The organism is Streptomyces sp. GQ60, assembly GCF_059758875.1.
Map to the genome: position 1 here is coordinate 55,034 of NZ_JCAXEG010000017.1, position 55,358 is coordinate 110,391.

Here is a 55,358-nt window from a genome sequence, read left to right on the forward strand (position 1 = left end):
GGGCTTCGAAGCCGCCGTCACCGCCGGGGCCGGCGCCGTGATGGGCGCCTACAACAAGGTCAACGGGGTCTACGCATGCGAGAGCAGGCCGCTCCTCGACGAACTGCTGCGCGAACGCTGGGGGTTCGACGGCTGGGTGATGTCGGACTGGAACGCCACGCACAGCACCGTCGCCTCGATCGGGGCCGGCCTCGACATGGAGATGCCCGAGGGCACCCACTACGGCGCCCCGCTGCGGGAGGCGGTGCGCGGCGGCTCCGTCCACGAGAACACCGTGGACCTCGCGGTACGCCGGATCCTGAGCACCATGGACCGCTTCGGACTGCTCGCCGGGCACCGGCCCGCCCGGCCCGCCCGGGACGCCGCCGCCGGGGCCCGTACCGCCCGGCAGATCGCCACCGCCGGAGCGGTCCTGCTGCGCAACGAACGGGCCACCCTGCCGCTGGCGGGGCCCGCCGCCCGCTCCATCGCCGTGATCGGCCCCACCGGGCGGACCCCCTTCGTCGGCGGCGGCGGCAGCGCCCACGTGGTGCCGGACGCGGCCGCCTCCCCCCTCGACGAGATCCGGCGGCGGGCCGGAAGCGGCTCCACGGTGGGCTACGCGCTCGGCGAGGACCTCTACGGGCGCCCGCTGCCGGCGAAACTGCTGACGCCCGACCCCGGCCTCGACGACCGGGCGGTGGCCCCCGGGCGCACCTGGGGCTTCGAGGGGACCTTCCGGCTGGCCGCCGACGACGAGTGGACCCTGCTCGTCCACTACACCGGGAAACGGCCGTCCGTCCGGCTCGACGGCGAGGAGCTCTTCCCCGTACGGCAGGGCGCGGCGGAGCAGTTCGCCGGCGGCCTGCTCGGCGCGGCGCCCGACGGCCGCACCGTGCGCCGCCGCGCCCTCGCGCTCAAGGCGGGCGAACACCGCCTCGCCGTCTTCGCCGAGGGCGGGCCGAAGGGCCAGCGGCTGCGGCTGCGGCACACCACGAAGGCCACCCGGGCCGCCGACCTCGCCGAGGCCGTGAAGGCGGCCAAGGCGGCCCGCAGCGTGGTGCTGTTCGCCTACGAGGACGCCACCGAGGGCAGCGACCGCACCTCGCTGGGGCTCCCGGGGGGCCAGGCGGCGCTGATCGAGGCGGTCGCCGCCGCCAACCCGCGCACCACGGTCGTGCTGAACACCTCCTCCGGTACGACCATGCCGTGGCTCCCGCGCACCGGAGCGGTCCTCCAGATGTACTACCCGGGCCAGGAGGGCGCGGCCGCCACCGCCGACGTGCTCTTCGGCGACGCGGACCCGGGCGGCCGCCTCACCCAGACCTTCCCGGCCGACGAGCGGGCGACCCCGGTCGGCGCCGACCTGATGCGCTACCCGGGGGTGGGCGGGCGGCAGGAGTACACCGAGGGGGTCCACGTGGGCCACCGCTGGTACGACCAGCAGCGGGTGGCTCCGCTGTTCGCCTTCGGGCACGGGCTCTCGTACACGACCTGGGCGTACGAGAAGCTGGCGGTCCGGCCGGGCGGCGCGCACGGGAAGCGGAGCGGGCTGCGCGTGGAGTTCACCGTCCGCAACACCGGACGGCGCACGGGCACCGAGGTGGCCCAGGTCTACGTGGGCCCGTCCCCGGACCTGAAACTGGACCAGCCGGTCCGGGCGCTCGCCGGGTACCGGCGCCTGACCCTGGAGCCCGGGGAGGCGCGGCGGATCGTCGTGGACATCGACGCGCGCACGCTGTCGTCCTGGGATCCCGAACGGGACGCGTGGGTGGTGGGGACCGGTCGGCGCGAGGTGTTCGCGGGGCGCTCCTCACGCGAACTGCCGCTGCGGGCAAAGGCTGTGGTCACGACCGGATAGGCTGCCCGTTCGGCCCGCCACAGGGGGCGGGCCGGGCGGAGAACTCAGGAGGACGTACCGGTGCACATCCAGGAATGGCTGGAGACGATTCCGGCGGTCAGCATCTACCTCCTGGTGGGGATCGTCATCGGGCTGGAAAGCCTCGGCATCCCCCTGCCGGGAGAGATCGTCCTGGTCAGCTCGGCGCTGCTGGCCTCGCAGCAGGGGCACATCGACCCCGTGGTGCTGGGCATCTGCGCGATCACCGGGGCGATCGTGGGCGACTCGATCGGTTACGCGATCGGGCGCAGGGGCGGGAAGCCGATGCTGGAGCGCCTGGGACGGCGCTTCCCCAAGCACTTCGGGCCGGACCAGGTGGCCATGGCGGAGCGCTCCTTCGACAAGTGGGGCATGTGGGCCGTCTTCTTCGGGCGGTTCGTGGCGCTGCTGCGGATCTTCGCGGGGCCGCTTGCGGGGGTCCTGCACATGCCCTACTGGCGGTTCCTCGTCGCGAACGTCCTCGGCGGGATCCTGTGGGCCGGCGGTACGACGGCCGTCATCTACTCGATCGGGATCGTCGCCGAGCCGTGGCTGAAGGGGTTCTCGTGGGTGGCCCTCGCCCTGGCCCTCGGCTGCGGGCTCGCCATGACCGTGGTGGTGCGCGGACGGATGAAGAAGGCGGCCGCGGCGGCGAAGGCCGAGGAGGCCACCGCTGCGGGCCCGGACGCGTCGTCGGACGCGGTCCCGGACGCGGTTCCCGTGCCGGGGCAGGCTTCGACCGCTCCGAGCGTGCTCACCGACTGAGCGGCGCGGGCCCCGGCCCCGGCCCCCGGCTTCGCTTCCGCACCTCGCCCGGCCCGAGGACGGGCGGGGTGCGGGGGCGATCACCGGGCAAGGCCCGTCACGCGCCCGGGGTGACCGAGGCGCGGTGCTGACCGGCCAGTTCCGTGTACATGAGGGCGTTGACCTTGAGGCCCTCGCGCTCCTCCGCGGTCAGTTCGCGCCGCACCTTCGCCGGGACGCCCGCGACCAGCGAACCGGGCGGGACGATCATGCCCTGGGGCACCAGCGCCTGGGCGGCCACCAGGGAGCCGGCGCCGATCACCGCGCCGTTGAGGACCGTCGCGCCCATCCCGATCAGGCAGTCGTCCTCGACCGTGCAGCCGTGCACGACGGCGTTGTGGCCGATGGAGACGCGCTCGCCGATGGAGACCGGGAAACCGGGGTCCACGTGCACGGTGCAGTTGTCCTGCACGTTGCTGTCGGCGCCGAGCGTGATTGGACCGCAGTCCGCGCGGAGCACGGCCGAGTACCAGATGCTCGAGCCCGCGCCGAGCGTCACGTCCCCGACCACGACGGAGGTGGGAGCGGTGAACGCCGTCGGATCGATCACGGGGTTCTTCCCGCCGACACCCGCCACGAGTGCCTGGGCCGCCTGCTGCGTCATGTGTTCTCTTCCTCTTCCGGTACGTCGTGCCGCGCTACCGGAACCGTAGGCCACGCCGTCCGCGCCCCCGGGGATGGGGTGAAGATCACGGCGCGGCCCGCGCCCTCCGCGCGCTACGGTGACCCGGTGGCGAAGAACCAGAACACGTTCTCTTCTCAGACGGCGCTCTCCTCGCTGACGGCGCTGCGCCGCCGGCTCGCCGGGCGCGCCGTCCACGCGGGCTGGCGCTGGATGCAGCGGGCCGGCGCGGTCACCGCCCAGACCCCCGGCGGGCTGCGCTTCGGCGCGATCGGGCACGGCACCCGGCTCGCCTTCCCGCAGGGCACCGTCTTCGGCGCGCCCTGGATCCGGCTCGGCGACCACTGCATCATCGGGGAACAGGTCACGCTCACCGCCGGGATGATGCCCGACCTCGACCTCGGCGCCGAACCGGTGCTGGTGCTCGGCAACGGAGTGGTCATCGGCCGTGACAGCCACGTCATCGCCGACACCCGGATCACGATCGGCAACGACACCTTCTGCGGTCCCGGGGTGTACATCACCTCCACCAACCACAGCTACGACGATCCGCACGAGCCCGTCGGCAAGCAGTGGCCGCGCAGCGCCCCGGTGGAGATCGGCCCGGGCTGCTGGCTGGGGACCGGCTCGGTGATACTGCCCGGCGCGCGGCTGGGCCGCAACGTCGTGGTGGCGGCGGGGGCCGTCGTACGGGGCGACGTGCCGGACCACGCCGTAGTGGCGGGGGCGCCGGCGCGGATCGTCCGCCGCTGGGATCCCGAGGCCGGCTGGCAGCCGCCGCTGCGCTCCCCGGCGCCGGTGCCGATCCCCGACGGGGTCACCCCCGATCAGTTGCGCGCCCTGGCGGACATGGCCGGACAGGAGTGAACCCGGCACCTGCCGCCCGGCCGCAGGGCAGCGGGGCAGCAGGAGCTCGAGCCGGCGCGTGGTCAGCGCGGGTCGGCGGCCTGCGCTGATCACGCGCCGGTGGTCCGGCACGCCGCGCGGCCGCTCGTCCGGGCCGTCACCGGGGTCGGGCCCAGCACCGGGTGCGTCGCGATCAGGTCCTGGCAGACGGCCAGCACGTCCTGCCGGTCGGCGGTGATCCAGTCCCGGTCCATCGCCCAGCCCCGCAGTACCGGGTCCGGTTCGAAGGCGATGGCCAGCCCGACCTGCTCGAACACCTCGGCGTCGGAGGGGGAGTTCCCGACGGCGAAGGAGCTCCGGCGGTCCACGGGGCTGCCCTTCGTCGCGGTGCGCAGGGCCGCGCGCTTGCCGCCGGGCAGGGCCGGCGTGGTGGTGAGGGCTCCGGTGCAGCGGCCGCGCCGGAACTCGGCCCGCATCCCGTGGGCCTCGCCGATGCCCAGTTCCGCCGCCGCGCGCCGGACGATCTCGTACGGGCTCCCGGAGATCAGCACCGTCCGCAGTCCGGCCGCGTGCAGGATCCGTACGAGCTCGTCGGCGAAGGGGAGGATCCTCTTCCGGGCCGCCGGCCAGGCGGCCTCGGCGGCCCGCTCCACGTCGCTCCGGTCCGCGCCTTCGAGGGCCCGCGCGACGTGGGCGTAGAAGGCGGCGGCGGTGGGGGCGTGCGCGGCCGCGGCCGCGGCCGCGGCCGCGGCCCCAGGATCGGAGTCCTCGTCGTGGTAGCCCGCTATCGCGGCGAGCGCAGCCCGTCCGGCCGCCGGTTCACAGACGCCGCGGGCGATGAGGGACTCCACGAACGGGGCCGCCAGCGAGCCTTCGGCCAGGGTTCCGTCGAGGTCGAGCACGGCGATGCGGGTGTGGCTGCCGGAAGGGCTCCCGGACGGGCTCTGGGCATGGCTGTGGGCATGGCTGATCACGGCGGGACTCCCTGGTCGGGGCCGGTCTGAGGTGCGCGGCTGACCCCGACGGGGAGGCGCGGTCTCAAGTATTCGTACCGTTTGGGCGGTTTGGATACTTGAGCCGCGTTGAAAGGGTTGAAGGCCCGGGGCCTGGCCCCGGGACCTCAGAGGGCGGGGATCTCGATCGCCGGGCAGCGGTCCATGATCATGTCCAGTCCGGCCGCGCGGGTACGGTCGAAGGCGGCCTCGTCGACCACGTTGAGCTGGAACCAGACGGCCTCCGCCCCCTTCGCGACGGCCTCGTCCGCGACCGTGCCCGCCAGCGCGCTGTTCACGAAGACGTCCACCACGTCCACCTTGAACGGGATCGCCTCCAGCGAGGGGTAGCCCTGCTCGCCGTGGACCGCCTCCGCCTTGGGGTGTACGGGGATCACGCGCTTGCCGTACCGCTGGAGGACCTCGGCCACGCGGTACGCGGCCCGGTCCTGGTTGTTGGACAGGCCCACCACGGCCCAGGTGTCGCCGAGCTCGGTGAGGATCTTGCGGATGGTTGCCGGATCGCCGTACACGTGTGCCGCCTCCTGCTGCTGGTGCTGCCCCTGGCCGCTGATCGCGGCCCCCTCGATCAACCGAAAAGACGCATCTCGGATTCCCCGTAGGGTGGACGGGTGAAGGCAGACCAGTACGTGACGGTGGCCCGTGAGGGCGTGCACGAGTCCGAGATCAACCGCTCGCGGTTCCTGTGCGCGCTCGCGCCCGCCGCGACCGAGCGGGAGGCGCAGGACTTCGTCGCCCGGATCCGCAAGGAGCACCCCACCGCCTCGCACAACTGCTTCGCCTACGTCATCGGCGCCGACGCCTCCGTGCAGAAGGCCAGCGACGACGGCGAGCCCGGCGGCACCGCCGGGGTGCCGATGCTGCAGATGCTCACGCGCCGGGACATCCGCTACGCGGTCGCCGTCGTCACCCGCTACTACGGCGGCGTGAAGCTCGGCGCCGGCGGACTCATGCGCGCCTACGGAGGCGTCGTCGGTGAGGCCCTCGACGTGCTCGGCACCGTCACCCGTCACCGCTACCGGCTGGCCACCGTCACCGTGGACCACCAGCGGGCCGGCAAGACCGAGAACGACCTGCGCTCCACCGGCAGGACCGTGACCGACGTGCGCTACGGGGCCTCCGTGGAGATCGAGGTCGCGCTGCCCGAGGCGGACCTGCCCGCCTTCGAGGCCTGGCTCGCCGACAGCACCGCCGGGAGCGCCACCCTCACGCCGGGCGGGGAGACGTACGCGCCCTGAGCGTCACTGGTCGGCCGGGGGCGGACGGCCGTCCCGGAGGGGGCTGTACCCGGGAGATCAACTCACCTGCTGCGCCCCAGTGAGTCGCGGGTCGGAGAAGAACTCGCCGGGCTTGGTGAGGCCCGCGTTGGTTCGAGGGCCGCGCATTCGGCGGTGAACTCGTGCATCTCCCTGACCCGTTCGTGGGCGTCCACGGCGCGGGCGACCGTCGAGTGGGCGCCGTCGGCGCGGATGACGACCCGGCCGTACTCGGCGGTCGCGGCACCGTCCGGGCCGTGACCGCGGGGGCCCATGTCGAAGGTGGACGTGGTGATCTCCGGGCAGCCGGTGGCGACGACCCGGTCCAGCAGGCCCCAGCGCGGGTCACCGCCTCGGGGGAACCATCCAGCATCGTCGCCGGGCGGTTTCCTCCCCCTCTACCGGATGGGCGTGAGTGGTGGTTCGGGAGGCGGCATGCGTTAGCGTGGCAGCGGGCGACTGTGAGTCCTGGGCTGGTTCTTGCTGGTTTCAGAGGGGTAGTAGGGGTAAACGTGCAGGTCGGGGCCGTTCTGTGAAATTCCTGCACACCTCCGACTGGCATCTGGGGCGGAGCTTCCACCGGGTGAACCTGCTCGATGCCCAGGCCGTCTTCATCGATCACCTCGTCGAGACCGTGCGGGAGCACGAGGTCGATGCCGTGCTCGTCGCCGGTGACGTGTACGACCGGGCCGTGCCGCCGTTGCCCGCTGTGGAGCTGTACGACCGGGCCCTGCACCGGCTCGCCGATCTCGGCGTGCCCACCGTGATGATCTCCGGGAACCATGACTCCGCCCGCCGCCTCGGTGTCGGGGCCGGGCTGATCGGGCGGGCCGGCATCCACCTCAGGACCGAACCGGCCGGGTGTGCCGACCCCGTGGTGCTGGCCGACGTACACGGTGACGTGGCGCTGTACGGGCTGCCGTACCTGGAGCCCGCGCTGGTGAAGGACGAGTTCGGTGCCGGGAAGGTGAGCCACGAGGCCGTGCTGGGTGCGGCCATGGACCGGATCCGGGCGGATCTGGCCGGGCGGGCGCCCGGGACGCGGTCCGTCGTCCTTGCCCATGCCTTCGTGACCGGCGGGCAGGCCAGCGACAGTGAGCGCGACATCACCGTCGGCGGGGTCGAGGCCGTGCCGGCCTCCGTCTTCGACGGGGTCGACTACGCCGCCCTCGGCCACCTCCACGGGTGCCAGACGATCAACGAACGGGTCCGCTACTCCGGTTCCCCGCTCGCCTACTCCTTCTCCGAAGCCGATCACCGCAAGAGCATGTGGATAGTGGAGCTGGGCGCGCAGGGGGAGATTCCGAGCGCCGAGCGCGTCGACACCCCCGTGCCGCGCGGCCTCGCCCGGGTTCGGGGGCCGCTGGAGGTGCTGCTCTCCGAGGGGGCGTACGCCCGGTACGAGGACTGCTGGCTGGAGGCCACCCTCACCGACCCCGTCCGGCCCGAGGACCCCATGGCCCGGCTCGCCGCCCGCTTTCCGCACACCCTCAGCCTGGCCTTCGACCCCGAGGGCCGGAGCGAGGACCCCGGCGGGTCCTATGCCCAGCGGCTCAGGGGGCGCAGCGACCGGGAGATCGCCGAGGACTTCGTCGCCCATGTGCGCGGAGGCGGCGGCTTTTCCGACGAGGCCGAGCGGGACGTGCTCCGGGGCGCCTTCGACGAGGTACGGGCCGAGGACAGCCGGCAGGAGACCCACCGATGAGGCTGCACCGGCTGCGCATCACCGCCTTCGGGCCCTTCGCCGAACCCCAGGAGATCGACTTCGACGCCCTCTCCGGCGCCGGGATCTTCCTGCTGCACGGTCCGACCGGCGCGGGCAAGACCTCCGTCCTGGACGCCGTCTGCTACGCCCTGTACGGGTCCGTTCCCGGCCCCCGGCAGGCCCCGGGCACCAGTCTGCGCAGCGACCACGCGGCCTCGGACGTCCCGACCGAGATCACCCTCGAACTCACCGCGGGCGGGCGGCGCCTGGAGATCACCCGGCGCCCCGAACAGGACCGGCCCAAGAAGCGCGGTACCGGGACGACGAAGGACAAGGCGCAGAGTTGGCTGCGTGAGTACGACGGGGAGGGCTGGAGCGCGCTGAGCCGGTCCCATCAGGAGATCGGTGAGGAGATCGAGCAGCTGCTCGGCATGAGCCGCGAGCAGTTCTGCCAGGTGGTGCTGTTGCCTCAGGGGGAGTTCGCGCGCTTCCTGCGGGCCGACGAGGTGGCGCGCGGCCGGCTGCTGGGCCGGCTCTTCGACACCCGCCGCTTCGCCGCCGTCGAAACGCTGCTCGGCGAGCGCCGCCGCGCCGCCGAGGCCAAGGTCCGCGCCGGTGACGAGCAGGTGCTGCACACCGCCCAGCGGCTCGCTCAGGCCGCCGGGGACGCCGCCGACCTGCGCGCCTGGCCGCTGCCCCGGCACCATCCGGGCGACCCCGGGCTGGCCGGGGCGATCCGCGCCTGGGCCGCCGTCGCGCGCTGCTCCGCCCGGGAGCGGCTCACCGTCGCCGAGTACGCCCTCGCCGCCGTCGAGGGGCGCTACGCCGCCGCCCGGCGGGCCGCCGAGGAGGTGCGGGAGCTCGACCGGCTGCAACGCCGGCACGCGGAGACCACCCGCCGGGCGGCCCTGCTCGCCGAGGCCGGTCCGGAGCGGGAGCGGGTGCGCGCCCTGCTCGACCGGGCCCGGCGCGGCGCCCTGGTCGCCCCCGCCCTGGAGCTGCGCGGAGCCGCCGCCGGCGCCCACATGGCCGCCGCGCACGCGGAGTCGGTGGCCCGGGCACAGCTGCCGCCGCAGCTCGCCGAGGCGGGCGCCGGGCAACTGGCCGCCGTGGAGCAGCGGTTGCGCGAGGACCTGGGAGCCCTCGGAGCCGCCCGCCGCGCCGAGCAGCGCAGCGCCGAGATCGGCCGCGAACGGGCCGACCTGGAACGGGAGTCCCGGGCCGCCGAGGAGCAGCAGCAGGAGACCGCCGAGTGGCTGGGCCGCTGGGAGGCCACCCGGACCGAGCTGGCCGGCCGTGCGGACGCCGCGCAGCAGGCCGCGACCCTGGCCGAGCAGCTCGCCGGCAAGCTGGAGCCCGCCCGGCTGCACCTGCACGCCGCCCGCCGGCGCGATGCCCTCGACGCCGACGCGGAGCAGGCTTCCGGTGAACTGCTCACCGCACGCGAGGAGTCGGCCGTCGCCCGGGAGCGCTGGCTGGAGCTCAAGGAGACCCGGCTGCGCGGGATCGCCGCCGAACTCGCCGCCGCCCTGGTGGCGGGAGAGCCCTGCACCGTGTGCGGTGCCGCGGAGCATCCCGCCCCGGCCCGGCCCGCCCCCGGTCACGTCGACCGGGCCGCGGAGGAGGCGGCGCACGCCCGCTTCGAAGGGGCCGAGGAGCGCCGGGCCGGCGTCGAGCGCAGGCTGGCCGCCGTCCGGGAGGCCCGCGCCGAGGCCGCGGCCGCCGCGGGTGACGCCACCACCGCCGAGCTGCTGGAACTCACCGCCGGGCTGAGTACGCGCCACGCCGAGGCGCACGCCGCGGCCGCCGGGCTGCACGCCGCCCGCGAGCGGCTGGCCCGCGCGGAGCGGGAGCACGCGGTGCGCAGCGCCGAGCGGAGCGAAGCCGAGGCCCGGGCCGCGGCGCGGGTTTCGCGCCGAGAGGCCCTCGACCGGGAGCAGGCCTCGCTGGAAGCGGAGCTGGCCCTCGTGCGGGAGGGTGCGCCCAGCGTCGCGGCCCGCGCCGGAGTCCTGGAGGACAGGGTCCGCATGGTCACGGCGGCAGCCGCCTCGCTGCGCCGGGCCGAGACCACCGCCGCCCGGCTGAAGGAGGCCGACGGCCAGCTCGCCGACGCCGCCTTCAAGGCCGGCTTCGACACCACCGAGGAGGCGGCCGACGCCGTGCTCCCCGAGTACGAACGCAGCGCGCTCCAACGCCGCGCCGACGCCTGGCAGGCGGAGGAGGCCATGCTGGCCGACCGCCTCGGCGAGGCCGACACCGCCGCGGCGGCGGCCCTGCCCCCGGCCGCGCCGGAGGCGGCCGAGGCGTACGCGGCGCGGGCCGCCGCGAAGCTTCGTACGGCCGGGTCCGCCGTGGACGCGGCCCGGGTACGGTGCAAGGACCTCGACGGGCTCTCTCTCCAGGCGGAGCGGGAGCTGCGCTCCCTGGGACCGCTGCGCGAGGCCTACGAACGGGTGGCCCGGCTGGCCGGACTCACCGCGGGCACCTCCGCGGACAACGAGCGCAAGATGCGGCTGGAGGCCTACGTGCTCGCGGCCCGGCTGGAGCAGGTCGCCGCCGCGGCGACGGTACGGCTGCTGCGCATGTCGGGCGGCCGCTACACGCTGCTGCACTCCGATGCCAAGGCGAGCGGACGGGGGCGTTCCGGGCTCGGACTGCACGTGGTCGACGCCTGGACCGGCAGCGAGCGGGACACCGCCACGCTGTCCGGCGGCGAGACCTTCTTCGCCTCGCTCGCCCTCGCCCTGGGCCTGGCCGACGTGGTCACCGACGAGGCGGGCGGCATGCGGCTCGACACCCTCTTCATCGACGAGGGCTTCGGCAGCCTCGACGACCAGGCGCTGGACGAGGTGCTCGACGTACTGGACTCGCTGCGCGAACGCGACCGCAGCGTCGGCATCGTGAGCCACGTCGCCGATCTGCGGACCCGGGTGCAGGCCCAGCTGGAGATCGTCAAGCAGCGCGGAGGCTCGGTGGTGCGGCACCGCACGGCGGGCGGAACGGGCTGAAATCCCTGGCCAACGGGGTGAAACCGTTGCTCGCACCCTCGGGGACATGTCGGTCCCCGCGAGGGCTTCCAGGTCGAGACCTGGCACGGCCGCGAGCAGCGCGCCGAGGCCGACCCGCTGACCGCCCCCACCGACTCCGACGACTGCGGCTGCTGAAGACCGGCCCCCTGAACGTCCGTCCGGACGGCCGGGCCGGCTCCGCGCGGGGAGCCGGCCCGGCCGCCCGTGGTGCGGGTCCCGGTGATCAGAGCTTCGACAGCTCGTCCACCAGGTCGTCCAGGCCCAGCGAACCCTGGGACAGCGCCGCCATGTGCCAGGCCTTCAGGTCGAAGGAATCACCGTGCGCGGCACGCGCGTTGTCACGGCCCAGCAGCCAGGCGCGCTCGCCCAGCTTGTAGCCGATCGCCTGGCCCGGCATCGACAGGTAGCGGGTCAGCTCGCTCTCGACGAAGTCGGCCGGCCGGCCGCTGTGCAGCCCGAAGAACTCCTGCGCCAGGTCCACCGTCCAGCGCTCGCCCGGGTGGAACGGCGAGTCTGCCGGGATCTCCAGGCCCAGGTGCATGCCGATGTCCACGATGACGCGCGTGGCGCGCATCATCTGGGCGTCCAGGTACCCGAGGCGCTGCTCGGCGTCCTTGAGGTAGCCCAGCTCGTCCATCAGCCGCTCCGCGTACAGCGCCCAGCCCTCGGCGTTGGCGCTGACGAGACCGACGCTGGCCTGGTAGCGGGAGAGCTGGTCCGCGACGTGCGTCCACTGCGCCAGCTGGAGGTGGTGGCCCGGAACGCCCTCGTGGTACCAGGTGGAGACCAGGTCGTAGACGGGGAAACGGGTCTGCCCCATCGTCGGCAGCCAGGTGCGGCCCGGACGGGAGAAGTCCTCCGACGGGTTCGTGTAGTACGGGGCCGCCGCGCCTCCGGGCGGGGCGATCCGCGACTCCACCCGCTTGACCCGCTCGGCGAGTTCGAAGTGCGTTCCGTCGAGGTTCTCGATGGCCTCGTCCATCAGGCCCTGCAGCCAGGCCTGGACCTCGTCCACGCCCTCGATGTGGGTGCCGTGCTCGTCCAGGTGCTTGAGCACCTCCCAGGGACCGGCGTCCGGCAGGATCTTGGCGGCCTCGGTCTTCATCTCCGCCAGCAGGCGGTGGTACTCCGACCAGCCGTAGGCGTACGCCTCGTCCAGGTCCAGGTCGGTGCCGTTGAAGTAGCGGGACCAGCGGGCGTAGCGCTCGCGGCCCACCGGGTCGGGCTTGCCCTCGACCGCGGGGGCGTACACGTCCCGCATCCAGTCGCGCAGTTCCACGACGGCCGCGGTCGCGGCGGCGGCGGCCGCGTCGAGCTCCGCGCGCAGCGCCTGGGGGCCGGCCGCGGCGAACTCGGCGAAGTAGCCGTCCTTGCCCTCGCTCTCGGCGCCCTCGCCCGCCCAGGCGGTGAGCTGCTCGACGAAGGTGGCGGTGGGGCGCGGGCTCCCGAACAGGCCGCGGTCCAGGCCGAGCGCGAGGCACTCGCGGTAGCCCGCGTAGGCGGCCGGTACGGCGCGCAGCCGCTCGGCGATCGCGGCCCAGTCCTCGTCGGTGTCGGACGGGGTCAGGGAGAAGACCTCGCGGACCGAGTGCGCGGGGGAGTGGATGTTGCTGACCGCGCGCAGGTCCTCGTCGGCCTCGTGGACGGCGAGTTCGGCGTTGAGCCGCTCGCGCAGGAGCCGGGCACAGCGGCGCTCGGCATCGCTGTCGGCGCCGGGCAGGAGCTCGGCGGCGTCCAGCCGGACGAGCGTGGCGCGGGAGAGTTCGGCTGCGGCCGCGCGGCCCGCGGGGGAGAGGTCCGGGAGCTTGCCGGAGCTCGCGGCGACACCGAGATAGGTGCCCGTGATCGGGTCGATGGCGATGAGGTCGTCAACGTAGGCATCGGCGACCTGGCGGGGCAGCCGTGCGGAGCTGTCACTGGTGATGGTGTCTGACATGTGGACATCTTCGTATGCGAGACGGGTCCGCGTCATCACCAAAGATCGTCAGCCTGCTGACGCCGGGGGCGGCAGCGGTCCGCGATCCCGCTCCTGGAAGTCAGTCTGGTCCCGAGCCGGGCGACTTCCCGGTGCGAGGTGAACTCGTCGAGGACCAGCCGGTGGAGTTCGCCGGGATCGGAAACGGCCACGTGAACGAGGTGGCCCTCCGGGCCCGTCAGGTGGAGGACGGCCGGCGAGGCCGGCAGCGGGCGCACGCGCTCGACGAAGGGACCGATCGGCTCGCGGTGGTGCGGACGCCCCCGTACGAGCAGCGGTCTCCCCGGCCCGCGCCCGAGTTTGGCCGGATCCGGCCGACGCGAGCCGTGTCGCCTCCATCGGCCACCGCATCGTGGCCGGGGGGACCGGCACGCGTCGGGCGTGAGCGGTCGGCTGGTGGTCGTTGCTGCCGGGTAGCGCCGGTCTACTGCTGGCTGCGGGGCAGGCCGCGGGATTCGCCCGGGAGCTCGTACGGCAGCCGGGAGCTGACCGGGGTCGCGTCCAGCCGGGCCGTGATCACCAGGGTGCCCTCCTCGATCTGGTAGTCGAGGGGGAGGCCGAGACCGCGCATGGCGGCGACCATGCCCGTGTTCGAGGCCTGGGTGACGGCGTACACGCTGTCGCATCCGGCCTCGACGGCCATCCCGATCAGCCGGCCCAGCAGCTCGGAGCCGATGCCGCGGCGCTGCCAGTCGTCCTCGATGAGCAGCGCCACCTCGGTCTCGTCGCCGTCCCAGAGCAGGTGGCCGAGGGCGACGAGCTTGCCGGAGGCGGTGGTCGCGGCGAGGGTGCGGCCGAAGCGGGGGCTCAGCAGGTGGCCGAGGTAGCGGTCGGCGTCGAGGACGGGGCCGTGGTAGCGCAGGCCGAGGGTGCGCTCCGAGCAGCGGTCGTGCATGGCACGGGCCGCGGCCAGGTCGGAGCCGTCGGCGCGGCGGACGGTGATCTCGTTGCCTTCGGGCAGGGTCAGTACGTCCCGGCTGTGCGGGACCCGCGGGCCGAGCCGGGCGTCCAGCTCGACGAGCGCGCGGGCGCGGGCGAACTCGGTCGGCGTGAAGGGCAGGTAGGGCCGCTCGATGGTGATCGCACCGCCGGACGGGTCGCGCAGCCGCATGACCGTGGCCTCCAGGACGCCTTCGACGGGCGCGTCGGCGCCGGAGTTGGGGCGCCCGGAGAGGGTGGTCGCCGGGATCGAGTGGATGGTGCAGCGGCCGAGCAGCTGGCGCAGGGCGAGCGGCAGCTCGGCGGCGTCCAGCGCGGTGCGGGTGGCCAGCCCCAGGACCCGGGTCGGGGTATCGACCAGGTCGTGGGCGTCGGCCCGCTCGATCCAGGTGCTGTGGCCTCCGGCGCCGGCGATGGCCCGGGTGAGGTCGGCGGAGGGAAGCTGCTGCGGGGCGCGCAGCAGGAACTCGTCCACCGTGCCGCCCTCGGGGAGCGGGTGCGTCTGCAGGGTCAGGATGTCGACTCCGCTCCGAGCGAGGGCGGTGCAGAGCGCGGCGAGACTGCCGGGCTCGTCGCGCACTGTCGTCCGCATCCGCCACAGGGTGCTGGTCAGCGCGGTGTCCGTACCGGCCGTGCGGGCCGCCGCAGCGCCCGCACCCGCGCCCGCCCCCGTCCCCGCGTCTGTGGCCGGGTCCGAGGGCGCGGTGTCCGTGGGCGGCGGCGCATGGCTGTGGCGGCGTGCCCACCAGGTGTGGAACGCCGCCGTGACCAGGAGTGCGACGGCCGAGGCCACCAGCAGGACCGGGCCGCGAGGACCGTGCACCACGAGATTGGCGATGGCGTCGGCGACCGCGACGGCGCAGAAGAGAGCGGCGAGTTCGACGACGTCGCGGCGCCAGTGGTGGCGGTGGGGACGCTGGGCAGGGGCAGGAATACGCTCAGTCATGCAGACCACTGTGACGCAGGGGTGTTGCGTGATCACGAACGATCTGTGACCGACTGGTTAAGGATCCATCTGGCCGATTTCGCCCTGTTTTCCGGCCGATTTCAGATCCCGGCGTGGTGGCGGGCCGGCTCGTCGGCCGACTTGGCCCGAGCGGGCCGGCCCGGCCCGGCTCGGTGGCGTCGCCCTATTGCCCGACCCGGCCGGGCTGCAGGGTCCGGGTGAAGAGCACGCCGCCCCCTTGGCGGCGCAGCCGGACGGTGAGCTCGCCGCCGTCCCCGTCGATCTCCACCTCTCCGTAGTACGGGGGGTTCTCGGACGGGGACATGTTGGGGAAGGGCGCGGACTGGACGTACGTCATCTCCGGGCCGAAGGTGGCGTCCAGCCGGCCGGCGGGGAACCCGCCCGCGCCGATGGGGCCGGAGACGAACTCCCAGAAGGGCGCGAAGTCGGTGAAGGCGGCACGCTCGGGCGCGTAGTGGTTCGCGGCCGTGTAGTGCACGTCGGCGGTGAGCCAGAGGGTGCCGGTGATGCGCTGGTGCTTGATGTGGCGCAGCAGCTCGGCGATCTGCAGTTCGCGCCCGAGCGGCGCGCCGGGGTCGCCCTGGGCGACGGCCTCGAAGTTCGCGGCCCCGTCGGCGACCACGATGCCCAGCGGCATGTCGGCGGCGATGACCTTCCAGGTGGCGCGGGAGCGCGACAGCTCGCGCTTGATCCAGGCCAGTTGCTCCGGGCCGAGGATGCCGACGGGGTCGTCGGTCTGCCGGCCGGGGGAGTTCGCGTTGCGGTGGGTGCGCATGTCGAGGACGAACACGTCGAGCAGCGGGCCGTAGCGCATCACCCGGTACATCCGGCCCTCGGTGCGGCCGCCGCGCAGGTCGGTGACGGGGAAGTACTCGCCGAAGGCCCGGCGGGCCCGGCCGGCGAGGGTGTCGACGTCCTTCACGGTGTAGCGGGGATCGTCGAGGATCTGGCCGGGGTACCAGTTGTTGCGCACCTCGTGGTCGTCCCACTGGGCGAGGACCGGCACCTGGGCGTTGAAATCGCGCAGGTTGTGGTCGAGCAGGTTGTAGCGGAAGTTGCCCCGGAACTCGGCGAGGGTCTCGGCGACCTTGGTCTTCTCCTCGGTGGTCACGTTGTGCCACAGGGTTCCGTCGCGCAGCGGTACGGAGGCCTGGATCGGCCCGTCGGCGTAGACGGTGTCCCCGCTGAAGAGGAAGAAGTCGGGGTCCCGCAGTCGCATTTCGTCGAAGACGCGGTAGCCGCCGAGCTCCGGGTTGATGCCCCAGCCCTGACCGGCGAGGTCCCCGGACCACAGGAAGCGCACGTCGCGGCGGCGGGAGGCGGGGGTGGTCCGGAAGGTGCCGTGGACCGGCTCGCCGGTGCGGCGCGGATCGTCGGGGTCGGCGAGGAGCACCCGGTAGTGGATCTGCTGTCCCGGCGGGAGCTCGCGCAGGGTGGTGGTGCCCGTGAAGTCGGTGTCCGGGCCGAGCAGCGGGCCGCGGTGGCGGCGGACGGCGTAGCGGAACGACTCGCTCGGCGAGGTCTCCACGTACATCCGCGCGGGGCGGTCGGAGCGCGTCCAGACGGTGGCCGAGTGGGCGGTGATCTCGCCGGACTGGACGCCCCAGAAGGCGTTCGGGCGGCCCGAGCGGGCGAAGGCGGGCGCCGTGGCGTGGGCGGGAGTGGTCAGGGCGCCCGTCAGGGCGGTGGACAGGGCGAGGCCGACGGGTACGGCGAGGGAACCGCCGAGCAGGGAGCGTCGGGTGTGCGGCAGAGGTGCCATCGGTGCGTCTCCAGAGGCCGGCGGGGACGGGCCGGACCAGTGTGCCGCCGTACACCGGCCGCACACCGGACCGTTCGCGTCGCGCACGCGAACCATGCGTGAACACTGATGCGCGTGACCGACGTGCCGTCAGTACCTCATCGTGCGAGCCTGGTTGTGTCCAGGATGACGCGCGCGACCAGTGCCGGGTCGTCGTTCATGGGGACGTGGCCGCAGCCGGAGAGCCTGACGAGGCGCGCGCCGGGGATGGTCTGCTTCGCGCGGACGCCTTGGCGGCGCAGGAGCAGCCGGTCGCGGCTGCCCCACGCGACGGTGACGGGCACGTCCGGCAGATCCGCCGTGAACCGTACGGAACCGCCCGCGGCCAGGGTCCGCTCGAAGCCGGTGGCCTCGCGCAGGGCGACGGTTTCGGCGACCACGGCGTCGGGAGAACGCCGACCCGGGCGCGCGTAGATGCTGCCGGTGAGCGCGGCGCGTCCGGCGGCGCTGCGGGCGAGCCGTTCCACGGCGGAGTGGGGCAGCGCGGTGGCGCCGGCGCGCATGGCGCGGAGCGCGGTGAAGGCGTAGCGGCGTTCGCCCTCCGACCAGAACCCGGCGGGGGAGAGGGCGGTGACCGAGCGCGCCAGGCCGACGCGGCCCATCTCCAGGGCGAGCAGCCCGCCGAGGGAGTTGCCCGCGACGTGCGGCCGCTCTATCCCGAGGGCCCCGCAGAGCGCGCTCAGCGCCGAGGCGACGGTGCCCAGATCGTACGGAACCCCGTGCGGCAGCGGCTCCGAGACGCCGAAGCCGGGCAGGTCGACGGCGATCACGTCGTACTCGGCGGCCAGGACGTCGGTCACCGGCCGCCAGGCCTGGAGGTGGTGGCCGATGCCGTGCAGCAGCAGGAGCGGCTCGCCCGCGCCCTTGCGCTCGTAGGCGGCGGTGGTGGTGCGGGGGCCCAGTGGCGAATCGATCGTGAAGGAGACCGTGGCGGTCATGCTGCTCCTCGTCGGGGTCGGGCGGCTTCGGCTGCCGTGTGAGACGGCTTGTCAGTAGTGTCTCGCGCCCGGTTACCGCCCGGTAGTCCCCGGGGTGGGACTTTGGCTTTCGCGAGGACCTTCGGGGGGCCTTCCGCGGGGTCATGCGCGGCGCTCGCGAACATCCCGTGAACAGCTTGATGCATATGCCCGATCTGCCCGGCAAAGGGATGAGCATTGGTCTTGACCAAGGGGGTGCGCCGTCCTATCGTCGCAGGCATAGTGCAGGAACCTTTAATAAACAAAGGCGCGGAACTCCCGCTGGAACACGGCGAGTGCGGCGATAGCAGGAGGAGTCAGGGTGGGGACCACGCAGCTCGAATCGGTACCTGAGCCGAAGTACTTGCACCTCAAGACCGTCCTGAGCGAGGCGCTCGACCAGGACTTCGCCGTGGGCGAGGTCCTGCCGAACGAGCGCGAGCTCGCCGCCCGCTTCGGTGTCGCCCGGGCGACCCTGCGCCAGGCCCTGGAGCAGCTCGAGCTCGAAGGACGCCTCCAGCGCCGCCGCGGCGTCGGCACCACCGTCGCCCCGCCGCGCGTGGGCGTCGAGGTCGGCGGCGCGCAGCACAGCTGGCCCGGCGAGAGCGTCGACGGATGGGAGCCGGTGGACGCGTCGGAAGCCGTGGTCGGCCCCGCCGTCCAGAAGCTGCTCGGGGCCGCCCCCGGCGAGCTGGTGCTCGCGGTGCGCCGGACCCGCGTCGAGCAGGGCCAGGTTCTCGCCGCCGAGCTGCTGTACGTGCCGGCCTCGTCGGTGCCGGGCCTCTCCGCGATCGACGCCCCGGCCGGTCCGGCGCGCGCCCGCGCCGTCATGCGCGAGCTGCAGAAGCAGGTCCTCGACGGACAGGACCGCTCGGTGGAGCTCGGCTCCGCCCGCGCCGACGACGCGAAGGAACTGGACCGCCTGCCCGGCGCCCCCGTCCTGCTCGTCACCACCCGCTACTTCACGGTGGCGGGCACGGCGGCCGTCTCGGTGGCCACCTACCGGGCGGACACCTGCAGGCTGACCTTCGGCGACTCGGGTGACGTGCAGATCACCCATGACACGCGGGTCGCGTCCTGACCCGCTGACGACCCGGGACGACCGGGGCCGCCACTCGGTGGTGGCCCCGTCCGGGGCGAGCCGCGGGCCCGCCCGCCTTCGCGCGCCGATGTGCGCCGGTGAGGCGCTCCGGGGTGCGCGCAACGGTCGGTGTAGTGCACGCGCCTCCAGCCATGGCTGGGGGCGCTTTTCACGTGCCGGGTCTGAGGCGGAGCCCCACTTGCCCGTGCGCAGCGCCGGGTCACCCTCCGCCTGCGGGTACCTGAGGAACGGGTCCCTGGAGCGTCCGGGAAACGGGCGAAGGGCGGGTAGCGGGACCTCGCCCCGCAGAGACCCGGCCGGGTGGCGGTGCGGCGGGCGGGCGCGCCTGGCTGGTGTGCCGGGTGGGCGCGCCGGGTGGGCGTGTGCGGGGCCCTGGGCGGCGGCGTGCACGCGGATCCGCAGCCCGCGGAGCGGTCGGTGACCGCGCGGACCGGTGTGCGAACCGCCCCCGGAGGGGATCAGCGGCGGCGGGCGGTGACCGTCTTCTCCACCGCGAACAGTTCTTCCTCCACGTGGTCCAGCGCGAGCCGCAACGCTCCCGTGGCCACCGCGGCCTCGCCCAGCAGGGAGAGCGCCACCCGCGGCGGGCGCAGGCAGTACCGCTCCAGTTCCCGACGCAGGGGGTCCAGTACCCCGTCCAGCCCGGCCGCCCAGCCGCCGACCACGACCAGCTCCGGATCCATCGCCAGGACCAGCGCCGCGACGTCGTGGACCAGCCGCTGGATGAACCGGTCCACCGCGGCCACCGCCTGCCCGTCGCCGCGCTTGGCCATGGCGAAGACCTCCGCCACCGCCCGCTCGTCCAGCGGGTGCAGCGGTTCGCCGTTCGTCGACAGCAGCCTCTCGGGGGTGACCTCGCGTCCCAGCAGGTGCAGTGCGCCGATCTCTCCTGCCGCGCCGCCGAAGCCGCGGTGCAGGCGGCCCCCGATCAGGGAGCCCGCTCCGGGGCTGAGCCCGGCCATCACGAAGACCATGTCGTCGGTGTCGGTCGCGGCGCCCTTCCAGTGCTCGGCGACCGCCGCCGCGTTGGCGTCGTTCTCCACCTGCACCGGGCACCGGAAGGAGCGCCGGAGCCGTTCTCCGAGCGGCAGCCCGGTCCAGCCCGGCAGGGCAGTGCCGAGCCGGACGGTGCCGTCGGCCTCCACGATCCCGGGGCTGCCCACGCCGACCGCCCGCAGGGAGTCCCGGGGTACACCGGCACGGCGCAGCAGGTCGGCCACCGCAGCGCGGACCCGGTCGAGCCGTTCGTCGGCGGAGGCCGTCTCGGCGACCTCTTTGGTGCCGGCGCCGATCACCCGGCCGTCCAGCCCGGACAGCAGCACCGCGATCCGGTGCGCGCCGATCTCCACGCCGAGCAGGTGTCCCGCCTCCGTGCGGAAGCGGAACCGTCTGGCCGGGCGTCCCTGGCGCCGCGCACCCTCCTCCGCGCCCGCCTCGACGACGAGCCCCGTTCCGATGAGCCCTTCGACGACTCCCTCGACGGTGGGCCTCGAGAGTCCCGTGACCCGGGTGAGGTCCGTCAGCGTCGGCGCTTCGGCCGCTCGCAGGGCCCGCAGCACCACGGCGGAGTTGATCCGCCGCAGCAGAGAGGGGTCCCCGCCGGTCAGCTGCCCCAACGTGTGTCCCTCCCAGCGAGTGAGCTTGTCAGCCGGATCGTACTGCGCACCGGCCGCGGCGGCGAGAAGCAGCCCCCCATCGGCCGGAATCCGCCCTTCCCCCGGGGGTGGTCATGCGGGGGAGACGAACCCGGACTCGTACGCGGTGATCACGGCCTGGGTCCGGTCCCGCGCACCCAGCTTCGCCAGGATCGCGCTGACGTGGGACTTCACCGTCTCGGTGCCCACGATCAGCTCGCCGGCGATCTCGACGTTGGTCAGCCCCTTCGCCATCAGCCGGAGCACGGCCTCCTCGCGCTCGGTCAGCGCCGCCCGCTCCAGTACCGTCCGGGCCTGTCGGTTCCCGTACTCGGCGGCCAGGGAGCGGACCGCAGCGGGGAAGAGCAGCGTCTCGCCCTCCGCTACCAGCCGGACCGCGTGCACGATCTCCGACGGGCGGGCCCGCTTCAGCAGGAACCCGTCCGCGCCGGCCCGCAGCGCCTGGTAGACGTACTCGTCGTTCTCGAAGGTGGTGACCACGAGGATCTTCGGCGGCGAGTCCACGCTCCGCAGGACCGCCCGGGTCGCCTCGATCCCGTCCAGCAGCGGCATCCGGACGTCCATCGCCACGACATCGGGGCGTAGTTGCCGCACGAGCGGGACCACCGCGGCTCCGTCGGCGGCTTCGCCGATCACCTTGATGTCGGGCTGGGCGTCCAGGATGGCGCGCAGACCAGCACGCACCAGGGGTTCGTCGTCGACGAGCAGAACGGTAACCGGCATCCGGTCAGCGTATTCGCTCCAGCGGGAGCCGCGTTCGCACCCTCCAACCCCCCTTGTGCGGACCGGTCTCGGTCTCCCCGCCGAGCAGTGCGGCGCGCTCCCGCATCCCGCGCAGTCCCGTGCCGCCGCCGGTCATGACGGAGGGCCGGTCCGGCAGTGGATTGGTCACCTCCAGGTCCAGCCGGTCGGCGACCATGCCGATCCGCACCCGTACCGGCACGGGACCGCAGTGCCGCAGCACATTGGTGAGTGCCTCCTGGAGGATCCGGTAGCCCTCCCGGCTCACCGGTTCGGGCAACTGGTCGAGCGGGCCGATCAGTTGGGCGTCGACGGTGGCGCCGGAGGCGCGCGCCGACTCGAACAGCCGGTCCGCCTCGGCGAGGGTGGGCCGCTGGGACGGCCGCTGACCGGACTCCCGCAGGACGCGCAGCACCCGGTCCAGGTCCTCCAGCGCGGCCCGGCCCGTCTCCTCGATCGCGCTCAGCGCGCGGTCCGTGAACTCCGGATCGCCCGCCGCCCGCGCGGCTCCCGCCTGGACGACGGCCACGGTCAACGCGTGGCCGATGGAGTCGTGCAGCTCCCGCGCGATGCGGGTGCGCTCCAACAGCTGCTCGGTCCGCACCTCCAGCGCGGTGAGCCGCTCCGCGGCCGAGGGTCCCAGCAGCCGGCGGGCGATGGCGGTGATCATGTCGCCGAGCAGGACCACGAGGACGATCAGGAGGATCAGGGGCAGCGGAGCCAGCGCCCAGGCCGCCCAGGTGGGGAGGCCGGCGGGCACCAGGTTGTCTTCGGAGACCGTCCCGCCGAGGCCGGTCGTGATCAGCTGGATCGTCAAGAGGGGCAGCCACACCGTGACGAGCATGGAGACCAGCCCGACGCCGAGCCGTATCTCCAGCCACAACAGGGTCCGCCACCGGTCGCTCCATCGCTTGGAGGCGACGGTGCTGAAACTCTGCTCCTCGGCCTCCCGGCCGCCCTGGGCGTTGCGCTCGTGCGGAGCGAGGAGAAACTGTGCCTGGAGCCCCTCGGCCAGCCGCATCCAGGGCAGCAGGCCCATCGGTATCACGAGGAGCAGCGGCACCCACGGGGCCTCGGGCTCTATGAACATCCACACGGCCAGCATCAGCACGGGCACACACAGATGGACCCAGCGCGAGTAGGTCACCGGGTGGAGCGCGGCGCGGAACAATCGGTGCATCCCCACATCGTTGCAGTTCGGGGTGGTGTGGCTCCTCCCCCACGTGGGGGAGAAGGAACCCTCGCTTGGGGGAGGAAGAGGGGTGGGGCCGGCGGTGAACCTTGAGACATGAACAGCATCGAGATCCGAGAACTGACCAAGGAATTCGGCCGGACCCGGGCCGTGGACCACCTCACCTTCGATGTCATGCCCGGCCGCGTCACCGGCTTCCTCGGACCCAACGGGGCCGGGAAGTCGACCACGATGAGGCTGCTGCTGGGCCTGGACCGGATCACCTTCGGGACGGCCACCATCGGCGGCCGGCGGTTCACCGAACTCCCCGACCCCCTCCACCGGGTGGGCGCCCTGCTGGACGCACAGTCGGCGCACGGCGGCCGCACGGCCCGGGACCACCTGCGCTTCCTCGCCGCGGCCAACCGCATCCCGATGAGCCGGGTGGAGGCGGTCCTGGAGCAGTCCGGGATAGCCTCGGCGGCCAAGCGGCGGATCAAGACCTTCTCCCTGGGCATGCGTCAGCGCCTCGGCATAGCGGCCGCGCTGCTCGGCGATCCCGGGGTGTTGCTCCTGGACGAGCCCACCAACGGCCTCGACCCCGAGGGGATCATCTGGATTCGCGAGCTCATGCGGGGCCTGGCCGCCGAGGGGCGCACGGTCCTCGTCTCCAGCCACCTGATGACCGAGACCGCCGCCCTCGCCGACCACCTGGTCGTGCTCGGGCGGGGCAGGCTGCTGGCCGACACGTCCATAGAGGAGTTCATCGACTCCCGCAGCACCCCGAGGGTCCGGCTGCGCACCACGGACCCAGCCCGGCTCCGGGCCGCCCTGGCCCGGGCCGACTTCGAACTGGTCACGGCCGAGGGCGGACGGTGGACCGTGGACGGCATCCAGGCCGAGCAACTCGGCGTCATCGCCGCCCGCGAAGGCGTCCCGATGCTGGAACTGATCGACGAGCGCCCCTCGCTGGAGCAGGCCTACCTCGCCCTCACCGCGGACAGCGCCCAGTTCGCCGCCACCAGCTGACCCATCCCTATCGAGGAGGCTTCCCCATGAGCACCGCTCTGCCCACCGTCCCCGTCCTGTACTCGGAATGGATCAAGATACGGTCCCTGCGCGGCACCTTCGGGGCGCTGATGGCCGTCTTCGTTGCCACGGCGGGGATCCAGATACTCACGGCCGCGTTGATCGGCGATGCCGAGGCCGGGAGCATGGGAGACGATCCGCTCCTCGCAGCCTTCTACGGCCTCAACTTCGGTCAGGTGGCGGCCTTCGCCTTCGGTGCGACCGCGCTGTCGTCCGAGTTCCACAACGGCGCCCTGCGCACGTCGCTGACGGCGGTTCCGAACCGGGCGCGGCTCTACCTCTCGAAGATGGCCGTGATCGGCGCACTGGGCTTCGTGGTGGGCCAGCTCACTGCCCTGGTCACCTTCGTCGGCGGACAGTCCTTCATGGGCCCCTACACCCTCGAACTGGGCAGCCCGGGCACCTACCGGGCGATCTTCGGGTGCGGTGTGTACCTCGCGCTGATGGCCCTGCTGTCGGCCGGACTGACAGCGGTGTTGCGCAGTGCGGCGGCCGTGCTGAGCTTGCTCATACCCTTCACGCTGATCGTGTCGTTCGTTCTCGCGGCGCACGGCGGGAGCATCGCCCAGTACCTGCCGGACCGTGCGGGCCAGATGATGATGCGGCTGGACACCTCGGTGGGACTCGCCCCCTGGACCGGTCTCGGCGTGGTTGCCCTGTGGACCCTGGTCGCGGTGACCGGTGGATGGCTGTCGGTACGGCGACGGGACGCCTGACGCCGGAGCGGCGTCCCGTGGCCCCGGGACGGAGGTAGCTGCGCAGCACGGGCCGAGTCGGCCGACCGGCTCGCTGGGTGGACGAGTTCCCCACCGAGCCGGTGCGTTCGGGCAGCCACGGGGCTCCGTCGGCTGGCGGGGTCAGCGGTCGGCGCGCAGGGCGGGGAGGTGGCGCATGTCGCCGAAGACGCCGGTCTCAGGCCCTTCGAGCTGCTCGGCGGGGGCGGGGGTCCGCCCCCGCCGGCGTGGCCGAAGGCTGGCCCGCATCCCGGCCGTGCGGGCCGCCTGGACGCCGGGCCGGCTGTCGACGGTCTAGGGGGCGGCGTCGCCAGGGCCCGGGTGCTCGGCGGCAGCGCGGAGGCGGGCGTACTCCTGTGCCATGGAGGCGGCGGTCCAGCGGGCGTTGAGGCCGCTGGGGTTGGGCAGGGCCCAGATGCGGGTGGCGCCGATGGTGCGCTCCTGGGGACCGATCTGGGCCTTTCGCTCGCCGAAGGCGGTGCGGTAGGCGGTGACTCCGACCACGGCCAGCCACTGGGGGCGCAGGAGTTCCACCTTGGCCGTCAGGATGCGGCCGCCTTCGCGGAACTCCTCGGCGCTCAGCTCGTCGGCGCGGGCCGTGGCACGGGCGACGACGTTGGTGATGCCGAGGCGGTACGTCGGCAACTCGTCCTGTTCGTCGGGGGAAAGGAGGCGCGGAGTGAAGCCCGAGAGGTGGAGGACCGGCCAGAAGCGGTTGCCCGGGCGGGCGAAGTGGTGGCCCGTCGCGGCGGAGAGGAGGCCCGGGTTGATGCCGCAGAAGAGGACACGAAGACCGCCCGCGACCACGTCCGGGAGGACGCGGTCGCGGGCGGCGGTCAGCTCTTCGGGGGTCAGAGGATCGACCCGGGGGTGTAGGCCGCGGCCTCGGGGTGCTCCTTGGTGATCTCCTCGATGCGTGAGATCACCGCGGCGACCTGGTCGCCCGCCGCGCCGGTGAAGGACAGCTTGTCGGCCATCAGGGCGTCCAGCTGGGCCCGGTCCAGCGGCATCCGCTCGTCGGCGGCCAGCTTGTCCAGCAGCTCGTTGCGCTCGGCGCCCTGCTCGCGCATGGCGAGGGCGGAGGCCACCGCGTGCTCCTTGATGACCTCGTGGGCGGACTCGCGGCCGACCCCGGCCCGCACGGCGCCCATCAGGACCTTGGTGGTCGCGAGGAAGGGGAGGTAGCGGTCCAGCTCGCGGGCCACGACGGCGGGGAAGGCCCCGAACTCGTCGAGGACCGTCAGGAAGGTCTCCATCAGGCCGTCGAGGGCGAAGAACGCGTCGGGCAGCGCGATCCGGCGGACCACGGAGCAGGAGACGTCGCCCTCGTTCCACTGGTCGCCGGCCAGCTCGCCGGTCATCGACGCGTAGCCGCGCAGGATGACCATGAGGCCGTTCACGCGCTCGCAGGAGCGGGTGTTCATCTTGTGCGGCATCGCGGAGGAGCCGACCTGGCCGGGCTTGAAGCCCTCGGTGACCAGCTCGTGGCCGGCCATCAGGCGGATCGTCTTGGCGATGGACGAGGGCGCCGCGGCCAGCTGGACCAGGGCGGTGACCACGTCGTAGTCGAGCGAGCGGGGGTAGACCTGGCCGACCGAGGTGAAGGCCTGGCCGAAGCCCAGGTGGGCCGCGATCCGCTGCTCCAGGTCGGCCAGCTTCGCGGCGTCGCCGCCCAGCAGGTCGAGCATGTCCTGCGAGGTGCCGACGGGGCCCTTGATGCCGCGGAGCGGGTAGCGGGTCAGCAGGTCGTCCAGCCGGCCGTACGCGACCAGCAGCTCGTCGGCCGCGGTGGCGAAGCGCTTGCCCAGGGTGGTCGCCTGAGCGGCGACGTTGTGGGAGCGGCCGGCCATGACCAGCTCGGCGTGCTCGCCGGCCAGCTTGCCGAGGCGGGCGAGGACGGCGACCGTGCGGTCCCGGGCCAGTTCCAGCGAGAGCCGGATCTGGAGCTGCTCGACGTTCTCGGTGAGGTCACGGGAGGTCATGCCCTTGTGGACGTGCTCGTGGCCGGCGAGGGCGTTGAACTCCTCGATGCGGGCCTTCACGTCGTGCCGGGTGACCTTCTCGCGCTCGGCGATGGAGGCGAGGTCGACGGTCTCGAGGACGCGCTCGTAGTCGGCGAGGGCCTCGTCGGGGACCTCGATGCCGAGATCCTTCTGGGCGCGGAGCACGGCGAGCCACAGCCGCCGCTCCAGCGTCACCTTGTACTCGGGGGACCACAGGACGGCGAGCTCCGCGGAGGCGTAGCGGCCGGCCAGGACATTGGGGATGCGGGGCTTGGCTGTCACGTGTAGGGATTCTACTTGGGCCTCGGCTGTGCGTTTACGCAGGTAGGGGACCCATCCGGGATTGTGCCTTGCTACGAGAGTGGATGAGGGCGGGTTGCGGACGCGTAGGCGCCGCGCAGGGGCGCCCGCGGGCCCGGCGGCCCGCGGGCCCGGCGGCCCGCGGGCCCCGCGGGCTATGCGAGCCGTTCGCCCGCCGGAGCCTCGTGCGGCAGCAGATCCGGGCGCTTGGCGGGGCGGCCGTCCCCGCTGGAGCGGCCCGTCAGGCGGCGGCCGACCCAGGGGAGCAGGTGCTGCCGGGCGAAGCTGAGGTCCTGCGAGCGGCGCGCGGCCCAGCCCGGCGGCGGGGTGGCCGGCAGTACGGCGCTCCAGTCCGCCTCGGGCGGCAGGCCCAGAGTCTGCCAGACCGCCTCGGCGACCCTGCGGTGGCCCTCGGCCGTCAAGTGCAGCCGGTCCACGTCCCACATCCGCGGATCGCCGAGCGCGGAGGACCCGTACAGGTCGACCACGAGGGCGCCGTGCCGCGCGGCGAGCTCCTCGATGATGACGAAGAGCTCCTCCATGCGCGGGCGGAAGCGTTCCATCACGGGGCCGTCGCGGCCCGGGGAGCGCATCAGGACCAGCGTCCCGCAGGAGGGTGCCAGCAGGCCGACGGCCTCCTCCAGGTGTCCGCGTACCCGGCCCATGTCCACCTTGGGGCGCAGGGTGTCGTTCAGCCCGCCGACCAGGGCCACCACGTCGGCGCCCATCCCGGCGGCCGCGGGCGCCTGCTCCGCGGCGATCTGCCCGATCAGCTTGCCGCGGACCGCGAGGTTCGCGTAGCGGAAACCCGGTTCGCGGGCGGCGAGGCGGTCGGCGAGCAGGTCGGCCCAGCCCCGGTAGGAGCCGTCGGGGAGCAGGTCCGACATGCCCTCGGTGAAGGAGTCGCCGACCGCGACGAAACTGGTGTAACGCACATTCATCTCCATGGCGGGAGCGATGCTACCGCGCGGTACGGCCGTCCCGCAGGCGGGGCCGGGGTACCGCGGGGACGCGCCGCGCGCCGCCGCTAGGGCGAGGCCGGGCGGCCGAACAGCTCCCGCAGCACGTCCTCCATCGTGACCAGGCCCGTCATGACCCCGTCCGGCCCGAGCACCGCCGCCAGGTGCGTACGGCTGCGCCGCATCGCGGTCAGCACGTCGTCCAGCGGGGTCTCCGCCCTGACCTGCGCGATCGGCCGCAGCGCGGTGACCGGGAACGGTTCGTCCCGCTCCGCCGCGTCCAGCGCGTCCTTGACGTGCAGGTACCCCAGGATCCGGCCCTGGGCGTCGATCATCGGGAACCGGGAGTAACCCGACTCCGCCGACAGCCGCTCCAGTCCGGCCGGCGTGATGCCCTCACGAGCCGGAACCACCCGGTCCGCCGGCAGCACCACATCGGTCACCGGCCGCCGCCCCAGCCCCAGGGCGTCGTGCAGCCGCTCGCTCGCGCGGTCGTCGATGAGTCCCGCGTCGCTGGAGTCCTTGACGATCCGGGCCAGCTCGTCGTCCGAGAACGTCGCCGCGACCTCGTCCTTGACCTCCACCCGCAGCAGGCGCAGCAGGGCGTTGGCGAAGGCGTTGATCGCGAAGATCACCGGCTTCAGCCCCCGGGTCAGGGCCACCAGCGGCGGGCCCAGCAGCAGGGCGGTCCGCACCGGTTCGGCCAGTGCCACGTTCTTCGGCACCATCTCGCCGAAAAGCATGTGCAGGTAGGTGGCCAGGGCCAGCGCGACCGCGAAGGAGATCGCGTGGGTCAGCCCGGACGGCACCCCGAAGAAGTCGAACACCGGGGTCAGCAGGTGGGCGATGGCCGGCTCGGCCACCACGCCCAGCACCAGGGTGCACAGCGTGATGCCGAGCTGGGCCGCCGCCATGAGCGCCGACACGTGCTCCAGACCCCACAGCACGGCGCGCGCCCTGCGGTCGTCCTGCTCGGCGTACGGCTCGATCTGGCTGCGCCGTACGGAGATCATGGCGAACTCCGCGCCGACGAAGAAGGCGTTGACGACCAGGGTCGCCAGGCCGATCAGCAACTGGACGGCGGTCATCGGGTCTCCTCCGCACCGTCACCGGGAGCCGGTTCGACCGGCGTGTGCAGCAGCACCCGCGCGGCCCGCCGCCCGCTCGCGTCCACCACGTCCAGGCGCCAGCCGTCCAGCTCCAGGCTGTCGCCGGCCATCGGGATCCGCCCCAGCTCGGTCGCTATCAGACCGGCCAGCGTCTCGTACGGGCCGTTCGGCACGCGCAGCCCGATCCGCTGGAGCTGGTCGGTGCGCGCGGAGCCGTCCGCGGAGTACAGGGCGCGCCCGGAGGCGTCCTCCCCGGCCGGGGCCAGGTCCGGGGTCTCGTGCGGGTCGTGCTCGTCGCGGACCTCGCCGACGACCTCCTCGACGATGTCCTCCAGCGTGGCCACACCGGCCGTGCCGCCGTACTCGTCGATGACCACGGCCATCGTCTGCTTCCCGGACAGCCGGTCCAGCAGCCGGTCCACGGTCAGCGACTCCGGTACGAGCAGGGGTTCGCGCAGCAGCGAGGACACGGGGTGGTTGTGGCGCTCCTCGGCGGGCAGTGCCAGTACGTCCTTGATGTGGACGGTGCCGACGACGCTGTCGAGGTTGCCCCGGTAGACGGGGAAGCGCGACAGACCGGTGGCCAGCGTCGCGTTCGCCACGTCCTCGGCGGTGGTCTGCAGCTCCAGGGCGGTGACCTGGACCCGCGGGGTCATGACGTTCTCCGCGGTCAGGTCGGCGAGGTTCAGGGTCCGCATGAACAGTTCCGCGGTGTCCTCCTCCAGGGCGCCCTCCTTCGCGGAGTGCCGGGCCAGCGCCGCCAGCTCCTGCGGGGTGCGCGCCGATGCGAGCTCCTCCGCGGGCTCCATGCCGAACCGGCGGACCATGTGGTTCGCCGTGGTGTTCAGATGGCTGATGAGGGGCCTGAAGGCCCGGCTGAAGACCCGCTGCGCGGTGGCGACCCGCTTGGCTATGGCCAGCGGCGAGGAGATCGCCCAGTTCTTGGGGACGAGCTCGCCCACGACCATCAGGACGACGGTCGACAGCACGGTGCTGAGGACCAGGGCGGTGGAGGACGCGGCTCCGGCGGACAGTCCCATGGCCTCGAACGGGCCCTTGAGGAGGGTGGCGATCGAGGGCTTGGAGATCATGCCGATGACCAGGCCGGTCACCGTGATGCCGAGCTGGGCGCCGGAGAGCTGGAACGTCAGGCTGCGCACCGCGGCCAGGGCGCTGTCGGCGCCGCGCTCGCCGCGCTCGACGGCCCGTTCCAGTTCGCTGCGCTCGATGGTGGTCAGCGAGAACTCGGCCGCGACGAAGACTCCGCAGGCAAGGCAGAGCAGCAGCGCCACGACGAGCAGGAGCACTTCGGTCATCGGTCCGTCACCTCCGTCCCATGATCAACCAGGAGGAGGGGCGTCGCGCGCTGTCGCGTGCGGGAAGGGAGGGGGCTGGGGGGCTCGCCCATGGGCGGACGCTCACACCTTTCGTTCCAGGAGGGGGAGGGGGTCGGCTCCTACAGGGTAAAGGAAAGGTAAAGTGGGGGGATCGTTCCTTCGGCTGATCCGTTCGGCCCGGACGGGGCCGTTCGGGAACGATCTTCGCATCGAACCCGAGCCGGCGTCCGGGATACGTGCGCCCGCCCCGCGCGGGTCCGTACGCCGGTACGTCTCGGTGGACGGAAGTCGGTGGCGGGTCACCGGCCGGTCGTGCTTGGCTCCCGGGCATGACCGATCTGCACATACGGGCCGCCGTGCCGGCCGATGCCGAGACCGTGCTCGCCTTCTGGAAGGAAGCGGCGGAGGGCACGTCGATCACGGACGACGCGGAGGGCGTGACCCGGCTCGTCACCCGTGATCCCGAGGCGCTGATCCTCGCGGAGTGCGACGGGGTCCTGGTCGGGTCGGTGATCGCCGGCTGGGACGGCTGGCGGGCGTCCCTGTACCGGCTCGCCGTATTGCCGTCCCGTCGGCGCCGGGGGATCGCCACGGCGCTCCTGGAGGCGGCCGAACGGCGCTTCGTCGCCGTGGGGGGCCGCCGGGGCGACGCGATGGTCCTCGAAGCGAACGAACGGGCGCAGCGGGCGTGGGCCGCGGCCGGCTACCACCGCGAGGACCACTGGAGGCGCTGGGTCAAGCCGCTGGTGGAGACCGCGTGACGGCCCGCACCGGGACCGGGGCGCGCCTCGTGCCCCTCCTCGTCGCCGCCGCAGTGCTCGCGCCGACCGGCTGCGGCACGCGGTCCGCGGCGCCCGGGGACCCGGAGGCTCCCCGGGCGCCGTCCGTGGACCACGCGGCCCGGGCGGCCGCGGCCGTCGCCCGCCACGACGAGCTGTTCCCCGCGATCGCGGCGCGGTGCTCGGACGTGGGGAAGGGCGGCGGAGCGAGCCCCGCGGCCACGGCGGGAGAGCTGCCCGAGGACCCCGAGGCGCGCAAGTACGCGGAGAACCACGCCTACAAGAAGCAGGCGCGGCTCACCCCCGAGGCCGCGTGCCGGGGCGACGCGCACGCCGCACGGATCGAGGCGGCGGTGGCCGGCGGCCCCGGAGGGAAGGGCGCGCCGCACACGGCGGAGGGGGTGCACGCGGTCCTGACCGGCCTCGGGTACGGGTTCGACGACGGGGGTGTGTACGGATCCGGGTCGGCGGACGTCTCGTTCGTCCTGGCGGTCCCCGAGAGCGGCCCGTGCGTGACGGGCCGGCTGGGCCCGCCGGTGACCGTGAAGGCCCACGGGATGTACGTCGAGGGCGGCTGCCGGGAGCCCCGCGGAGGCCACTGACGGACTGAGGGCCGCGCACCGCTGACGGACTGAGGGCCGCCCGTCACTGACGACCTGAGGGGCCGTCCACGCGCGGGGCGGTCGGCCCCGACGCCACGGCCGAAGCCCTCGTCTCACGTCGCTTCGGCATCGACCGTGGCGCTGTGCCTGGCCAGGGCGAGCACTCCGGCGCAGATCAGCGACAGGCCCAGCAGCTGAGGCAGCAGCCACCAGTGGGTCCGCAGGTGTTCCTCGTACAGCAGCACTCCCAGGGCGACGCTGACGCCCGCGTCGCCGAGCGTCAGCGCGGGCTGCGAGGCGACCAGCGGGCCGCCCTGCATGGCGTGTTCGAGGAGCAGCAGGGCGCAGATGCCGGCCGCGGCGAAGGCGTAGGTCTCCCAGGTGCGCAGGAAGGCGACGATGCCGCCCTCGTCGAGTACGTGCACGGCCGACTTCATCAGCGCCGCGGTCAGCGCGTAACAGACGGCGGTCGCCGCGCCGAGGCAGCCGGCCCGCATCCGGCCGGGCGGCCGCCGCAGGCCGGCCACGGCGAGCACCGCCACCGCCACGGCGCACGCGGCCAGGGCCAGGACCCACCGGTCGAGCGGAACGTCCGTACGGTTTCCCGTCGGTGAGGCGGCCGCCAGCACGATCCCGAGCCCGGCGACCACTCCTCCCACGGCCAGCCACAACGGCCCCGGCATCCGGGTCCGCGTCACCAGCGAGGCGATCAGGAGCGCGAGCGGCAGTTCCAGGACGAACAGGGGCTGTACGAGGGCCAGCGCGCCGGTGGCCAGCGCCACGGCCTGCCCGACACCGGCCGCGATCACCGCCAGGATGCCGCCGAGCCAGAGCGGCTGCCGCAGCAGGTCGAGCACCAGCCCGAAGCGGAATCCGTCGCTCTGCGGCACGATGAGCGCCGCCCGCCGCTGGAGCACGGTCGCGAGCGCGTTGCTGAGCGCCGCGAACAGCGCGAAGAGGACCGGCACGAGGAAGCCCACTCCCCGATACTCATCCGCCGCGCCGCGACTCCCCGCCCCGACACCGCCCGGCATCCGCCCGGCACGGCCCGTTCCCCCGTCCGGCCCACGGACCGGGTCAGCCGGAGGGCGCCGACCAGGTGCCGTGGAGCGGGGCCGCGAGCCAGGAGGGCGCCGAGGTGCGGAAGGCGGCCGGGGCGAGGCCGCCCGCGCCGGACGGGACCGCGCCGAGGAGGGGGAGCGCGGAGACCGAGGGCAGGTCGGCCAGGTTGCAGCGGGACGCCAGGTCGGGCTCGGCCGGCCAGCTGCCGATCACCACGCCCGGCGAGGTCAGGCCGCGGGTCCGGAGGGCTTCCGCCGTGAGGGCGGTGGAGTTGAGGGTGCCGAGTCCGGCCGGAGCCACGATCAGCACCGGAGCGCCGAGCAGCCGGGCCGCGTCCGCCAGGGTGTGGCCGGACTCGTCGAAGCGGACCAGGAGGCCGCCCGCGCCCTCGACCAGGACCAGGTCGTGGGAGCCGGCGAGCTCGCGGGCCGCCTCCGCGATCCGCTCCGGGGAGACCGTCGGGAGACCCGCGCGCCGGGCCGCCGTGTCCGGTGCCAGCGGCTCCGGGTAGCGGGCCAGTTCCACCGTGGTGACGGCGGAGCCGGCCAGCCGGCCGACCTCCGCCGCGTCTCCGGGCTCGTCCGGGCCGACGCCCGTCTGGGCCGGCTTCAGCACGGCGACCGAGAGGCCCGCCGCCAGTGCGGCCGCCGCGACGGCCGAGGTGACGACCGTCTTGCCGATCTCGGTCCCCGTTCCGGAGACCATCAGCACCGCCATGTCAGGCCTTTCTCGCGGCCGCGACCACGGCCCGGCAGATGCGGGCGACGTCGGCGTCACCCGTCACGAACGGCGGCATCGTGTAGATGAGGTCCCGGAACGGGCGCAGCCAGACGCCCTCCCGGACCGCCGCCGCCGTGGCGCGGCCCATGTCGACGGGGTGGTCGAGCTGGATGACGCCGATCGCGCCCAGGACCCGTACCTCACGGACTCCCGGCAGGTCCGCGGCCGGGGCCAGACCCTCCAGCAGGGCCGCCTCGATGCGCTTGACCTCGCCCTGCCAGTCCTGCCCGAGCAGCAGGTCGATGGAGGCCAGGGCCACCGAGGCGGCCAGCGGGTTGCCCATGAAGGTCGGCCCGTGGGCCAGGACCGGGACTTCGCCCTGCGAGATCCCGTCCGCGACCCGCTCCGTGCAGAGCGTCGCAGCCAGGGTGAGGTAACCGCCGGTCAGCGCCTTGCCCAGGCACATCACGTCCGGGGTGATCCCGGCGTGGTCCGCCGCGAACAGCGCGCCCGTGCGGCCGAAGCCCGTGGCGATCTCGTCCAGGATCAGCAGCACGTCGAACTCGTCGCACAGCTCCCGCAGCACCCGCAGGTAGCCGGGGTTGTGGAACCGCATGCCGCCCGCGCCCTGGACCACCGGCTCCACGATCACGGCCGCCAGTTCGTCCCGGTGCGCGGAGAACAGGGAGCGCAGGTGGGCGGCGTAGGCCTCGTCCACGGGAGCGGAGAAGCCGCTCGGCGGAGCGTCCGCGAAGAGCTGGCGCGGGAGGATGCCCGACCACAGCTCGTGCATGCCGCCCTCGGGATCGCAGACGGCCATCGGCTGCCAGGTGTCCCCGTGGTAGCCGCCCCGCCAGGTGAGGAGGCGGCTCTTCGAGGGGCGCCCCACCGAACGCCAGTACTGGAGGCACATCTTCACCGCGACCTCGACCGAGACCGAGCCCGAGTCGGCGAGGAAGACGTGCTCCAGGCCGGGCGGGGTGAGCTCGACGAGCTTCGCGGCCAGCCGGACGGCGGGCTCGTGGGTGAGACCGCCGAACATCACGTGCGACATCCGGCCGAGCTGGCCGGTGACGGCCTCGTTCAGCGCCGGGTGGTTGTACCCGTGGATGGCCGACCACCAGGAGGACATGCCGTCGACCAGCTCGTCGTGACCCTGCGACGGCTCAGCCAGCCGGAGGCGGACGCCCGAGGCGGAGGCGACGACGAGCGGCTCCTGCCGCCCGGGCATCGGGCCGTACGGGTGCCAGACGTGCTGCCGGTCCAGCGCGAGCAGTTCGGCGGCCGGCAGCGCGTCGGGCGAGTGGTGCGCGTGGTGCTGGTCAGGCATTGGGAGCGAGATCCGTTCCCGCACCGCGACGGCGTACCGCCACCAGACCGGGCCGGACCTCGCCCGCTTCCGCCTGAGCCGGTACGGGTTCCTCCGCCGCAGCCGCCACGGGGGCCTCGTGCCCGGCGTGGCCGGAGCAGCCGCCGCACGCCGAGCCGCAACCGGGCCCGTCCGCCGGGGCGGAGGAGCCGCAGACCGGGGCGTCCGCGCCGTGCGAGCCGCAGCCCCCGCCGGCGGGGACGGCGTCGGAGCGGTGTGCGGGAAGCGTGGACGTACCCGCGCCCTCCACCTCGAAGCCGGCGTCCGCGATCATGTCGAGGTCGGCCTGTCCGGCCTGGCCCTCACTGGTGAGGTAGTCGCCCAGGAAGATCGAGTTGACCAGGTGCAGGGCGAGGGGCTGCATGGTGCGCAGGTGCACCTCGCGCCCGCCCGCGAGGCGGACCTCGACGTCGGGGCAGACGAAGCGGACCATCGCCAGGATGCGCAGGGCGCGCTGCGGGGTGAGGTTCCACTCCTTGGCCAGCGGGGTGCCCTCGAAGGGGATCAGGAAGTTGACCGGCACCGAGTCCGGGTCCAGCTCGCGCAGCGAGTAGACGACGTCGACGAGGTCCTCGTCGCTCTCGCCCATGCCCGCGATCAGGCCCGAGCAGGCCGACAGGCCGGCGGCGTGCGCCTTCTGCACCGTGTCGACCCGGTCCGCGTAGGTGTGGGTCTTGGTGATCGTGCCGTACGTGGCCTCGGAGGTGTTGAGGTTGTGGTTGTAGGCATCCGCGCCCGCGTCCTTCAGGCGCTCGGCCTGGCCGTCCGACAGCAGGCCGAGGCAGGCGCACACCTCGATGCCCTCGTTCTGCTCCTTGATGGCCTCGATCGTCTTGCCGACGCGGTCCACGTCGCGGTCCGTCGGACCGCGCCCGCTCGCCACCAGGCACACCCGCTTGGCCCCGCCGGCGACGCCCGCGGCCGCGGCCTGGGAGGCCTCCTCGGGCTTCAGCCACGTGTACTTGAGGATCTCGGCCTTCGATCCCAGGCGCTGGGAACAGTACGAGCAGTCCTCGGGGCACAGCCCCGACTTCAGGTTGACCAGGTAGTTCAGCTTGACCCGGCGCCCGAACCACTGTCGGCGCACCTTGCCGGCCGCGGCCACCACGTCGAGCAGTTCGTCGTCAGAGGTCGCCAGCACGGCGAGTGCCTCTTCGCGGGTCGGCAGCTCACGCCGCAGCCCCTTGTCCACGAGGGTGTTCAGCAGGTCCATGATGCCGATCCTGTCCCACCCGGGTACTCCCGGCCAAGGAGAGACCGAACAACATGGCCGGAAGAGAGTGTGTGTATCGCCACACCTGACGCATGGGTCACGGGCGGTTAGGGTCGGGCAGGTCTGTGGACTGCCGACAAAAACGCGAGGACCGTCGATGCCCGACCAGCACACCCCCGCCCCGGTGGACGTCTTCTCCTGGATCGACGAAGCGGAGCGGGCCAGGGAGCAGGCCGGACTCGTCCGGACGCTGCGTCCGCGTCCGGCGTCCTCCCCGCTCCTCGACCTCGCGAGCAACGACTACCTCGGTCTGTCCCGGCACCCGGAGACCGTACGGGGCGCGCGCGAGGCGGCCGAGCGCTGGGGCGCGGGGGCCACGGGATCGCGCCTCGTCACCGGTACGACCGAACTGCACGCCGAGCTGGAGCGGGAACTGGCCGCCTTCTGCGGATTCGAAGCGGCGCTGGTGCTCTCGTCCGGATACGCGGCCAATCTGGCCGCCGTCACCGCGCTCAGCGACCGGGGCACCCTGGTCGTCTCGGACGCGGGCAACCACGCCTCGATCGTGGACGGCTGCCGGCTGTCGCGCGCCGAGACCGCCGTCGTCCCGCACTCCGACCCCGACGCCGCCCGCAAGACGCTCGCCGCCCACCGCGGGCGCGCCCTGCTGGTCACCGACTCGGTGTTCTCGGTCGACGGGGACGCCGCCCCGCTCGCGGCCCACGCCGAGGCCTGCCGGGCGGAGGGCGCGGCCCTGCTCGTGGACGACGCGCACGGCCTCGGGGTGCTGGGCGAGGGCGGCCGCGGGGCGCTGCACGCCGCCGGGCTCGCGGGGGCTCCCGGGGTGGTCGCGACGCTGACCCTCTCGAAGTCCCTGGGCAGCCAGGGCGGGGCGGTGCTCGGCCCGGCCAAGGTGATCCGGCACCTGGTCAACACGGCGCGGACCTTCATCTTCGACACCGGGCTGGCCCCGGCCGCGACGGGCGCCGCACTGGCCGCCCTGCGCCTGCTCCAGCGGGAACCGGAGCGCGCGGACCGCGCCCGCGCGGTGGCCGCCGAACTGTACGGGCGGCTCACCGCGTCCGGCCTGACCGCGGCCCGGCCGGACGCGGCCGTGGTGTCGGTACGGGCCCCGTCGGCTTCGGCGGCACTGCGCTGGGCCGCCGACTGCCGCGAGGCAGGTCTGTCCGTGGGGTGCTTCCGGCCGCCGTCGGTACCGGACGGCATCTCCCGGCTGCGACTGACCGCGCGGGCGGATCTCACGGGGGACGAGATCAGCCGTGCGGTGGAGACGATCCTGGGGACCGCTCCGGCCGGAGCCACGGACCGCTGAACGGAGCCGCTACGGGCGCTCCCGCGATGCTGCGCCTTGCCTGCGTCCGGCCTGGGTCCGGCCTACGTCTCCAGATCCGCACGAACGGAGACGAGGAAGCCGTTCCAGGCCGGCCCGGTGAAGAGCACGGCCGGGCCGTCCGTCCGCTTGGAGTCGCGGACGGCGAGCAGACCGCCGCCGAGTACGGCCGTTTCCACACAGTTGTTCATTCCGGTGCTGCGGCTGCTGCGCCGCCACCGTGCGCTGTTCAGAAGTCCGCCTGTGGATAAGGGGGTTGCGGACACGGGAGTGCCTCCTTACGCGTCGTCAGCGAGGGCGCTGATGAGATCCGACGAATCGCGGGGCGGGAGGGCGTGCGCCTGGATGGTGCGGAACGCGGCGCTGTACGCCTCAAGGTCTTCCTTCCGCTCCAGATAGAGGCTACTCGTCAAATGGTCGAGTACCACCACATCCAGATCGGCGATGTTCGGAAATGAGAAGATGACGAACGGTCCGGTCAGGCCGAGATGTCCCCCCACGCTGAACGGCAGTACCTGAAGCCGCACTTGGGGCAAACGCGCCACCTCCACCAGATGCCTCAACTGTTCCTCCATCACCCCCGCCCCGCCGATCGTGCGCCGCAGCACCGCCTCGTCCAGGACGGCGCTCAGCTCCAGCGGCGGATCGGCCCGCAGGACGGACTGACGCGCCAGCCGTACGTCGACCAGCGCGTCCACCTTCGGCTCCGGCAGCCCGCCCAGCGCGGCCCGGGTCACGGCGCGCGCGTACTCCGGCGTCTGCAGCAGGCCCGGCACCACCGACAGTTCGACGGTGCGGGCCGAACGGGCACCCGCCTCCAGGCTGATGAAGTCCCGGTACTCCTGCGGCAGCAGCCCCCGGTAGTCGTGCCACCACTGGCGGCCGCGCCCGGTGTCGGCGTCCGGCGCGGGGCCCGCCGCCGAGGCCGAGAGGGCCTCCAGCAGGGCGCGCTGCTGCGCGCTCACCACGTCTTCCCCGTAGACGTCGAGCAGCAGCCGGATGTCCTCCACCTTGACGCCGCTGCGACCCGTCTCGATACGGCTGATCTTCGACTGGTGCCATCCCGCCAGCCGGGCCGCCTCACCACTGGTGAGTCCGGTCCGGTCGCGAAGGGCACGCAGTTCCTCGCCGAGCTTGCGTCGGCGCACCGCGGGACCATGCTGCACACCCGCCTCCTTCCACCGGCACAGCTCGCACCAGTCTGCCGTCCAAATACGCTCTTCCGTAGCAGAGTTCACCGCATCGAGCGACAGATATATGCATATCTTGGGGGATCGGCGGAAACAGCGGGACGATGGGTGGCACTCTGGCGTCCAGCACAGATCCGGGGCGGCTTCGCCCCGGTGGGAAAGGGACCGTCGCCATGGCAGATCACCAGGAAGCATCCGTCACTCTGCCGAGCGATCCCGCCTCGGTCGCGGCCGCCCGCCGCTACGTCGCGGAGGTGCTGGGCGAGTGGGGACTGTCCGAGGGGACCGAGGCCGCCGACAGCATCCGGCTCATCGTCTCGGAACTGGCCACCAACTCGGTGCAGCACACCTTCGGCAAGTCGCCGACCTTCACCGTGGACATCCGCCTGGAGCGCGAGGAGTGGCTCCGCATCGGGGTCACCGACAGCCACCCGCGCTGGCCCAAGCGGCTCCCGGCCGCCGTCCAGCAGGACAACGGCCGGGGGATGGTCATCATCCGCTGGCTCGCCGCGGAGGCGGGCGGCCGGCTCTCGGTCAGTCCGACCGAGGACGGCGGCAAGACCGTGTGGATCGCCCTGCCCTGGGTGGCCGCCGGAGCTCCGGCGAGGACGCGCACCGGTTGTTGAGGCCGGTCAGGCCCCGGCGCGCTCCGACACGCCGCGCTCTATGCACAGCTCGTTGCCCTCGGGGTCGGTCAGCGTGACCCAGCCGGTGCCGTCCTCCCTGCGGTGGTCGGCCTGGAGCTTCGCGCCGAGCGCGACGAGCCGCTCGACGTTCTCGTCGCGCGTGCCGGTGGTCGGCATGATGTCCAAGTGGACCCGGTTCTTGGCCGACTTGGCCTCGGGCACCCGCACGAAGAGGATTCCGGGCACGCCGGGCTGACCCGGGTCCAGCAGGATCTCGTCGTCCTCCGGATCGTCGTCCGGGTGGATGGGGAAGCCGGTGACCGCGGACCAGAACCGCGCCAGCGGGTAGGGCTCCTGGGCGTCGAAGGTGATGTGGCGGACGGGGTTGACGAACATGCTGCTCCTGATCGGCGGGGCCGTATACGGATCCGGGTCTGGCGGCGCCCGGAGTTGAACCGGGTACCTGCTCGAAACGTGGGTTAACTCAACGGAAAAGCGCGGCGCCTAGCGTGGCGGCCACGTTCCCTCCGTCAATGATCACCCATGGGCCGGCAAAGCGGCGGTGGGCGGGACGGAAAGTCTTTCCCTGTGTTGGGCAAGACATGCTTGGCTCGGATATGCGCAGGTCAACAAAGCGTTGGCGGCCCATAGGGTCGGCTCGGCGCGGTTTTGATCATGTCCCGGAAGCTTGGTGATTGCTGTGCAGCTGACCCCCCACGAGCAGGAGAGACTGCTCATCCACGTGGCCGCCGACGTGGCCGAGAAACGCAAGGCGCGGGGCGTGCTCCTCAACCATCCCGAGGTGATCGCCCTGATCACAGCACACATCCTCGAAGGGGCCCGCGACGGCCGCACGGTGGCCGAGCTGATGGCCTCCGGACGGACCGTGCTCTCCCGGGAAGAGGTCATGGAGGGGATCCCCGAGATGATCCACGACGTCCAGGTCGAGGCGACCTTCCCGGACGGCACCAAGCTCGTCACGGTCCACGACCCCATCGTCTGAGAGCGAGTACCCGCATGATCCCCGGCGAAATCGCCTACGGGGACGGCCCGGTGCGCCTCAACGAAGGCCGGCCCGTGACCCGACTCACCGTGCTCAACTCCGCCGACCGGCCCGTCCAGGTCGGCTCGCACTACCACTTCGCCGAGGCCAACCCCGGCCTCGACTTCGACCGCCGCGCCGCCCACGGGCTGCGCCTCGACATCGCCGCCGGCACCGCGGTCCGCTTCGAGCCGGGCATCCCGGTCGCCGTGGCCCTCGTACCGCTGGCCGGACTGCGCACCGTGCCGGGACTGCGCGGGGAGACCGGAGGGCCGCTCGATGGCTGAGATGTCGCGCCAGGTCTACGCCGACCTCTTCGGGCCCACCACGGGCGACCGCATCCGCCTCGCCGACACCGACCTCTTCGTCGAGATCGAGCAGGACCTCGGCGGCGGCCCCGGCCGGGCCGGAGACGAAGCCGTCTTCGGCGGCGGCAAGGTCATCCGCGAATCCATGGGCCAGGCCCGCACCACCCGCGCCGAAGGCGCCGCCGACACCGTCATCACCGGGGTGGTGATCCTCGACCACTGGGGCATCGTCAAGGCCGACGTCGGCATCCGCGACGGCCGGATCTGCGGCATCGGCAAGGCGGGCAACCCCGACACCATGGACGGCGTCGACCGCGCCCTGGTGATCGGCCCCGAGACCGAGATCATCGCGGGCAACGGGAAGATCCTCACCGCGGGCGCCGTCGACGCCCACGTGCACTTCATCTCCCCGACCGTGATCGAGGAGGCCCTCGCCTCCGGCATCACCACCCTCGTCGGCGGCGGCACCGGCCCCGCGGAGGGCACCAAGGCCACCACCGTCGCCCCCGGACCCTGGCACCTGGCCCGGATGTTCGCCGCGCTGGAGGCCTACCCCGTCAACATCGGCCTGCTCGGCAAGGGCAACACCATGTCCCGCGAGGGCATGTACTCCCAACTGCGCGGCGGTGCGCTCGGCTTCAAGCTCCACGAGGACTGGGGGTCCACCCCCGCCGTCATCGACGCCTGCCTCACCGTCTGCGAGGAGACCGGCGTCCAGGCGGCCATCCACACCGACACCCTCAACGAGGCCGGATTCGTCGCCGACACCCTCGCCGCCATCGGCGGGCGGACCATCCACTCGTACCACACCGAAGGCGCCGGCGGCGGGCACGCCCCCGACATCATCACCGTGGTCTCCGAGCCGAACATCCTGCCCAGCTCCACCAACCCGACCCGGCCGCACACCGTCAACACCGTCGAGGAACACCTCGACATGCTCATGGTCTGCCACCACCTCAACCCCGCCGTCCCCGAGGACCTGGCCTTCGCCGAGTCCCGGATCCGGCCCTCCACCATCGCAGCCGAGGACGTCCTGCACGACCTCGGAGCCATCTCGATCATCTCCTCCGACTCCCAGGCCATGGGCCGCGTCGGCGAGGTCGTCCTGCGCACCTGGCAGACCGCCCACGTGATGAAGAAGCGGCGCGGCCCCCTGCCCGGCGACGGACCCGCCGACAACCACCGGGCCCGGCGCTACGTCGCCAAGTACACGATCAACCCCGCCGTCGCCCAGGGCCTGGCCCGCGAGATCGGCTCCGTCGAGACCGGCAAACTCGCCGACCTGGTGCTGTGGAAGCCCGCCTTCTTCGGGGTCAAACCCGAACTGGTCATCAAGGGCGGCCAGATCGCCTACGCGCAGATGGGCGATGCCAACGCCTCCATCCCCACCCCGCAGCCGGTCCTGCCGCGCCCCATGTTCGGAGCGTACGGGCGTGCCCCCGGCCTCAACTCGGTCAACTTCACGGCCCAGGCGGCCCTCGACGACGGACTGCCCGAACGGCTCGGACTCGGCAAGGAGTTCCTCGCCATCGAGAGCACCCGCAAGGTGACCAAGGCGGACATGCGCAACAACGACGCCATGCCGAGGGTGGAGGTCGACGCCGACACCTTCACGGTCACCATCGACGGCGACGTGGTGGAACCGGCTCCTGCGACGGAACTCCCCATGACCCAGCGTTACTTCCTCTTCTGATGGGGGCCTCTTCTGATGGGAATCCCCTGAGGGGAAGGGGCCTCTCACGATGAGTCTCGCCACCCTCCTCGTCCTCGCCGACGGCCGCTTCCCCGCCGGGGGCCACGCCCACTCCGGCGGGGCCGAGGCCGCCTGCAAGGCGGGCAGGATCCACGACGCCGAAACCCTGGCGGAGTTCTGCCGGGGCCGGCTGCACACCGCCGGTCTCGTCGCGGCCGCCCTCGCCGCGGCGGCCGCCCTCGGGACCGACCCGGCGGACCTCGACGAAGCCGCCGACGCCCGGACCCCGTCGCCCGCGCTGCGCGCCGCCGCACGGCGGCTCGGGCGCCAGCTGATGCGGGCCGCCCGCGCCACCTGGCCCGGCCCGGAACTGGAGGCGCTGGCCGCCGCCTTCCCGCGCGGGGCGCACCAGCCCGTGGTGCTCGGCGTCACGGCCCGGTCGGCGGGGCTCGGGCCGCTGGACGCCGCGCACGTGGCGGCGTACGAGAGCGTGAGCGGGCCGGCCACCGCCACCGTACGGCTGCTCGGCCTGGACCCCTTCGAGGCCAGCCGGGTCCTGGCCGGGCTCGCCCCCGAGCTGGACTCCGTGTCCCGGCGGGCGGAGCGGGCCGCCCTGCGGGCCCGCACCGACGGTACGCACACCCTGCCCGCGGCCTCCTCGCCGCTGCTGGACATCGCGGCGCAAGCCCATGCCGACTGGCCGGTACGGCTGTTCGCCTCCTGATCCGCCCCGTTCACCCCCCTGCTCCACCCCCAAGGAGACCACCATGCACCTCGACACCTCCCTCGGCGGCGGGACCTTCCCGCACCGCCACACCCACGGCGCCGAGCCGCTGCGGACGGACGGGACCCGCCGGGCCCTGCGCATCGGGCTCGGCGGCCCCGTCGGCTCCGGCAAGACCGCCACCGTCGCCGCCCTGTGCCGGGCCCTGCGCACGGAGGTGTCCATGGCCGTGGTCACCAACGACATCTACACCCGCGAGGACGCCGAGTTCCTGCTCCGTGAAGCGGTCCTGCCGCCCGAGCGGATCAGCGCCGTGGAGACCGGAGCCTGCCCGCACACCGCCATCCGCGACGACATCTCCGCCAACTTGGAAGCCGTCGAGGAACTGGAGGAGGCCTTCCACGGGCAGGGACGGCTCGGCCTGATCCTCGTCGAGTCCGGGGGCGACAACCTCACCGCCACCTTCTCCCGGGGCCTCGTCGACGCCCAGATCTTCGTCATCGACGTGGCCGGCGGCGACGACATCCCGCGCAAGGGCGGCCCCGGCGTCACCACCGCCGACCTGCTCGTCGTCAACAAGACCGACCTCGCCCCGCACGTCGGCTCGGACCTGGACCGGATGGCCCGCGACGCCGCCGAACAGCGCGGCGACCTGCCCGTCGCGTTCCAGTCCTTGCGCAGCGAGGAGGGTGTGGCCCCGGTGGCCGCCTGGGTGCGCGAGCGGATCGCCGCCTGGACCGCGCGGTGAGCCCCGCGGCGGCCCCGACGGACCTCACCGCGGGCCCGGGCGCACCCCCCGCCCGGCCCCCGGCCCCCGCGCCGGGCGGCCTGCGCGCCACCGCCCGGATCGGCGCGGCCGCCGACGGGCGGGGCTCCACCGCCCTGCCGCTCCTGGCCGGGGAGGGGCCGCTCGCCCTGCGCCGCACCCGGGGCGGGCCCGGCGAGGCGGGGGTCATGCTGGTCGGCGCCATGAGCGCCCCCCTGGGCGGCGACCACCTCACGGTCGAGGCCACCGCCGGACCGGGCGCCCGGCTGGTGCTCCGCTCGGCGGCGGCCACCCTGGCCCTGCCCGGCCGGCACGGGGAACCCGCGCGGTACGACGTACGGCTCCGGCTGGCCGGCGGGGCCGCGGTGCGCTGGCTGCCCGAGCCCCTCGTCTCGGTGCGCGGCAGCGACCTGCGGGTCCGGACCCGCGCCGAACTCGCCCCCACCGCCCGGCTCCTGCTGCGCGAGGAGCAGGTGCTCGGCCGTACCGGGGAGGCCCCGGGCCTGCTGCGCGCCCGGCTCACCGTGACCCGGGACGGGCGGCCGCTGCTGGACCAGGAGCTGGCCTGCGGCCCCGGAGCACCCGGCGGCTGGGACGGTCCGGCGGGACTCGCCGGCCACCGGGCGCTGGGCCAGCTGCTGGTGGTGGACCCGGAGTTCGCGAAGGCCCCGCCGCGGGCCGCGATGCTGGGGGAGTTCGCTGCGGTCACCCCGCTGGCGGGTCCGGCCGTCCTGGTCACGGCCCTGGCCCCGGACGCACTGCGGCTGCGCGAACTGCTCGACTCCGCCTGCGCCGCCTACGGTTGGTGAACCAGGTCGGCCACCACCACGGGCGACGGCCCGCGAACCCGGGACGAAGCCGACACCGCTCAGCGGTACACGCATTTCCGGATATCGGCTTGGCAAAGAACGGCCCCGTGCCCTGTCGCCCGCTCCCGGTCAGGCGGAAGTATCCCCTGCACGTGCCGAGGCACATCCACGCCGGCACGAACCACGCCGCCCACGGCGGCAGATGACGCAGGGGGAACAACCACGTGATACGCAACGCGGTGCTGGGGAGCGCCGCCACTCTGGTCACCGGAACGCTGGCGGCGGGCCTGCTGCTCGCTCCGTCGGCGTCGGCCACCTCGACGTTCTCGTCGGGCTCCCCCGGCCCCTCCGGCCGCGACAACCCGGTCGCCGAGGCCTTCGGCACCCAGATCGCCGCCGCCCGCGCGGCGCGCGCCGGGATCGACTGGAAGGACTGCCCGCCCGACTGGGGCTTCGCGGCGCCCATCCAGTGCGGCTACGTGAAGGTCCCGCTCGACTACGCCAAGCCCTTCGGCAAGACGATCGACCTCGCGGTCAACCGCGCCGTCAGCACCGGCACCAAGGAGGAGCGCCAGGGCGCCCTCATCTACAACCCGGGCGGACCCGGCGCCTCCGGCATGCGCTTCCCCCGCCGCATCACCACGAACAGCCCGCTGTGGGTGAACACCGCGAAGGCGTACGACTTTGTGGGCTTCGACCCGCGCGGCGTCGGCCACTCCGCGCCGATCTCCTGCATCGACCCGCAGGAGTACGTCAAGGCCCCCAAGGCCGACCCGGTGCCGGACACCAACGCGGACAAGAACGCCCAGCGCAAGCTCGCCGAGGAGTACGCGGACGGCTGCAAGGAGCGCAGCGGCGAGATGCTGCCGTTCATGACCACGCCGAACGTCGCGCGTGACCTGGACGTCATCCGTGCCGCCCTCGGCGAGAAGAAGCTCAACTTCCTCGGCGTCTCCTACGGCACCTACATCGCCGGGGTCTACGCGACCCTGTTCCCGACGCACGTGCGCCGCATGATCGCGGACAGCGTGGTCGACCCGTCCCGCGACAACATCTGGTACGAGGCCAACCTCGGCCAGGACGTCGCCTTCCAGACGCGCTGGAACGACTGGCAGGACTGGGTCGCCAAGAACGACGCCTCCTTCCACCTGGGCACCAGCCGCGCCGAGGTCGAGGCCAAGTGGCTGGAGCTGCGCGCCAAGGCCAAGGCCAACCCGCTCGGTGGGATCGTCGGCCCGGCCGAGCTCATCGGCTTCTTCCAGAGCGCCCCGTACTACGACTCCGCCTGGGTGCCCGTCGCCCAGACCTGGGCCGCGTACGCCGCCGGTGACGAGCAGGCGCTGATCGACGCCATCGCCCCCGACATGAGCGACGTCCAGGGCAACGCCTCGGCGGAGAACGGCAACGCGGTCTACACAGCCGTCGAGTGCGCCGACGCCAAGTGGCCCACCAGCTGGTCCAAGTGGGACCGGGACAACACCAGGCTGCACGCCCAGTACCCCTTCATGACCTGGGCCAACGCGTGGATGAACCTGCCCTGCGCCACCTGGAAGTCCAAGCAGCACCACGCGATCGAGGTCGGGGTCGGCGCCCACCGCGGCCTGCCGCCGGTGCTGATCGTCCAGGCCGAGCGGGACGCTGCCACGCCGTACAAGGGCGGGGTCTCGCTGAACCAGCGCCTCGCCGGCTCGCGGCTGATCACCGAGCAGGGCGCGGGCTCGCACGGGGTCACCAACCTGGTGAACCCCTGCGTCAACACCCGGGTGGACGCCTACCTGCTCACCGGCAAGGTCGACGCCCAGAACGTGACGTGCGCTCCGCACGCCACCCCGGTGGCCCCGGCCCCCGTCGCCGCCAAGCTGCTCGCGCCGGCCCCGGCCGCCGCCGACCGGCAGGCGATCGACGAGCTCCCGGCCATCCGCTAGCGGGACCCGGCGGGAACGGTTCCGCCCCGCACGGGAGAGGGCTCAGCGCGCTCTGCGCCGGGCCTTCTTCCGTGCTTCCTCTTCCTCGGCCTTGACCTCGCCGGCGTACCGGTCCACGTACTCCTGGCCGGACAGGGCGAGGACCTCGTACATGATCTCGTCGGTGACGGCCCGCAGCACGGCCCGTTCACCCTCCATCCCCGCGTAGCGGGAGAAGTCCAGCGGCCGGCCGAAACGGATCGTGACCCGGCGGATCTTGGGGAGCTTCTGCCCGGGCGGCTGGATCTCGAAGGTCCCGACCATCGCGCAGGGGACGACGGGCACCGCGGCGCCCAGCGCCATCGCCGCCACTCCGACCTTGCCCTTGTAGAGCCGCCCGTCGTGCGAGCGGGTGCCCTCCGGGTAGATGCCGAGCAGCTCGCCCTTGGACAGCACCCCGAGCCCCTCGCGCAGCGCCGCCTGACCGGCGTCCTTGCCGGAGCGGTCGACCGGGATCTGGCCGGCGCTGCGGAAGAAGGCCGCGGTGAGCCGTCCCTTCAGGCCCGGTCCGGTGAAGTACTCGGCCTTCGCGAGGAAGGTGATGCGCCGATTGAGGATCGCGGGCATCAGGAAGTGGTCGGAGAAGGAGAGGTGGTTGCCCGCGATGATCGCGGCCCCGTCCTCCGGGATGTTCTCCAGTCCTTCGATGCGGGGCCGGAACAGGAGCCGCAACAGCGGCCCCAGAATCACGTGCTTGAGCAAGTGGTAGAACACCAAGCGGCTCCCGTCGACGTCCCGTGGTCACGGACATCCTACGGACGGTCAGCCCGGGGGCGGAGGGGACGGCGGCTCACGCTCCGTCCGTGGCCGCCATTCCCGCGGTGAGCAGCCCCAGCACGACCCAGCCGAACCACAGCCAGCCGTTGCTTCCGAGGGCCACGGAATACGTGGCGATCGCCACCAGAGAGGCGAAGGTCATCACTGCCATCGCCTTCACGGATCCGGTCATGCCCCATGGTGGCGCCTGAAGGCGGTCCAGCGCTACTGGCCACGCGCTTGGAGCGAGGCGAGATACGAGTTGTAGGCCGCCAGCTCCTGGTCTCCGTTGCGGTCCTCGGACCGGTCGGAGCGCTTCGCGGCCCGCTGTTCCGAGTGGTACCACTGGTAGACCAGCGCGATCAGCACCAGCACCGAGGGGATCTCGCTGAAGGCCCAGGCGATGCCGCCGCCCCACTGCTGGTCGAGCAGCGGGTCGATGCCGAGGGAGGCGGGCGGGTTCGCGTACGTCTTGATCATCGGCTCGCTGCCCATCATGAGCGCGATGCCGAAGAAGGCGTGGAAGGGCATTCCGGCGAACAGCTCCAGCATCCGCATCACGTAGCCGGGGCGGTGCGGGCCCGGGTCCACGCCCATGATCGGCCAGAAGAAGACGAGGCCGACGGCGAGGAAGTGCACCATCATCGCGGTGTGGCCGGTCTTCGAGCCCATCAGGAAGTCGAAGAGCGGAGTGAAGTACAGGCCGTAGAGGCTGGCGATGAAGATCGGGATGGTGAACACCGGATGGGTGATCACCTTCATGTACCGGCTGTGCAGGAGCATCAGCAGCAGTTCGCGCGGCCCCTTGCGGCCGCGGGCCGCCGGCGGCAGCGCGCGCAGCGCCAGCGTCACGGGCGCGCCCAGCAGCAGCAGGATCGGGCTGAGCATGCTGATCACCATGTGCTGGACCATGTGCACGCTGAACATGACCATGCCGTAGTCGTTCAGCTTGGTGCACATCACCAGGGCAACGCTCAGCACGCCGGTGGTGAAGGCGACCGTCCGCCCGACCGGCCAGGAGTCACCGCGCCGGCGCAGCCGCAGCACGCCCCACCCGTACAGCGCGAGGCCGAGGAGCGAGCCGATGAGGAAGAAGGCGTCGAAGGAGAACTCCAGCCCGCGCCCGAGGGTGAAGGGCGGCATGTCCATGTGCATGTCGTGCATGTCCATGGTGCCGCGCGCGAGGTAACTCAATCTCTTCACTCCCTTGACCCGTGGTGCCCCACCACAGTAATGCCGCCCCCGGACGGGAAATCGTCCGGGGGCGGCCATTACGGGAGTGACACGCAGAAAAGGGGAAAGATCACAGCACGTTCTGCGCCTCGGCGTAGCGCTCGGACGGCACCGTCTTCAGGGTCTGGACGGCCTCGTCGAGCGGGACCATCACGATGTCCGTGCCGCGCAGCGCCGTGAGCATCCCGAACTCGCCCCGGTGGGCCGCCTCGACAGCGTGCCAGCCGAAGCGGGTCGCGAGGACGCGGTCGTACGCGGTGGGGGTGCCGCCGCGCTGGACGTGGCCGAGGATGACCGGGCGGGCCTCCTTGCCGAGACGGTCCTCCAGCTCGACGGCGAGGCGGTTGCCGATGCCGGCGAACCGCTCGTGGCCGTACATGTCGGTGCCGCCCTCCTCCAGGGCCATCGAGCTGCCCTCGGCGGGCTTGGCGCCCTCGGCGACCACGACGATCGCGAAGCGCTTGCCCTGCTCGAAGCGTTCGCCGACGATCGCCGTCAGCTCCTCGATGTCGAAGGGGCGCTCCGGCACGACGATCGCGTGCGCGCCGGCCGCCATGCCCGAGTGCAGGGCGATCCACCCGGTGTGGCGGCCCATGACCTCCACGACCATCACGCGCTGGTGGGACTCGGCGGTGGTCTTCAGCCGGTCCAGTGCCTCGGTGGCGACCCCGACGGCGGTGTCGAAGCCGAAGGTGACGTCAGTGGAGGCGATGTCGTTGTCGATGGTCTTGGGGACGCCGACGATGGGCAGGCCGCCCTGCGAGAGCAGGTTCGCGGCCTTCAGGGTGCCCTCGCCGCCGATCGGGATGATGGCGTCCAGGCCGAGATCGGCGACGTGGCCGCGGGCCCGCTCCACGCCGTCGCGCAGATGGGCGGGCTGGACCCGGGAGGAGCCCAGGATCGTTCCGCCCCGGGCCAGGATGCCGCTCACGGCGTCCAGGTCGAGCTTGCGGTAGTCGCACTCCAGCAGGCCGCGCCAGCCGTCGTGGAAACCGATGACCTCGTCCCCGTGGTCGACGACGGCGCGGTGCACGACGGAGCGGATGACGGCATTGAGGCCGGGGCAGTCGCCTCCGGAAGTGAGCACACCTATGCGCATGGCAGGGAGGACCTTTGCAACGTGGGCCGACGACCGGACCACGTCGTCCGGTTGGAACTACCCAGCACCCTACAAGCGGATCGAGGGTGGACTGAACCATCCTCCACATGCTGGTCAGATCAGTCGTACGAAAACACGTCGGCCCGGATGCCCCGAGGGGAATCCGGGCCGAACGCCGGGTGTCGGCGGTGCCGGTGCGGTTACGCGGGCTGCGTGGCCGCCGCGATGCGCTCGGCGCGCAGCGCCTCGTACCAGCGGTCGTCGATGGGCGGCAGCGCGTTCACGTCGAGGGCCAGCTTCAGCAGCAGGTCCGCGATCTGCGGGTTGCGCGCCAGCACGGGACCGTGCATGTACGTGCCGAACACCGTGTCGTTGTACGCGCCTTCGGTGCCGTCACCGGTGCCGTTGCCCCGGCCCATCGTGACCCGCGCGAAGGGCTTCGCCGTCGGGCCGAGGTGCGTGACGCCCTGGTGGTTCTCGAAGCCGGTCAGCTGCGGCAGCCCGAGCCGCGGGTCGATGTCCCCCAGCACGTCGCCGACGCAGCGCTCGCCCTCGCCGCGCACGGTCACCACGTCCAGCAGGCCGAGGCCCTCCTGGCGCTGGCCGACGTCGTTGACGAACTCCTGGCCCAGGATCTGGTAGCCGGCGCAGACGGAGAAGACGATCGCCCCGTTCGAGACGGCGCGCTCCAGACCGCCGTCGCGCAGCAGCCGCTCCGCGGCCAGCCGCTGCGGCCGGTCCTCGCCGCCGCCGATCAGGTAGATGTCGCCCGAGGTCGGGATCGGCTGGTCGCTGCGCACGTCCACGCGCTGCACGTCCAGGCCGCGCCGGCGGGCCCGGCGCTCGACGACCAGGGCGTTGCCCTGGTCTCCGTACGTGCTGAGCAGGTCGGGGTAGACCCACACCAGACGCAGGCTGTTGTCGCTCATGCTCTTGTCCTTATGGGTACTAGTTGCCGACGCGGCGGCGCACGTCCTGGAAGGCGGTGTAGTTGGCGATCAGCTCGATCTGCCCGGGCGGCGCGAGCTGCACGGCTTCGTCGAGGGTCTCGCACACCCGGAAGTCCAGGCCCGCGACTTCCAGTCGGACCGCGAGGTCCAGCTTGCGGTCGCCGATCACGAAGATCGGGTGGCCGGCCAGGCGCGGGTAGTCCACGTCCCACAGCCAGGAGGTGTCGGTGCCGTCCGCACCGCGCGCGTTGACCGACAGGATCACCGGGGTCGGCGGCGGGTCGATCAGGGAGAAGGTCTCCAGCCAGCCGGCCGGGTTCTTCGCGAGCAGCAGGCGCAGTTCGCGGCCCTGGAAGCTCACCACGTCGTAGCGTCCGGCGACGGCCTGCACCTGGTACATCCGCTCCAGCGCGACCTGCGGCGGGACGCCGAAGACGGCCGCGACCGCGGCCGAGGTGGCGGCGTTCGCCTTGTTGGCGCGGCCCGGGAGCTGGAGGCTGATCGGCCAGGCGCTGCCGTGCGGGTCGAGCACGTGGTCACCGGAGAGCACCCAACTCGGGGTGGGACGCCGGAAGCCGCACTCGCCGCAGAACCAGTCGTCGCCCGGACGCTGCATGACGCCGCCGCAGGAGGGGCACGACCAGGCGTCGTCCTTCCACTCCTGGCCGGCCGCGACCCACACCACGTTCGAGGAGGAGGAGGCGGCCCACACGATCAGCGGGTCGTCGCAGTTCGCGACGACGACCGCCTTGGAACCCGAAAGGCCCTCGCGCCACTTCTCCGCGAGCATGCGGGTCTCGGCTGCGCGGTCCAGCTGGTCGCGGGAGAGGTTCAGCAGGGCGATCACCTTGGGAGTGACGTCCCGGGCCACTCCGGCCAGGTACTTCTCGTCCACCTCGATGACGCCGTAGCGGGCGTCCGAGCCGCCCGCCAGGGCGGAGGTGATGCCCGCGGGCATGTTCGCGCCCAGTGCGTTGGAGACGACCGGGCCGCTGGCCCGCAGGGCCTCCGCGATGAGCCGGGTCGTCGTGGTCTTGCCGTTCGTCGCCGAGACGAGGACGACGTCGAGATGCTGCGCCAGCGCGCCGAGGAGATCGGGGTCGAGCTTGAGCGCGACCTTGCCTCCGATCACCGATCCGCTTCCGCGTCCCGCGGCCCGCGACACCGCCGCCGCGGCCTTGCCCGCCGTCACGGCCAGCTTGGCCCGCGGCGAAAGCGGCTCTGTGTTGCCTGCCATCGTCCCTTGTCCTCCTTGCGTCGGTCGCCCCCAGCCTATCCATGACCTGCCCGCGCCCCGACCGCGGCGCCCCCGGTCCGCCGAAGATCTCCTCATATAGTCGCCCGTCGTACCCTTACCGCCATGCGACAGCGCCCTCTCCCCGGTACCTCCGGCATCGTCCGCACCATGAGCCTGCTGGGCGACCCGGTGCTCCATTCCGCTTGTGCGGAGGTCACCGAGTTCGGTCCGGCCCTCGACCGGCTCATCGAGGACATGTTCGCGACGATGTACGCCGCCCAGGGCGTCGGCCTCGCCGCGAACCAGATCGGCGTCGGGCAGCGGGTGTTCGTATACGACTGCCCCGACGACGAGGACGTCCGGCACGTCGGGCACATCGTCAACCCGCGCCTGGTGTCGGCCGACGGGGACGAGTTCCTGGGGCCCGAGGGCTGTCTGTCCCTGCCGGGGCTGGAGGCGGGGACGCTGCGCTACGACAGCGCGGTGGTGGAGGGTGTCACCTCGGACGGCGGGGCCGTACGGATCTCCGGGACCGGCTTCTTCGCGCGGTGCCTGCAGCACGAGTGCGATCACCTGGCCGGTGCGGTGTACGCGGACCGGGTGACCGGGCTGCGCGCCCGGCGCCTGCGGCGGGCCATCCGGAAGACGGACTGGGGTCTCGCCGGGCTCCGGGCGCTGGGGGAGTGAGCCCGGCGGGGCCGGGGGTCCCGGGGCGCCGCCCCGGACCCCGCGCCTCAAACGCCGGCGGGGCTGAATGCGTCCCCGCCCCGGAGCCGGCGCTTTGGACGCCGGCGGGGCTGAATGCGCCGCCGCCCCGGACCCCGCGCTTCGGACGCCGGCGGGGCTGGATTGGGCCGGGCCTAGAAGCCCGGGCCGTCCGTTCGGTTGCCGGCTGTGGCCAGGCGGCCCCACAGGAGGTCGGTGAGGGCGCTGACGAGTTCCGCGCGGTCGCAGGGGCGTTCGCCGAGCCACCAGTCGCCCGCCGCGTGCATCATGCCGACGATGCCGTGGCCCCAGACCCGGGCCAGGCGTTCGCCGCCGGGGCCCAGGTCCACGCGCTCGCCGATCACCTGGGCCAGTTCCTCGCCGAGACGGCGCAGCAGCGGGGCCGAGTGCTGGCCGACGTCGAAGCAGCGCTCGGGGGCCTGGGAGTCCTCCGCCGGGTGCATGAGGAAGCGGTAGACCTGGGGCCGGGCCTCGATGGCGGAGAGATAGGTGTCGAGGGTGGCCTCCACCCGGCTGCGCCGTTCGGCGGGTGCGTCGAGCGCGGCCCGCAGCGAGTCGAGCAGGGCGTCCGTGTGCCGGACGGCCAGGGCCTGGTAGAGGCCCGCCTTGTCGCCGAAGTGGCGGTAGAGGATGGGCTTGGTGATCCCGGCCTCCGCCGCGATGGCGTTCATGGACGCCTTGGGGCCGTCCCTGAGGACGACCCGGTCCGCGGCCTCCAGCAGCTCCCGCCGCCGGCGCTCGCCCGCTCCCGGCTCGCCGGACTGCCGTGTGGTCTCCATGCCGTGTTCACTCCCCGCCCTTGCGATGTCCTGAGGCCCACGCAACGTAACACCCCGCACACCCTGCTGATCTCATCGGCGGTCGGTCATCGCTGCTGCTTGACAGTGCTTACCGGCCGGTAACAGACTGGAGTCGGAGTAAGGGTTACCGTTGGTAACCACTGGGTGGCAACCACCTGTACGGCAGGCGAGACGAAAGCTGGAGGGGACATGGCGGAGTTCACCATGGAGCTCAACGACGACCAGAAGCAGGTGCGGGACTGGATCCACGGCTTCGCCGCCGACGTGATCCGCCCCGCCGCCGCGGAATGGGACGAGCGCGAAGAGACTCCGTGGCCCGTCATCCAGGAGGCCGCCAAGGTCGGCATCTACTCCCTCGACTTCTACGCCCAGCAGTTCTTCGACCCCACCGGCCTCGGCATCCCGATGGCCATGGAGGAGCTGTTCTGGGGCGACGCGGGCATCGCGCTGTCGATCGTCGGCACCGGGCTCGCCGCCATCGGCGTCGTCGCCAACGGCACCGAGGAGCAGATCGGCACCTGGATCCCGCAGATGTACGGCACCCCCGACGACGTGAAGCTCGCCGCCTTCTGCTCCTCCGAGCCGGACGCCGGCTCCGACGTCGGCGCGATGCGCACCCGCGCCGTATACGACCAGGCCTCGGACGAGTGGGTGCTGAACGGCACCAAGACCTGGGCGACCAACGGCGGCATCGCCAACGTCCACATCGTCGTGGCCGTCGTCGACCCGGAGCTGGGGACCAAGGGGCACGCCTCCTTCATCGTGCCGCCGAACACCCCGGGCCTCTCCCAGGGGCAGAAGTTCAAGAAGCACGGCATCCGCGCCTCGCACACCGCCGAGGTGGTGCTGGAGGACGTACGGATCCCCGGCTCCTGCCTGCTCGGCGGCAAGGAGAAGCTGGACGAGCGGCTCGCGCGGGCCCACGAGCGGGCCAAGGCCGGCGGCGGGGAGCGCGTGAAGAACGCGGCCATGGCCACCTTCGAGGCCTCCCGCCCCGCCGTCGGCGCCATGGCGGTCGGCACGGCGCGCGCCGCGTACGAGGTGGCGCTGGACTACGCGAAGACCCGTACGCAGTTCGGCCGGCCGATCATCGACAACCAGGGCATCGCCTTCCAGCTCGCGGACATGCGGACCGCCATCGACGCGGCCCGGCTGCTGGTGTGGCGCGCCTCCTGGATGGCGGTCGCGGGCAAGCCCTTCACCTCGGCCGAGGGCTCGATGTCGAAGCTGTTCGCGAGCGAGACCGCCAAGAAGGTCACCGCCCAGGCGGTCCAGATCCTCGGCGGCAACGGCTTCACCCGCGAGTACCCGGTGGAGCGGATGCACCGCGACAGTGCGATCTACACCATCTTCGAGGGCACCAGCGAGATCCAGCGCCTGGTGATCGCCCGCACCCTCTCGGGCATGCCGATCCGCTAGCGCGGGCCGGGAGCGGGGTGAGGGGCCCGGGGCCGCCGTGCGGCGGCCCCGGGCCCCTTCGTGCGCCGGCGCCCCGTTCAGGGGCGGAGGAGGGCTTCCAGGGCGCGGCCGAAGAGGAGGCGCGACGCCGCCGCGACCAGGGGGTCGAAGGGGCGCCCCAGGCCGCGTACGCGCAGCTCCTCGCGCCATTCGGCCTCGCAGCCGCCCTCCGGCGCGGGACGGAGCTCGATCTCCGCCCGGCCCCGCACCACGCGGCCGTGCTTGACGAGCCGGACCAGTCCCGCGGAGCCGCCCCGAGGGGGCCGCCAGAGGGTGACTTCCATCGGGTCGTCGAAGGTGATCCTCCCCACGCCCGTACGCATGGTGAAACGGGTTCCGGTGTGCGTCGGCGGCGGCGTTTCGATGATCGCCCGGGTGAGCGGGACGGCGGCGGCGTGGCGTTCCCAGTCCGTCAGCCTCTTCCACGCCTCCTCGGAGTCGAGAAGTGTGCGGTGAATGATCCGGATAGCGGGCATGAGCGCATCGTAAGCGGGCATACACACCCTGAACTGGGCGGCGAATATGGGTTCCGTCCGGGGGTGGCGATCAGCAATACTCACGGCCACCGTGGATCGCGGATTCGACCGGGTGACCACCGGCCCTCCCGCCCCACTCTGCGAGGAGGTGCGCCATGTGCTCCCACCAGCCCCCCTGCCCGTCCGCCGACAGCGTCGACCACGACGCCGCACGCACCGTGGCCTTCCATCCCGAACAGGGCTGGAATCTGCTCTGCAACGGCGCCGTGGTCTTCGACGACACAGGTGAACTGCTCCCCGACGGCCGCACGGTGGAACCCCGCCGCCCGGCCCTGGTCTGAGCGAGGAGGCAGCATGCGCCAGCAGCTGATCCGAAAGCCCGTCCCGAAGCCCGCCCCCCGAGACCTGGACCTGCGTACACCGTCGGGCAGACC

Annotated in this window: 54 protein-coding genes (1 of these 54 cut by a window edge); 23 read left to right on the plus strand and 31 right to left on the minus strand. The window is 73.0% G+C overall.

Going from position 1 to position 55,358, the window contains the following annotated elements; all coding sequences use genetic code 11:
* A protein-coding gene (locus tag AC6CKD_RS30955) for a beta-glucosidase family protein (RefSeq protein WP_498331921.1) crosses the window boundary here: on the plus strand, positions 1-1,840 show its 3' portion. Its footprint begins 680 nt before the window's first position; 1,840 of the gene's 2,520 nt are visible here — the last part of the coding sequence; its start codon lies off the left edge, out of view; it ends in the stop codon at positions 1,838-1,840.
* 60 nt (positions 1,841-1,900) lie between these two features.
* Complete coding sequence (locus AC6CKD_RS30960; RefSeq protein WP_498331922.1) at positions 1,901-2,623, plus strand: DedA family protein; 723 nt, start codon at positions 1,901-1,903, stop codon at positions 2,621-2,623.
* A gap of 97 nt (positions 2,624-2,720) precedes the next feature.
* Here AC6CKD_RS30960 and AC6CKD_RS30965 read toward each other — a convergent pair whose 3' ends face one another.
* Positions 2,721-3,266 (minus strand): gamma carbonic anhydrase family protein, encoded by a 546-nt coding sequence (locus tag AC6CKD_RS30965; protein WP_478686842.1) that lies wholly within the window; start codon positions 3,264-3,266, stop codon positions 2,721-2,723.
* Between the two features lie 126 nt (positions 3,267-3,392).
* Between AC6CKD_RS30965 and AC6CKD_RS30970 the strand changes: the two genes are divergently transcribed.
* Positions 3,393-4,151 carry an acyltransferase gene (locus AC6CKD_RS30970; RefSeq protein ID WP_498331923.1) on the plus strand — a complete coding sequence of 253 codons (759 nt, stop codon included), beginning with the start codon at positions 3,393-3,395 and terminating at the stop codon, positions 4,149-4,151.
* Between the two features lie 89 nt (positions 4,152-4,240).
* On the opposite strand, the gene AC6CKD_RS30975 is transcribed toward AC6CKD_RS30970, so the two are convergent.
* Together AC6CKD_RS30975 and AC6CKD_RS30980 are read right to left on the minus strand one after the other, a co-directional pair.
* On the minus strand, positions 4,241-5,104 hold the full coding sequence (locus tag AC6CKD_RS30975) for an HAD family hydrolase (RefSeq protein WP_498331924.1): 864 nt from the start codon (positions 5,102-5,104) through the stop codon (positions 4,241-4,243).
* Positions 5,105-5,250: 146 nt separating this feature from the next.
* The gene (locus AC6CKD_RS30980; protein ID WP_498332038.1) at positions 5,251-5,655 is read right to left on the minus strand and encodes a CoA-binding protein; all 405 of its coding nucleotides are present in this window, start codon (positions 5,653-5,655) and stop codon (positions 5,251-5,253) included.
* 99 nt (positions 5,656-5,754) lie between these two features.
* Between AC6CKD_RS30980 and AC6CKD_RS30985 the strand changes: the two genes are divergently transcribed.
* Positions 5,755-6,381, plus strand: a complete 627-nt coding sequence (locus AC6CKD_RS30985) for a YigZ family protein (RefSeq protein WP_498331926.1) — start codon at positions 5,755-5,757, stop codon at positions 6,379-6,381.
* A gap of 62 nt (positions 6,382-6,443) precedes the next feature.
* Here AC6CKD_RS30985 and AC6CKD_RS30990 read toward each other — a convergent pair whose 3' ends face one another.
* Positions 6,444-6,674, minus strand: coding sequence for a hypothetical protein (locus tag AC6CKD_RS30990; protein WP_498331928.1), 231 nt, complete (start codon positions 6,672-6,674; stop codon positions 6,444-6,446).
* A gap of 257 nt (positions 6,675-6,931) precedes the next feature.
* Here AC6CKD_RS30990 and AC6CKD_RS30995 point away from each other — a divergent pair, with 257 nt between their 5' ends.
* Positions 6,932-8,104, plus strand: coding sequence for an exonuclease SbcCD subunit D (locus tag AC6CKD_RS30995; RefSeq protein ID WP_498331930.1), 1,173 nt, complete (start codon positions 6,932-6,934; stop codon positions 8,102-8,104).
* Positions 8,101-11,112, plus strand: coding sequence for an AAA family ATPase (locus AC6CKD_RS31000; RefSeq protein WP_498331932.1), 3,012 nt, complete (start codon positions 8,101-8,103; stop codon positions 11,110-11,112). Before AC6CKD_RS30995 ends, AC6CKD_RS31000 begins: the two co-directional genes overlap by 4 nt.
* A gap of 244 nt (positions 11,113-11,356) precedes the next feature.
* Here AC6CKD_RS31000 and AC6CKD_RS31005 read toward each other — a convergent pair whose 3' ends face one another.
* The 4 genes from AC6CKD_RS31005 to AC6CKD_RS31020 all read right to left on the minus strand — a co-directional run bounded on the left by AC6CKD_RS31005 (position 11,357) and on the right by AC6CKD_RS31020 (position 17,753).
* Positions 11,357-13,069, minus strand: a complete 1,713-nt coding sequence (locus AC6CKD_RS31005) for a DUF885 domain-containing protein (protein ID WP_498331933.1) — start codon at positions 13,067-13,069, stop codon at positions 11,357-11,359.
* A gap of 463 nt (positions 13,070-13,532) precedes the next feature.
* Positions 13,533-14,993: a GNAT family N-acetyltransferase gene (locus AC6CKD_RS31010; RefSeq protein ID WP_498331935.1), complete on the minus strand. Its 1,461-nt coding sequence runs from the start codon at positions 14,991-14,993 to the stop codon at positions 13,533-13,535.
* Between the two features lie 184 nt (positions 14,994-15,177).
* Positions 15,178-16,776, minus strand: a complete 1,599-nt coding sequence (locus AC6CKD_RS31015) for an alkaline phosphatase D family protein (RefSeq protein ID WP_498331937.1) — start codon at positions 16,774-16,776, stop codon at positions 15,178-15,180.
* Between the two features lie 137 nt (positions 16,777-16,913).
* The gene (locus AC6CKD_RS31020) at positions 16,914-17,753 is read right to left on the minus strand and encodes an alpha/beta fold hydrolase (protein WP_498331939.1); all 840 of its coding nucleotides are present in this window, start codon (positions 17,751-17,753) and stop codon (positions 16,914-16,916) included.
* A 340-nt stretch (positions 17,754-18,093) separates the two neighbouring features.
* On the opposite strand from AC6CKD_RS31020, the gene AC6CKD_RS31025 reads away from it, so the two are divergent.
* Entirely contained in the window at positions 18,094-18,852 is a 759-nt protein-coding gene (locus AC6CKD_RS31025) for a GntR family transcriptional regulator (RefSeq protein WP_498331941.1), read from the plus strand.
* 479 nt (positions 18,853-19,331) lie between these two features.
* On the opposite strand, the gene AC6CKD_RS31030 is transcribed toward AC6CKD_RS31025, so the two are convergent.
* The 3 genes from AC6CKD_RS31030 to AC6CKD_RS31040 form a co-directional block, all read right to left on the minus strand.
* Entirely contained in the window at positions 19,332-20,489 is a 1,158-nt protein-coding gene (locus AC6CKD_RS31030) for an ROK family transcriptional regulator (protein ID WP_498331942.1), read from the minus strand.
* A gap of 111 nt (positions 20,490-20,600) precedes the next feature.
* Positions 20,601-21,251, minus strand: a complete 651-nt coding sequence (locus tag AC6CKD_RS31035) for a response regulator transcription factor (RefSeq protein ID WP_498331943.1) — start codon at positions 21,249-21,251, stop codon at positions 20,601-20,603.
* Positions 21,252-21,255: 4 nt separating this feature from the next.
* Positions 21,256-22,449, minus strand: coding sequence for a sensor histidine kinase (locus tag AC6CKD_RS31040; RefSeq protein WP_498331944.1), 1,194 nt, complete (start codon positions 22,447-22,449; stop codon positions 21,256-21,258).
* Between the two features lie 108 nt (positions 22,450-22,557).
* Between AC6CKD_RS31040 and AC6CKD_RS31045 the strand changes: the two genes are divergently transcribed.
* Both AC6CKD_RS31045 and AC6CKD_RS31050 read left to right on the plus strand, forming a co-directional pair.
* The gene (locus tag AC6CKD_RS31045) at positions 22,558-23,469 is read left to right on the plus strand and encodes an ABC transporter ATP-binding protein (RefSeq protein WP_498331946.1); all 912 of its coding nucleotides are present in this window, start codon (positions 22,558-22,560) and stop codon (positions 23,467-23,469) included.
* Between the two features lie 26 nt (positions 23,470-23,495).
* On the plus strand, positions 23,496-24,245 hold the full coding sequence (locus AC6CKD_RS31050; protein ID WP_498331947.1) for an ABC-2 transporter permease family protein: 750 nt from the start codon (positions 23,496-23,498) through the stop codon (positions 24,243-24,245).
* 312 nt (positions 24,246-24,557) lie between these two features.
* Here AC6CKD_RS31050 and mug read toward each other — a convergent pair whose 3' ends face one another.
* The 5 genes from mug to AC6CKD_RS31075 form a co-directional block, all read right to left on the minus strand.
* Complete coding sequence (gene mug, locus AC6CKD_RS31055; protein ID WP_498332040.1) at positions 24,558-25,118, minus strand: G/U mismatch-specific DNA glycosylase; 561 nt, start codon at positions 25,116-25,118, stop codon at positions 24,558-24,560.
* Positions 25,115-26,548 carry an adenylosuccinate lyase gene (gene purB / locus AC6CKD_RS31060; RefSeq protein WP_498331949.1) on the minus strand — a complete coding sequence of 478 codons (1,434 nt, stop codon included), beginning with the start codon at positions 26,546-26,548 and terminating at the stop codon, positions 25,115-25,117. Before purB ends, mug begins: the two co-directional genes overlap by 4 nt.
* Before the next feature lie 173 nt (positions 26,549-26,721).
* Complete coding sequence (locus AC6CKD_RS31065; protein ID WP_498331950.1) at positions 26,722-27,513, minus strand: SGNH/GDSL hydrolase family protein; 792 nt, start codon at positions 27,511-27,513, stop codon at positions 26,722-26,724.
* Between the two features lie 80 nt (positions 27,514-27,593).
* Positions 27,594-28,613 carry a hemolysin family protein gene (locus AC6CKD_RS31070; RefSeq protein WP_498331952.1) on the minus strand — a complete coding sequence of 340 codons (1,020 nt, stop codon included), beginning with the start codon at positions 28,611-28,613 and terminating at the stop codon, positions 27,594-27,596.
* The gene (locus AC6CKD_RS31075) at positions 28,610-29,950 is read right to left on the minus strand and encodes a hemolysin family protein (RefSeq protein ID WP_498331954.1); all 1,341 of its coding nucleotides are present in this window, start codon (positions 29,948-29,950) and stop codon (positions 28,610-28,612) included. The genes AC6CKD_RS31070 and AC6CKD_RS31075 overlap by 4 nt, the downstream gene beginning before the upstream one ends.
* 350 nt (positions 29,951-30,300) lie before the next feature.
* Here AC6CKD_RS31075 and AC6CKD_RS31080 point away from each other — a divergent pair, with 350 nt between their 5' ends.
* On the plus strand, positions 30,301-30,732 hold the full coding sequence (locus tag AC6CKD_RS31080) for a GNAT family N-acetyltransferase (RefSeq protein ID WP_498331955.1): 432 nt from the start codon (positions 30,301-30,303) through the stop codon (positions 30,730-30,732).
* On the plus strand, positions 30,729-31,352 hold the full coding sequence (locus AC6CKD_RS31085; protein WP_498331957.1) for a hypothetical protein: 624 nt from the start codon (positions 30,729-30,731) through the stop codon (positions 31,350-31,352). The genes AC6CKD_RS31080 and AC6CKD_RS31085 overlap by 4 nt, the downstream gene beginning before the upstream one ends.
* Before the next feature lie 113 nt (positions 31,353-31,465).
* Here the strand turns inward: AC6CKD_RS31085 and AC6CKD_RS31090 are convergent, their stop codons facing one another.
* The 4 genes from AC6CKD_RS31090 to bioB form a co-directional block, all read right to left on the minus strand.
* On the minus strand, positions 31,466-32,332 hold the full coding sequence (locus AC6CKD_RS31090; RefSeq protein WP_498331959.1) for a DMT family transporter: 867 nt from the start codon (positions 32,330-32,332) through the stop codon (positions 31,466-31,468).
* 97 nt (positions 32,333-32,429) lie between these two features.
* Complete coding sequence (bioD, locus tag AC6CKD_RS31095) at positions 32,430-33,131, minus strand: dethiobiotin synthase (RefSeq protein ID WP_498331961.1); 702 nt, start codon at positions 33,129-33,131, stop codon at positions 32,430-32,432.
* Between the two features lies 1 nt (position 33,132).
* Entirely contained in the window at positions 33,133-34,464 is a 1,332-nt protein-coding gene (locus tag AC6CKD_RS31100; protein ID WP_498331962.1) for an adenosylmethionine--8-amino-7-oxononanoate transaminase, read from the minus strand.
* On the minus strand, positions 34,457-35,716 hold the full coding sequence (gene bioB, locus AC6CKD_RS31105) for a biotin synthase BioB (protein WP_498331964.1): 1,260 nt from the start codon (positions 35,714-35,716) through the stop codon (positions 34,457-34,459). Before bioB ends, AC6CKD_RS31100 begins: the two co-directional genes overlap by 8 nt.
* Before the next feature lie 157 nt (positions 35,717-35,873).
* On the opposite strand from bioB, the gene AC6CKD_RS31110 reads away from it, so the two are divergent.
* Complete coding sequence (locus AC6CKD_RS31110; RefSeq protein WP_478686602.1) at positions 35,874-37,049, plus strand: 8-amino-7-oxononanoate synthase; 1,176 nt, start codon at positions 35,874-35,876, stop codon at positions 37,047-37,049.
* A 62-nt stretch (positions 37,050-37,111) separates the two neighbouring features.
* Here the strand turns inward: AC6CKD_RS31110 and AC6CKD_RS31115 are convergent, their stop codons facing one another.
* Both AC6CKD_RS31115 and AC6CKD_RS31120 read right to left on the minus strand, forming a co-directional pair.
* Positions 37,112-37,333, minus strand: coding sequence for a DUF397 domain-containing protein (locus AC6CKD_RS31115; RefSeq protein ID WP_478686603.1), 222 nt, complete (start codon positions 37,331-37,333; stop codon positions 37,112-37,114).
* A 12-nt stretch (positions 37,334-37,345) separates the two neighbouring features.
* Positions 37,346-38,233 (minus strand): helix-turn-helix domain-containing protein, encoded by an 888-nt coding sequence (locus AC6CKD_RS31120; protein ID WP_498331967.1) that lies wholly within the window; start codon positions 38,231-38,233, stop codon positions 37,346-37,348.
* Positions 38,234-38,430: 197 nt separating this feature from the next.
* Between AC6CKD_RS31120 and AC6CKD_RS31125 the strand changes: the two genes are divergently transcribed.
* A complete protein-coding gene (locus tag AC6CKD_RS31125) occupies positions 38,431-38,883 on the plus strand; it encodes an ATP-binding protein (protein ID WP_498331969.1) in 453 nt (150 codons plus the stop codon).
* A 6-nt stretch (positions 38,884-38,889) separates the two neighbouring features.
* On the opposite strand, the gene AC6CKD_RS31130 is transcribed toward AC6CKD_RS31125, so the two are convergent.
* Positions 38,890-39,279 (minus strand): VOC family protein, encoded by a 390-nt coding sequence (locus AC6CKD_RS31130; RefSeq protein WP_498331970.1) that lies wholly within the window; start codon positions 39,277-39,279, stop codon positions 38,890-38,892.
* 304 nt (positions 39,280-39,583) lie between these two features.
* Here AC6CKD_RS31130 and AC6CKD_RS31135 point away from each other — a divergent pair, with 304 nt between their 5' ends.
* The 7 genes from AC6CKD_RS31135 to AC6CKD_RS31165 all read left to right on the plus strand — a co-directional run bounded on the left by AC6CKD_RS31135 (position 39,584) and on the right by AC6CKD_RS31165 (position 46,150).
* Positions 39,584-39,886, plus strand: a complete 303-nt coding sequence (locus AC6CKD_RS31135; protein WP_389692573.1) for an urease subunit gamma — start codon at positions 39,584-39,586, stop codon at positions 39,884-39,886.
* A gap of 14 nt (positions 39,887-39,900) precedes the next feature.
* Positions 39,901-40,212, plus strand: coding sequence for an urease subunit beta (locus AC6CKD_RS31140; RefSeq protein WP_498331972.1), 312 nt, complete (start codon positions 39,901-39,903; stop codon positions 40,210-40,212).
* The gene (locus AC6CKD_RS31145) at positions 40,205-41,926 is read left to right on the plus strand and encodes an urease subunit alpha (protein ID WP_498331974.1); all 1,722 of its coding nucleotides are present in this window, start codon (positions 40,205-40,207) and stop codon (positions 41,924-41,926) included. The genes AC6CKD_RS31140 and AC6CKD_RS31145 overlap by 8 nt, the downstream gene beginning before the upstream one ends.
* 49 nt (positions 41,927-41,975) lie before the next feature.
* A complete protein-coding gene (locus AC6CKD_RS31150) occupies positions 41,976-42,650 on the plus strand; it encodes an urease accessory protein UreF (protein WP_498331975.1) in 675 nt (224 codons plus the stop codon).
* Between the two features lie 43 nt (positions 42,651-42,693).
* Entirely contained in the window at positions 42,694-43,398 is a 705-nt protein-coding gene (ureG, locus tag AC6CKD_RS31155; RefSeq protein WP_498331977.1) for an urease accessory protein UreG, read from the plus strand.
* Between the two features lie 80 nt (positions 43,399-43,478).
* The gene (locus AC6CKD_RS31160) at positions 43,479-44,225 is read left to right on the plus strand and encodes an urease accessory protein UreD (RefSeq protein ID WP_498332042.1); all 747 of its coding nucleotides are present in this window, start codon (positions 43,479-43,481) and stop codon (positions 44,223-44,225) included.
* 224 nt (positions 44,226-44,449) lie between these two features.
* Positions 44,450-46,150 (plus strand): alpha/beta hydrolase, encoded by a 1,701-nt coding sequence (locus tag AC6CKD_RS31165; protein ID WP_498331978.1) that lies wholly within the window; start codon positions 44,450-44,452, stop codon positions 46,148-46,150.
* 42 nt (positions 46,151-46,192) lie between these two features.
* Here the strand turns inward: AC6CKD_RS31165 and AC6CKD_RS31170 are convergent, their stop codons facing one another.
* The 6 genes from AC6CKD_RS31170 to AC6CKD_RS31195 all read right to left on the minus strand — a co-directional run bounded on the left by AC6CKD_RS31170 (position 46,193) and on the right by AC6CKD_RS31195 (position 51,464).
* Positions 46,193-46,903 (minus strand): lysophospholipid acyltransferase family protein, encoded by a 711-nt coding sequence (locus tag AC6CKD_RS31170; RefSeq protein ID WP_498331980.1) that lies wholly within the window; start codon positions 46,901-46,903, stop codon positions 46,193-46,195.
* A 76-nt stretch (positions 46,904-46,979) separates the two neighbouring features.
* Positions 46,980-47,138: a hypothetical protein gene (locus AC6CKD_RS31175; RefSeq protein WP_498331982.1), complete on the minus strand. Its 159-nt coding sequence runs from the start codon at positions 47,136-47,138 to the stop codon at positions 46,980-46,982.
* Between the two features lie 32 nt (positions 47,139-47,170).
* Positions 47,171-48,115 (minus strand): cytochrome c oxidase assembly protein, encoded by a 945-nt coding sequence (locus AC6CKD_RS31180; RefSeq protein ID WP_498332046.1) that lies wholly within the window; start codon positions 48,113-48,115, stop codon positions 47,171-47,173.
* 133 nt (positions 48,116-48,248) lie between these two features.
* Positions 48,249-49,277, minus strand: a complete 1,029-nt coding sequence (locus tag AC6CKD_RS31185; protein ID WP_243339607.1) for a 6-phosphofructokinase — start codon at positions 49,275-49,277, stop codon at positions 48,249-48,251.
* A gap of 200 nt (positions 49,278-49,477) precedes the next feature.
* Positions 49,478-50,206: a type 1 glutamine amidotransferase gene (locus AC6CKD_RS31190; protein WP_250740166.1), complete on the minus strand. Its 729-nt coding sequence runs from the start codon at positions 50,204-50,206 to the stop codon at positions 49,478-49,480.
* A 19-nt stretch (positions 50,207-50,225) separates the two neighbouring features.
* Positions 50,226-51,464 (minus strand): Mur ligase family protein, encoded by a 1,239-nt coding sequence (locus AC6CKD_RS31195; protein ID WP_385371792.1) that lies wholly within the window; start codon positions 51,462-51,464, stop codon positions 50,226-50,228.
* A gap of 123 nt (positions 51,465-51,587) precedes the next feature.
* On the opposite strand from AC6CKD_RS31195, the gene def reads away from it, so the two are divergent.
* Entirely contained in the window at positions 51,588-52,151 is a 564-nt protein-coding gene (def, locus tag AC6CKD_RS31200; protein WP_498331985.1) for a peptide deformylase, read from the plus strand.
* A 173-nt stretch (positions 52,152-52,324) separates the two neighbouring features.
* On the opposite strand, the gene AC6CKD_RS31205 is transcribed toward def, so the two are convergent.
* Positions 52,325-52,969: a TetR/AcrR family transcriptional regulator gene (locus AC6CKD_RS31205; RefSeq protein ID WP_498331987.1), complete on the minus strand. Its 645-nt coding sequence runs from the start codon at positions 52,967-52,969 to the stop codon at positions 52,325-52,327.
* 210 nt (positions 52,970-53,179) lie between these two features.
* Between AC6CKD_RS31205 and AC6CKD_RS31210 the strand changes: the two genes are divergently transcribed.
* The gene (locus AC6CKD_RS31210; RefSeq protein WP_498331989.1) at positions 53,180-54,409 is read left to right on the plus strand and encodes an acyl-CoA dehydrogenase family protein; all 1,230 of its coding nucleotides are present in this window, start codon (positions 53,180-53,182) and stop codon (positions 54,407-54,409) included.
* Positions 54,410-54,486: 77 nt separating this feature from the next.
* Here the strand turns inward: AC6CKD_RS31210 and AC6CKD_RS31215 are convergent, their stop codons facing one another.
* Positions 54,487-54,924, minus strand: coding sequence for an SRPBCC family protein (locus tag AC6CKD_RS31215; RefSeq protein ID WP_498331991.1), 438 nt, complete (start codon positions 54,922-54,924; stop codon positions 54,487-54,489).
* A gap of 155 nt (positions 54,925-55,079) precedes the next feature.
* Between AC6CKD_RS31215 and AC6CKD_RS31220 the strand changes: the two genes are divergently transcribed.
* Complete coding sequence (locus tag AC6CKD_RS31220) at positions 55,080-55,265, plus strand: DUF5999 family protein (protein WP_250740159.1); 186 nt, start codon at positions 55,080-55,082, stop codon at positions 55,263-55,265.
* Positions 55,266-55,358: the final 93 nt, after the last annotated feature.

What these genes read in the sequence shown, in the direction of transcription:
- AC6CKD_RS31100 (WP_498331962.1), bottom strand. Translation starts at nt 34,464, where the DNA reads ATGCCTGACCAGCACCACGCGCACCACTCGCCCGACGCGCTGCCGGCC.
- AC6CKD_RS31020 (WP_498331939.1), bottom strand. Translation starts at nt 17,753, where the DNA reads ATGACCGCCACGGTCTCCTTCACGATCGATTCGCCACTGGGCCCCCGC.
- AC6CKD_RS31140 (WP_498331972.1), top strand. Translation starts at nt 39,901, where the DNA reads ATGATCCCCGGCGAAATCGCCTACGGGGACGGCCCGGTGCGCCTCAAC.
- AC6CKD_RS31215 (WP_498331991.1), bottom strand. Translation starts at nt 54,924, where the DNA reads ATGCCCGCTATCCGGATCATTCACCGCACACTTCTCGACTCCGAGGAG.
- AC6CKD_RS31175 (WP_498331982.1), bottom strand. Translation starts at nt 47,138, where the DNA reads ATGACCGGATCCGTGAAGGCGATGGCAGTGATGACCTTCGCCTCTCTG.
- AC6CKD_RS31050 (WP_498331947.1), top strand. Translation starts at nt 23,496, where the DNA reads ATGAGCACCGCTCTGCCCACCGTCCCCGTCCTGTACTCGGAATGGATC.
- AC6CKD_RS31220 (WP_250740159.1), top strand. Translation starts at nt 55,080, where the DNA reads ATGTGCTCCCACCAGCCCCCCTGCCCGTCCGCCGACAGCGTCGACCAC.
- AC6CKD_RS31130 (WP_498331970.1), bottom strand. Translation starts at nt 39,279, where the DNA reads ATGTTCGTCAACCCCGTCCGCCACATCACCTTCGACGCCCAGGAGCCC.
- AC6CKD_RS31080 (WP_498331955.1), top strand. Translation starts at nt 30,301, where the DNA reads ATGACCGATCTGCACATACGGGCCGCCGTGCCGGCCGATGCCGAGACC.
- AC6CKD_RS31040 (WP_498331944.1), bottom strand. Translation starts at nt 22,449, where the DNA reads ATGCACCGATTGTTCCGCGCCGCGCTCCACCCGGTGACCTACTCGCGC.
- AC6CKD_RS31000 (WP_498331932.1), top strand. Translation starts at nt 8,101, where the DNA reads ATGAGGCTGCACCGGCTGCGCATCACCGCCTTCGGGCCCTTCGCCGAA.
- AC6CKD_RS31015 (WP_498331937.1), bottom strand. Translation starts at nt 16,776, where the DNA reads ATGGCACCTCTGCCGCACACCCGACGCTCCCTGCTCGGCGGTTCCCTC.
- AC6CKD_RS31205 (WP_498331987.1), bottom strand. Translation starts at nt 52,969, where the DNA reads ATGGAGACCACACGGCAGTCCGGCGAGCCGGGAGCGGGCGAGCGCCGG.
- AC6CKD_RS31010 (WP_498331935.1), bottom strand. Translation starts at nt 14,993, where the DNA reads ATGACTGAGCGTATTCCTGCCCCTGCCCAGCGTCCCCACCGCCACCAC.
- AC6CKD_RS31145 (WP_498331974.1), top strand. Translation starts at nt 40,205, where the DNA reads ATGGCTGAGATGTCGCGCCAGGTCTACGCCGACCTCTTCGGGCCCACC.
- bioD (WP_498331961.1), bottom strand. Translation starts at nt 33,131, where the DNA reads ATGGCGGTGCTGATGGTCTCCGGAACGGGGACCGAGATCGGCAAGACG.
- AC6CKD_RS31110 (WP_478686602.1), top strand. Translation starts at nt 35,874, where the DNA reads ATGCCCGACCAGCACACCCCCGCCCCGGTGGACGTCTTCTCCTGGATC.
- AC6CKD_RS31150 (WP_498331975.1), top strand. Translation starts at nt 41,976, where the DNA reads ATGAGTCTCGCCACCCTCCTCGTCCTCGCCGACGGCCGCTTCCCCGCC.
- AC6CKD_RS31075 (WP_498331954.1), bottom strand. Translation starts at nt 29,950, where the DNA reads ATGACCGAAGTGCTCCTGCTCGTCGTGGCGCTGCTGCTCTGCCTTGCC.
- AC6CKD_RS31180 (WP_498332046.1), bottom strand. Translation starts at nt 48,115, where the DNA reads ATGGACATGCACGACATGCACATGGACATGCCGCCCTTCACCCTCGGG.
- AC6CKD_RS31005 (WP_498331933.1), bottom strand. Translation starts at nt 13,069, where the DNA reads ATGTCAGACACCATCACCAGTGACAGCTCCGCACGGCTGCCCCGCCAG.
- AC6CKD_RS31190 (WP_250740166.1), bottom strand. Translation starts at nt 50,206, where the DNA reads ATGAGCGACAACAGCCTGCGTCTGGTGTGGGTCTACCCCGACCTGCTC.
- AC6CKD_RS31195 (WP_385371792.1), bottom strand. Translation starts at nt 51,464, where the DNA reads ATGGCAGGCAACACAGAGCCGCTTTCGCCGCGGGCCAAGCTGGCCGTG.
- ureG (WP_498331977.1), top strand. Translation starts at nt 42,694, where the DNA reads ATGCACCTCGACACCTCCCTCGGCGGCGGGACCTTCCCGCACCGCCAC.
- AC6CKD_RS30990 (WP_498331928.1), bottom strand. Translation starts at nt 6,674, where the DNA reads ATGGGCCCCCGCGGTCACGGCCCGGACGGTGCCGCGACCGCCGAGTAC.
- def (WP_498331985.1), top strand. Translation starts at nt 51,588, where the DNA reads ATGCGACAGCGCCCTCTCCCCGGTACCTCCGGCATCGTCCGCACCATG.
- AC6CKD_RS31070 (WP_498331952.1), bottom strand. Translation starts at nt 28,613, where the DNA reads ATGACCGCCGTCCAGTTGCTGATCGGCCTGGCGACCCTGGTCGTCAAC.
- bioB (WP_498331964.1), bottom strand. Translation starts at nt 35,716, where the DNA reads ATGGACCTGCTGAACACCCTCGTGGACAAGGGGCTGCGGCGTGAGCTG.
- AC6CKD_RS31045 (WP_498331946.1), top strand. Translation starts at nt 22,558, where the DNA reads ATGAACAGCATCGAGATCCGAGAACTGACCAAGGAATTCGGCCGGACC.
- AC6CKD_RS31035 (WP_498331943.1), bottom strand. Translation starts at nt 21,251, where the DNA reads ATGCCGGTTACCGTTCTGCTCGTCGACGACGAACCCCTGGTGCGTGCT.
- AC6CKD_RS30965 (WP_478686842.1), bottom strand. Translation starts at nt 3,266, where the DNA reads ATGACGCAGCAGGCGGCCCAGGCACTCGTGGCGGGTGTCGGCGGGAAG.
- AC6CKD_RS31185 (WP_243339607.1), bottom strand. Translation starts at nt 49,277, where the DNA reads ATGCGCATAGGTGTGCTCACTTCCGGAGGCGACTGCCCCGGCCTCAAT.
- AC6CKD_RS31125 (WP_498331969.1), top strand. Translation starts at nt 38,431, where the DNA reads ATGGCAGATCACCAGGAAGCATCCGTCACTCTGCCGAGCGATCCCGCC.
- AC6CKD_RS31210 (WP_498331989.1), top strand. Translation starts at nt 53,180, where the DNA reads ATGGCGGAGTTCACCATGGAGCTCAACGACGACCAGAAGCAGGTGCGG.
- AC6CKD_RS31065 (WP_498331950.1), bottom strand. Translation starts at nt 27,513, where the DNA reads ATGGAGATGAATGTGCGTTACACCAGTTTCGTCGCGGTCGGCGACTCC.